The organism is Thioalkalivibrio sp. ALMg3, assembly GCF_000381225.1.
Classification (GTDB): domain Bacteria; phylum Pseudomonadota; class Gammaproteobacteria; order Ectothiorhodospirales; family Ectothiorhodospiraceae; genus Thioalkalivibrio; species Thioalkalivibrio versutus.
Map to the genome: position 1 here is coordinate 57,385 of NZ_KB906230.1, position 47,822 is coordinate 105,206.

Sequence of the window (47,822 nt, forward strand, 5' to 3'; positions counted from 1 at the left end):
AGGCGGTCACGCCCGCGGATCCGGACGACTGACCCTCGACGCAGCGGCTACTTTTCGCGCAGGGCGTCTTTCATCCGATAGAGGGCATCCAGGGCCTCGCGAGGGGACATGTCGTCCGGATCCAGCGTGTCGAACAGGGCCTTCAGGGCGCGTGCCTCCGCTTCGTACGGCTCGGGTTCGGGTACGGCCACGTTGGCCGGGTCGGGCTTGGGCGTGAACAGCCCCAGTTGCGGCGAGTCGCTCTCGGCGGCGCGGTCCTCGAGCTCGCGCAGGTGCTGGCGCGCGAGCTTCAGGACATCGGCCGGTACCCCGGCCAGTTGCGCTACCTGCAGGCCGTAACTCTGATTGGCCGGCCCCTCGCGGACCTGGTGCAGGAACACGATGCTGTGCTCGTGTTCCATGGCATCGGTATGCACGTTGGCGACCGCGGGCTCGCGTTCGGCCAGCGCCGTCAGCTCGAAGTAGTGCGTGGCGAACAGGGTCAGGGCGCGATTGTGGCGCGCCAGGCGCTCGGCGCAGGCGAGCGCCAGGGCGAGGCCGTCGAAGGTGCTGGTGCCGCGGCCAATCTCGTCCATTAGCACCAGGCTCTCGGGGCCCGCGTTGTGCAGGATGTTGGCGGCCTCGGTCATTTCCACCATGAAGGTGGAGCGCCCGGAGGTCAGGTCGTCGGAGGCCCCGATGCGGGTGAAGATCCGGTCCACCGGCCCGATCTGTGCACGCGCGGCCGGAACGAAGCTGCCCATGCAGGCCAGCAGCACGATCAGCGCGGTCTGGCGCATGTAGGTGGACTTGCCGCCCATGTTGGGGCCGGTGATCACCAGCAGGCGGCGCTCTTCGGGATCCAGCTCGGTGTCGTTGGCGACGAAGGGCGCATCCAGGCCGGCCTCCACCACCGGGTGGCGACCCTGTTCGATGCGGATGCCGGGGTTCTCCACCAGTTCCGGGCAGTGCCAGTCCAGGCGCCTGGCCCGCTCGGCCAGACAGGCCAGGGCATCCAGTTCGGCCAGCGCGTCCGCAATCACGCGCAGACGCGGGGCGCGACCCTGGAGCTCGGCGATCAGGCCGTCGAACAGGGCGCGCTCGCGGGCCATGGCCTGCTCGCGGGCGGAGAGGATTTCGTCCTCGAAGCGCTTGAGTTCCTCGGTGGTGTAGCGCTCGGCGTTCTTCAGCGTCTGGCGGCGCATGAAGCGCCCGGGCAGCTCCGCCGAGCGCGTGCGCGAGACCTCGATGTAGTAGCCGTGCACGCGGTTGTAGGCGACCTTGAGCGTGGGGATGCCGGTGGCCTCGCGCTCGCGCGCCTCGATCTCGCGCAGGAACGAGTCGGCATCATTCTCCAGTGCGCGCAGGCGATCCAGTTCGGCATCGAAGCCGGCGCGGATCATGCCGCCGTCGGTGACGCGCAGCGGTGGCTCCTCGACCAGCGCGGCGGCCAGGGTCGCGCTCAGCTCGTCTTCCGGGGCCAGGGCGTCGTACAGCGCCTGCAGGGAGGCCGCGCTGGCGGCCAGCGGGGTCAGGACCTGGTGCAGGGGCGGCAGGCGTTCGAGGCTCGCGAGCAGGGCGGTCAGGTCGCGCGGCCGTGCGCTGCCGAGGACGATACGCGACAGGATGCGTTCGACATCCGCGCTGCCGGCCAGGGCCTCGCGCAGGGGCGCGGTGGCCCCCGACTCCAGAAGTCCGGTGATCGCGGTCTGGCGCTCGCGGATGATGGCGCGGTCGCGCAGTGGCTGGTGCAGCCACTGCAGCAGCCGGCGCGAACCCATCGCCGAGCGGGTGGTGTCCAGCAGGGCCAGCAGGGATCCGTGGCGTTCGCCGCCCAGGGTGCGGGTCAGCTCCAGGTTGCGGCGGGTGGCCGGGTCCAGCACCAGCATCTGGCTGCGCAGCTCGTGCGCCAGGCCGGTGATGTGCGCGAGATCCCCGCGATGGCGGTTCTGCACGTAGGCGAGCAGGGCGCCGGCCGCGGCGATGCCGAGATCCAGGCCGTCGCAGCCAAAGCCGGAGAGGTCCCGGGTGCCAAAGTGCGTGGTCAGGACCCGGCGGGCGGAGACACCGTCGAAATGCCAGTCGGCGTGGCGCTGCGGGGCGAAGCCCTCGATCCCGGGGATGGGCGCGGCCTGGTCGGGGATCAGGCATTCCACCGGGTCCAGCCGTGCCAGCTCGGCGGCCAGTTCGGTCGCGTCGCGCACCTCCAGCAGGCGGAACTGGCCGGAGGCGAACTCCAGGCTGGCAATCCCGTAGCCCTCCTTGCGGCCCTTGATCGCGGCCGAGCCGGCGGGGCACACCGCGACCATCCGGTTGATGCTGCGGGCCTCCAGCAGGGCCTCTTCGGTGACCGTACCGGGGGTGACAATGCGCACGACCTCGCGCTTGACCGGGCCCTTCTGTTCTCCGACAGCGCCGGTCTGCTCGCAGATGGCCACGCTCTCGCCCAGCTTCAGCAGGCGCGCGAGATAGCTCTCCAGCGTGTGCACCGGGATCCCGGCCATGGGGATCGGCTGTCCGGCCGATTCGCCACGCCGGGTCAGGGTGATATCGAGCAGTCCCGCGGCGCGCTCGGCGTCATCATGGAACAGCTCGTAGAAATCACCCATGCGGTAGAGCAGCAGCGTATCCGGGTACTCGGCCTTGATACCGAGGTACTGCTGCATCATCGGGGTGTGTGCGGAAAGTGGCGTCTTGTCAGTCACTTGTTAGCGGCTGTCCAAAAAATCGGGATTTGCAATCAGACATTTGTCCAATGCTCGGTGGTTCGCCGCGCACGGTATCACGCGCGCGGCGGCATCGGTTGGCACCCCCCCCGGTGCTCCCGTGCGGGCTCCGTACCCCAACGAGAAACGCCCCGGCCTCTCAGGGGGAGAAGGCACGGGGCGCCGAGCACACAGGGGGGTGGTGCTCTTCAGTCACGCTATCCGGCGCACATCAGGACCGCAAGCAGGCCAACTAACGTTCCACACCCCTGCTTATAACGCCCTCGTAACGCCCTCGAGTAGCGGGGTAGACACTCGCGCGGCTGGCATCGTTGTGTGGTGCGGTCTGCCGCCGATTTGCCCGGCTAATGCGACATCGAATCGGCGTATGGGCGGCGGTGCTCATCGGTTCGCCGGCGCTCGATCCGGGCAGACGCGCAGTATACGGATGCAGTGCTCGACATGGCAGGTGGGTCAGGTGCGGCAGTTGTGCCACACTCGGGACAGCGTAAGCGACGCGATGTCAGGGAGGAGGCGAGCATGATCGGGGAAGAGGATCGGCGCGATCACCGGCGGATGCAGGTCAGCACGGCGGCGCGCGTCACCTGGCGCTCCAGTGGCGAGTCCATCAGCGTGCAGTTGGAGGACCTCTCCGCCATGGGTTGCGCCTTTGTGGCGCAGCGCGAGACCGATGCCGGTGTGGGCATTACGGTCTCGGTGCCAAGCCCGGACGGTCGCCTGGAGGGTCTTGAGCGCCACGGCCGCGTGGTGCGCTGCGCCCCCGTCGAGGGCGCATCCGGCAACGGCTGGCGGGTTGCGGTCGCCTTCGATCCGGAGGGATGATCGCGCCATGACGGCAGAATCGAGCACCACCCTCCTGACCCTCCGCGAGTCCGACGCCCCGAGCCTGTCGGCCCTGGTTTATGACCTGAGCGAGCGCCTGATGGCGAAGGGCGAACGCCTGTGCACCGTGGAATCCTGCACCGGCGGCGGCATCGCGCAGGCGATGACGGATATCCCGGGTAGCTCGCAGTGGTTCGAATGCGGCTGGGTGGCGTACTCGAACGCCGCCAAGACCGCGATGGTTGGCGTGCCGCCCGAGTTGATCGAGCAACACGGCGCCGTCAGCGAGGCGGTGGCCCGTGCAATGGTCGAGGGTGGGCTGGCCCGCAGCGGGGCGAATCACGCGCTCTCGGTCACCGGAATCGCCGGGCCCGGGGGCGGGACCGACGCCAAGCCGGTCGGCACGGTTTGCTTCGGTTGGCAACAGCGAGGCCAGGATGCCCGTGTCGAGACCTGCCATTTCGATGGCGAACGCCACGAGGTCCGCCTGCAGTCCATGCTGCATGCCCTGGGCGAACTGCTGGCGCACTAGGGAAACCCTGATCAAGGGACCCGTTCGCGCGCGAGTCGATCTTGCGTGCGAACAAGGCGCGGTGACCGCCGTGCAGTCACTCGGCACAAGGGAGTCGTAACGCCTGCGGGCCGCGCCTGGAGTCTCCTGGGCACACGGGCCCCGCCAATGAAAACGCCCCGGCCTCTGGAGGCACGGGGCGTCGAGCACACAGGGGAGGAGGTGCTCGCAGGAAACGCTATTCGTCCCCTTTGATCCTCGCAAGCCAACTGGCTCACAGACCCCGAATTTCGTCCTGAACCCCGCGCCGGAACGTGTGCGGGGCCACGCCTGGGTGGGCCGCGTTCGGGGCGGGGGTGCCCGATTGCGCGGGTGTGTGCCGGCGTCCGTTCCGCAGCGTCGGGGTTGCATGGCCGCCGGGATCGCGGTCGGGGATACCGCTGCGGGATTAACGCAGTCACAGAACCGGGCAGGCGAACCGGGGCGACGCGGTATACGGTATATGTTGTGCATACGGAGGTCGTATGCCCCGGAACGCGCGGAGTATGCCGGGCGGGGCGGGATCGCAAGTCGACGGCGGGCGGGTTCGCGGACAGGTAGATCATGAGAAGGATCGACGGATGCAACAAGTGCCGCCGGACGTGGCGGCTCGCGTTTCTTGGGATCGCCCTGTTGTTGTGGTTGGTGGCCGGTCCACTGGCCGGGGCGGACGCGGATCCGGAGTCATCCTCGCCGGTGGTGGTCAGCCCGGCGGAAGTGGCGGCCCTGGAGACCGATCTGGCCGTTTTCCGCGACCGTCTCCCCGAGCTTCTGGAAGCCGTGGATACCCAGCCAGCGGAGGAGTGGCTGGAGGCCAGTCCGCTGGACGAGCTCGAGGCGCGCAGCGCTGACGAGGACCGGGCGGAAGCGGAACGGGCACTGTGGGAGGAGGCCCGCGAGTACGAGCAGGCGGCCGTGGAGCGAGTGCGGGGAGCGCTGGACCGTGCGACCACCGCCCGGGAGGTGCCGGAGCGTCTGGGCGAGTTGGAACAGGGTCTGGACGGGGTCGGGGCATTCCCGGCCGGGCTGGGCGAAGAGGTCTCGATCCGCCGCATCGAGGATGAGCTGGAACGGGTGGGGCGCGACCGCGAGCGACTGGAAGCGGAACTCGATGACCAGCGCATCCTGCACGCGCAACTGGAAGAGCAGGCGGAGGTTCAGGCGGAGACCCTGGAACGCCTGCGCCGGGAGCGTCAGGAGCTGGAGGACGGGCCACAGCCGCTGCCCGAGGAGGTCGAATGGACGGAGGCTCACGCAGCCGTGCAGGAGGCCCGGGCGCGACAGGCGGATGCTCGCCTGCTTGCGGCGCAGCTGGATGCCGTTTCGCTGCCGCCGCGGATGCAGGCGCGGGGCCTGCTGATCCGCGGTCTGGAGTTGGAGGCGCGCTGGCAGAGTGTCCTGCAGAGTCGGCTGGAGGTCCGGTTGACCGAACTGTCCAGCGAGGAACTGCAGGAACTGCGGGCGGAGCTGCGTACCCTGCTGGAGCGTCAGCCGGAAGCGCAGCTGCACCATACGGAGGAAATCGAGGAACTGCATGCGGCGTTCGACCGCATCGCGGAGGCCCAGGCACAGACCCGCACCCTGCAGTATGAGCGTGACCGGCTGGTCCGGGTCGAGCGGGAACTGGCGCAATCCCTGTCCCATGTCCACGAGCGTCTGGAGATCAGTGGTCTGACCGAGGCGCTGGGTGGGGTCTTCCTGGAGGAGCAGCGACGCCTGCGCGATCTTGACCAGGTCCGTTTCCAGCTACGTGATCTGGAGCGGGAGCTGGCGCAGTCGCAGTTACGGACCATCAGCTTGCGCGAGCGTCTGGCTGTGCTGCCGGCGGACCCGGTGGCGGAATGGGAACCCGCGGCCCGTGCGGCCTTGCGCGAGCTGCGCCGCCAGACCCTGAATGCGGAGCTGCATGCCGAGGAGGCGCGGACCGAACAACTGCGCCAGGCCGACCTGCGGCTGCGTGCGGTCGTCGATCTGGTGGCGGAGCTCGACCGGATCCTGCAAGAAGCGTTGCTCTGGTGGCCAAGCCATTCCCCGGTCGGGGTCGCGTGGTTCGAGCGGGCGCCGGCCGCGACCCTGGCGCTGGTGGACCCCGCCGCCTGGGCGGAGTTGCGGGAGACATTCCTGCGCCAGACGCTGCACCGGCCATGGTTCATCGGGTTCATTCTGCTGGTGGCGGGGTTGCTGTATCTCGCCGGGCGCAATGTCCACCGGCATCTGGAGCGTCTCGCCGAAACGACCCGTCACCGCTACACGGACAGTATTGCGGTCACCGTCCGGGCCCTGGGGTGGAGTCTGCTGCGCGTTTTACCCGTGCCGTTTCTGCTGCTGACTCTCTCATTCCAGTTGCATGCGGTCCCGGAGCCGGGTTTTGCAGTGGAGGTCCTGTCCCTGGCACTGATCACGGTTTCGGTGTGGTGGATGGCGGGCCACCTCCTTCTGCTCTTCATCAGCCGCCATGGGGTCGGGACCGTGCATTTCGGCTGGCCCGAGCCATTGCTGACGCGTCTGTATCGTCACTTGCACTGGTTTCTTCCGGTGCAGACCCTGCTGTTCCTGTTCGTGGCCCTGGCCTTCGGGCACCCGAGCGACGAGGTATTCGATCTTTATGGCCGTTTGGCACTCCTGGCGGTCATCGTGAATTTTGCGATGGTGGCCTGGCTGCTTCTGGCGCCGGTCCCGGACGGTTCGAAAGGCGGCTCGCTGGACGAGCGCCGCCGGTTATTGCTGCGGGGGCTCGTGATCGTGATGGTGGTGGGCCTGGCGGCCCTTGCCCTGGCCGGTTATCTGTACACCGTGGCCGAGCTCCTGCGGCATCTGATCGGGACGGTGCTGGTGCTGATTGTTGTCGGTCTTGGTTACAGCCTGGCGGCCCGGTGGCTGGTCCTGGGAGAGATGCGGCTGGCGCTGCTCCGGAACCGCGAGCGGCGCGAGCAGGAGGCAGTCACCGAGGGCGGCAGCGGCGGCGAAACTGGGCTGGACGTCCCCGAGCCGCAGCTGAGCATGGAGGACGTCAATCTGCAAAGCCGCACGCTGCTGCGGGTGGCGGCGCTGGGCGGCACGGTAGTGGGGCTGTTGTGGGTGTGGTCGGACATCCTGCCGGCCCTGGCCTGGCTGGACGGGATCACACTGTGGTCGCGCACGATCGAGATCGGCGAGAGCGAGATCCTCACCAGCGTGTCCCTCCAGGATCTGTTGCTGGCCGGGTTTCTGGGGCTGCTGTTTCTGTTGTCGGCGCGCAACTTGCCGGGGCTGGTGGAGATCCTGCTGTCGCGCAGCACGCAGATGGATGCGCCCGGGCGCTACACGTTCACCATGCTCCTGCGCTATCTGCTGGCCGTGGTGGCGGTTATCGTGGTGTTTTCGCTTCTGGGCCTGCGCTGGAGCGAGATCCAGTGGCTGGTGGCGGCGCTGACCGTCGGTCTGGGTTTTGGTCTGCAGGAGGTCGTGGCCAACTTCGTTGCCGGGCTGATTGTGTTGCTGGAGCGCCCGGTCCGGGTGGGCGATACCATCACCGTTGGCGAATACAGCGGGACGGTATCGAAGATCCGGGGCCGGGCTACCACGATCGTCGACTGGGACAACCGGGAGATCGTCGTTCCCAACAAGACGTTCATCTCCGACCATCTGATCAACTGGACTCTGAGCGACACCACCACGCGGCTGGTGATCCCGGTGGGGGTCAGCTATGCGTCGGATGTCGATCTTGTCCGGGAGACCCTGCTGGAGGTGGCCCACGAAGACCCGCACGTCCTGGAGGATCCCGAATCGGTGGTGTATTTCCTCCGGTTTGGCGATAACGCGCTGAATTTCGAACTGCGGGTGTTCGTCTGCCAGATGGCGGACCGGCTGGTCACGCTGAGCGGGCTCCACACCGCTATCATCAAGCGCTTCCGCGAACAGGGGATCGAGATCGCTTTTCCGCAGATGGACGTTCACCTGCACGACGACGAAACCCGGAGGCGTCGTGCCGTGCCCCCGGTGGCGGGTCCCGACGAACCCGGCAACCCCATGGATCGGTGACGGGTGCCCGGTTCGTTGGCCCGGGGCCGTGACCCGGGCCAACCCAAGCGTCCCGCCCGCGGGCCAGGCGGCGTGGCTCCCGCGCCGCGGGTGTCTTGGGCAAGTCCTTTGTCCCTGCACGATCACGGGTTGGGTCACTCCCCGCCCTGTGGGATACTGCGGCCCCGTATCCGCCCCGTCTTGGGCAACGGGTCGGAAACCATCGCAGCAAGTATCGGGAGGCATACCGTGGACGACAATCGCAAGAAGGCCCTGACCGCCGCACTCGGGCAGATCGAACGCCAATTCGGCAAGGGCGCGGTCATGCGCATGGGCGATCAGGAGGCGGTGGACGTCCCCGCGATCTCCACGGGCTCCCTGGCATTGGATATCGCGCTTGGCATCGGCGGTGTGCCGCGCGGGCGCGTGGTCGAGATCTACGGGCCGGAATCCTCGGGCAAGACGACCCTGACACTGCAGGTGATCGCCGAGGCGCAAAAGGCCGGCGGTACGGCCGCGTTTGTCGACGCTGAACACGCACTGGACCCGACCTACGCCGAGAAGCTGGGTGTGAACGTGGACGACCTGCTGGTCTCGCAGCCGGATACCGGCGAGCAGGCCCTGGAGATCTCCGACATGCTGGTGCGTTCCGGCGCGATCGACGTCGTGGTCGTCGACTCCGTGGCTGCGCTCACGCCCAAGGCCGAGATCGAGGGCGAGATGGGCGACTCCCACGTCGGCCTGCAGGCGCGGCTGATGTCGCAGGCCCTGCGCAAGCTGACTGCCAACATCAAGCGTTCCAACACGCTGGTCATCTTCATCAACCAGATCCGCATGAAGATCGGCGTGATGTTCGGCAGCCCCGAGACCACCACCGGCGGCAACGCGCTCAAGTTCTACTCCTCCGTGCGCATGGACATCCGCCGCATCGGCGCGATCAAGAAGGGCGACGAGGTCATCGGCAACGAGACCCGCGTGAAGGTCGTGAAGAACAAGATGGCGCCCCCGTTCCGCGAGGCCTATTTCGAGATCCTCTACGGCGAGGGCATCTCCCGCGTTGGCGAGATCATCGAGATGGGCGTGAAGGAAGGCCTGATCGACAAGGCCGGCGCCTGGTACAGCTACAACGGCGAGCGCATCGGCCAGGGCAAGGAAAACGCCCGCCAGTACCTCAAGGACAACCCGCACATCGCCGAGGAAGTCGAAAAGACGCTGCGCGAACGCCTGCTGCCCAAGCGCAACAAGGCCACGGTAGAGGACGTGCCGGTCGATGCCCCGGTCGAGGAGCAAGGCTGACCCGGCCGACCCCGAGGCTGCGCTTGAGGTGGGCCTGCGGTTGCTGGTTCGGCGTGAACACTCCGGTCTGGAGCTGGCGCGCAAGCTCGGTGAGCGCGGCTTCGAACGGGATGCCGTGGACGCCGCGCTGGAACGTGCGCGCGAGCTCGACTATCTGAGCGATACCCGTTACGCGGACTTCATGGCCCGCCACCGTACCGAGCAGGGTTACGGCGAACAGCGCATCCGCGCCGAATTGGCCCACAACGGCATCGGCAACGACACCGTGAACGCCGCCATCGATGCCCTGGAGATCGACTGGATCGACCAGGCTCGTGGCCAGCTCGAACGCCACTTCCGCCACCCGCCCGAGACCCGCGAGGACGAGGCCCGCTATCTTCGCCACCTCGCGGGTCGCGGATTCCCCGGCGGTGTCGCCCACCAGGCCCTCGCCGCCTGGAAAGACGAGCCCTGAGACCCAGTGTCATTGCGAGGAGCTCCGCGACGAAGCAATCCGTGTCCATGGCCACCGGATCCGGCGGCGGGGCATGTCCCAAACGATCGCTCCGGCCCCTTTTGGGGGCCTCGCAATGACGAGGAAGATGGCCGGAAGACGGGCCCGGCAATACGCGGGTGGGGCGCTTGCGTGATAGCATTCCGGGTTTGACCCCATTGCTATCGGAACCGCATGAAAAGCGCCGACATTCGCCGGAGTTTCCTCGAATTCTTTGAAGGGCACGGACACACGATCGTGCCGTCCAGCCCGCTAGTGCCCGGCAACGACCCCACGTTGCTGTTCACCAACGCGGGCATGGTGCAGTTCAAGGATGTGTTTCTCGGGCGCGAGAAGCGCCCGTACACCCGGGCCGTGTCCAGCCAGCGCTGCGTGCGCGCCGGCGGCAAGCACAACGATCTCGAGAATGTCGGCTACACCGCGCGGCACCACACCTTCTTCGAGATGCTGGGCAATTTCAGTTTCGGTGACTACTTCAAGCGCGACGCGATCCACTACTGCTGGCAGTTCCTGACCGACACCATCGGCCTGCCGCCGGAAAAGCTGTGGGTCACGGTCTACGAGACCGACGATGATGCCTACAAGGTCTGGGCCGACGAGATCAAGGTCCCGGCCGAACGCATCATCCGTATCGGCGACGACCCTGACGGCGGTTCCGACAACTTCTGGCAGATGGGCGAAACCGGCCCCTGCGGCCCCTGCACCGAGGTCTTCTACGACCACGGGCCGGAGGTCGCGGGTGGCCCGCCCGGTTCGCCGGACGAGGACGGCGATCGCTACATCGAGATCTGGAACCTGGTGTTCATGCAGTACGACCGCGATGCGGACGGCACGCTGAACCCGCTGCCGCGCCCGTCCGTGGATACCGGCATGGGCCTGGAACGCCTGGCGGCTGTGCTGCAGGGCGTGCATTCCAACTACGAGATCGATCTGTTCCAGGACCTGATCGCGGCCGCCGCACGGGTAACCGGTGCGACGAAGAAGGATTCCGCCTCGCTGCGCGTGATCGCGGATCACATCCGCTCCATCGCCTTCCTGATTACCGACGGCGTGCTGCCTTCCAACGAAGGGCGTGGCTATGTGCTGCGCCGCATCATCCGCCGCGCCGCGCGCCATGGCTTCAAGGTCGGCGCGCAGGACGCCTTCCTCTACCAGACCGTGGGCGACCTGGTGCGCGCGATGGGCGAGGCCTTCCCGGAGCTGGCCGAGGCGCAGGCCCAGGTCGAGAAGGTCCTGGAAAAGGAAGAGCGCAAGTTCCTGGAGACCCTGGACAAGGGCATGAAGATCCTGGAAGAGGACCTGCGCGATCTCGAGGGCAAGGTGATCCCCGGCGAGACCATCTTCCTGCTCTACGACACCTACGGCTTTCCGGTGGACCTGACCGGCGACATTGCGCGCGAGCGCGAGCTGGAGCTGGACATGGAGGGCTTCGAGTCCGCCATGGCCGGCCAGCGTGCACGGGCCCGTGCGGCCAGTCACTTCTCGATGGACGACGGCGGCCTGCCGCAGGTCGATGTCGCGACCGAATTCTCCGGCTACGAGACCGTGGACGACGAGGGCCGCGTGCTGGCGCTGTACCAGAATGGCGAGGCCGTCGATCGCCTGGAAGTCGGTGCCGAGGGGCTGGTGGTACTGGACCGCACGCCGTTCTATGGCGAGTCCGGCGGCCAGGTGGGCGATGTCGGTACGCTCAGCGGTTCCGGCGTGCGCTTCCAGGTCTCCGACACCCGCAAGCAGGGTGCGGCGCACATCCACGTAGGCCAGGTCCGCGCCGGCACGCTGGAGCGCGGCCAGACCCTGCAGGCCGCCGTGGAAGGCCCCCGCCGCGAGAACATCCGCCGCCACCATTCGGCCACTCATCTCCTGCACAAGGCGCTGCGCGATCAGCTGGGCGACCACGTGCAACAGAAGGGATCGCTGGTGGACCCGGATCGTTTGCGCTTCGACTTCACCCATATGGAACCGCTGACCGACGAACAGCTGCGCTCCATCGAGGCCCAGGTGAACGCCGAGATCCTGGCCAACGAGGCCACCGATACCAACGTCATGGACATCGACTCCGCGATGGAGTCCGGCGCGGTCGCGCTGTTCGGCGAGAAGTACGGTGATCGCGTGCGCGTGCTGAAGATCGGCACCTCGGTGGAGCTGTGCGGCGGCACGCACGTGGACCGCACCGGCGACATCGGGTTGTTCCGCATTACCTCCGAGGGTGGGGTGGCCGCGGGCATCCGGCGTATCGAGGCGGTTGCCGGCGAGGTCGCCCTGCGCTGGGTGGACGAGCAGATCGGCCACCTGGACGCGATCGCCGATCGCCTGCGCGCCGGGCGCGGCGAGGCGGCCGACAAGGTTGCCCAGCTGCAGGAGCGCACCCGCGAGCTGGAGAAGCAGGTCACGCAGCTGAAGGGCAAGCTGGCCAGCCAGGCCGGCGACGACCTCGGCTCGCAGGCCAAGGATGTCGACGGCATCCAGGTGCTGGCCGCCAAGGTCGAGGGCGTGGAGCCCAAGGCCCTGCGCGACATGGTCGACCAGCTCAAGCAGAAGCTCGGCAAGGCTGTGGTGGTGCTGGGCACCGCGACGGGCGAGGGCAAGGTCAGCCTGGTGGCTGGTGTGACCAAGGCCGAGACCGGCCAGTTCAAGGCTGGGGATCTGGTGGGCCATGTCGCTACGCAGGTCGACGGCAAGGGCGGCGGCCGTCCGGACATGGCGATGGCCGGCGGCCAGAGTCCGGACAAGCTGGACGCGGCCCTGGCCTCGGTGGAGGCCTGGGTGCGCGAACGCGCCTGATCGATCGTCCATCCCCGTCATCGCGAGGCGCGTAGCGCCGTGGCGATCTCCGAGGGCAGCCCCGGTGCCGGAGGGTTCGGCGCGATCCGGTGGTTTTGGACGGAGGCTGCCACGGCCCCGTTGGGGCCTCGCAATGACGGGGCCCTGCGCGGGGTTCGCCGGGGCGGTGGGCTTTAATGCGGCGGCCAGTTGGTGTTTAATGCCCGCTTCTTAAGTAAACGCTAATGGATGGGGTGCGCCCTGTCCGGACGGTCGCAAGGACCGGGCACGGAACGGAATCTTGAAATGGCGTTGCTGGTACTCAAATTTGGCGGCACCTCGGTGGGTTCGCCCGAACGCATCCAGGCGGTGGCGGAACGCGCGCTGAAGCTGCGCGAGGAAGGCCATCAGCTGGTGATCGTGGTCTCCGCGATGAGCGGCGAGACCGACCGCCTGCTGGGCCTGGCGCACGCACTGAATCCGCGCGCGGACGGTCGCGAACTGGATGTGCTGCTGTCCACCGGGGAGCAGGTCACCATCGCGTTGCTGGCGATGGCGCTGGAGGCGCGGGGCTGCGACGCGCGGTCCTACACCGGGGCGCAGGTGACCATCCGCACCGACAGCGCCCACAACAAGGCCCGTATCCGCAGCATCGACGATGCCCGGGTGCGTGGCGATCTCGAGGCCGGGCGCGTCGTGGTCGTGGCCGGTTTCCAGGGCGTGGACGAGGAGGGTGCGATCACCACCCTGGGCCGGGGCGGATCGGATACCACCGCGGTGGCGCTGGCCGCGGCGCTGAAGGCCGACGAATGCCGCATCTATACTGATGTCGACGGCGTCTACACCACCGATCCGCGGTTGGTGCCGACGGCCCGCCGCCTGCAAAGCATCACCTTCGAGGAGATGCTGGAGATGGCCAGCCTGGGCTCCAAGGTGCTGCAGATCCGCGCGGTGGAATTTGCCGGCAAGTACAACGTCCCTTTACGAGTGCTGTCCTCGTTCGAGGAAGGCCCGGGAACCCTGATTACCACGGAGGAGGATGCGCAAGTGGAACAGGCGCTGGTTGCGGGTATCGCGTTCAATCAGAACGAGGCCCAGCTGACGGTTCAGGGCGTCCCCGATCAGCCGGGGGTCGCGCATCGCATCCTCGGCCCGATCGCGGACGCCAATATCGAGGTGGACATGATCGTGCAGAACGTCGGGGCGGATAATTCCACCGACTTCACGTTCACCGTCCATCGCAATGACTACGACAAGGCCCTGGAGATCCTGCAGGCGGCCGCGAAGGCGTTGGGCGCCCGCGAGGTGTCCGGGGATACGCACATCGTGAAGATCTCGGTGGTCGGGGTCGGTATGCGTTCGCACGCGGGCATCGCCAGCAAGATGTTCGAGGCCCTGTCGCGCGAAACCATCAACATCCGGATGATCTCCACCTCGGAGATCAAGATCTCCGTGGTCGTAGATGAGAAGTACCTCGAACTTGCAGTGCGTGCATTGCACGATGCGTTTGAACTCGAACAGACCCCAGTCGGTCAACAGGAGGACGGTTAAGGATGACAGACCGTAAAACGGTTACCGGACGACCGACTCCGTCCGACACAGGCACTGCGGAGAAGAGCATGCTCATTTTGACTCGGCGTGTGGGCGAGACCCTCATGATCGGCGATGATGTGTCCGTCACCGTCCTGGGGGTCAAGGGCAATCAAGTCCGCATCGGCATCAACGCACCCCAGGACGTCGCGGTCCATCGCGAGGAAATCTTTCAGCGCATTCAGCGTGAAGCGAACGTCGCCAGTGGTGAGGGCGGCGGCGAGAACTCCAGTGGCGGTGGTACTGGGGCGGGTGGTGCCGCGGCAGGCGCACGCGACGACTGAACCTCCCGTAAGGAAAGCGAAAGGCCCGGAGGCTGCGATCAGCCTTCCGGGCCTTTCATTTGAAGGCCCAAGGCCTTATCCTGTGCCGCGTTTCCGGAGAGTTGGCCGAGTGGTCGAAGGCGCTCCCCTGCTAAGGGAGTATGGGTCAAAAGCCCATCGAGGGTTCGAATCCCTCACTCTCCGCCAAATCCTGCGAAGGGGCCCGAGTGGCCCCTTTCGTACGTCTGGCCCCCGAGATTTCCGGGATTCGAACCCGAGATATAAGAACGATGGTTCGACCGGTGGCGCGTAGCGACACCGGAACGCCGCAGCGTAGCGAAGGCGGCCCGAAGGGCGACCGGCGCAGCCGGGCGTAATCCTCACTCTCCGCCAAATCCCGCGAAGGGGCCCGAGTGGCCCCTTTCGCACGTCTGGCCCCGGCGTTCGTCCCCCAGCCCGTCCCCCATTGCTTCGTGATCCGCACCTGTTTGTGCGGCCACCGAAAGTCGTCGGGTGCCGGTGTGTCGGGCACGTTTCGCTGCGAGGTCCCGTCGCCGGCCTTAGCTCCGGCCGAGCGGTTTCGCGAGCTCGACGCGCGGCCAGCGGGCCGGCAGTTGTCCCGGGGCATGGGTGACGAGGATGCACTGACGGTCCTGCAGCCAGGGCAGCAGTCGTTCCACCACTCGTTGTTGCGTGGGGGTATCCAGACCGGAAAACGGCTCGTCGAGCAGGACGACCGGTCGGTCCTGAAGGACGACCGCCGCCAGGGCGAGACGGCGGCGCTGACCGCCGGAGAGGGACGCGCCGCCCTCGCCGATGCGGTAGTCCAGACCTTCGTCGGTGCCGCGCACGGCCTCGGCGAGATCGACCTGTTCCAGGACCTCCCACAGTGCGGCATCGCTCAACGACCTGTGCGCCGGGGACAGGATGCTTCGGAGGGTCGTGTCCGGCAGTTGCAGGCCCTGGGGCAGGTAGCTGATGTGGCGGTACCGGGCATCGGTCGGGATCCTTGTCAGATCGTCGTTGCCGAGCGCTACGGTACCGGCCAGGGGCGGGAGTTCGCCGGCGAGGGTGTCCAGCAGCGTGCTCTTGCCGTGCCCGCTGGCCCCGCTGATCACCAGGGGATAGCCACGCGCGGGTTCGAGGTCCAGGGGACCGAGCAACGGGCGCTCGCGGCGAAAGCCGATGGTCAGGCCGTGTGCGTGTAGCGCAGGGGCCTCGTCAGGCGGGGTCGGGTCCACGGACTCGGCGGTTGCGGGGGTATGGGTGGCGGCCACCTCCAGATGCTGCACCCGCCCGGCGGCTTCCAGGCTCTCGCCGGCACGCCACCATGCACCGGGCAGGCTGCCCAGAACCTCGCCCAGGCCCAGGGTCATCAGCGGCAGCAACACCGCGACCGGAGCGTCGAGCATTCCGTCACGGTACCAGCCCAGTGCCAGCACCAGCATCACCAGGGCGGAGGCGCCGACCACGGCCTGCACGATCTGCTCGGAGCCGACCCCGAACGCCTCCTGCGTCCGTTGCCGGCGCGCGTAGTCGTCGTTTTCCCGGCGCAGGCGGGCCTCGTGCTCGCGGGCACGGTCGTAGGCCAGCAACTCGGCCAGGCCGCCAATGAAGTCAAACAGTCCGACGCGCTCGCCGGCCCGGGCCTGCACCAGCGCGTGGCTGCGGCGCTGCCCGGCAAGGGCGAGCACGGCGGAGACCGCGAGCGTCGCGACACCGGAGGCGGCGAGTACGACCGCGGCGGGCCAGGGTGCCAGCCAGACGGCGATAACCAGCGTGATCACCAGGCTGAGCGCCGCCGCGATCATGGGGCCGACCACCCGCAGGGGCATCGCATCGAGGGTGTCGATGTCGCCGGTCAGGCGGGTCTGCAGGTCTCCGCTGCGGTAGGCGCGAATGCGTTCCATGGGCAGCGCGGCGAGGCCGCGAAAGCTGCGGCCGCGCAGGTCGGCCAGGCTGCGCAGCACCGCCTCGTGGCTGACCAGGCGTTCGAAGTAACGCGCCAGGGTGCGACTGATCGCGGCGGTACGGATGCCGCCGGAGGGCACGTAGAGGTCGAGTGTGGCCAGCAGGCCCGCGCCGGCCAGGGCGGTGGCGGTAATGAACCAGCCGGACAATGCCAGCAGGGCGATGCCGGCGATCCAGGTCAGCGCCAGCAGTCCCCAGGCACCCCAGTACCAGCCCCGGCGCTGGCGGAATACGCGGTGCAGAAAGGCCAGTTCCGCGCGGGTAGCGTTACGCATGGCGCGCCCCCGGTGTCGCCGGCGCCAGGTCCAGGCGTTGCGGGCAGCGTTTGTGGATGGCGGCATGATGACTCGCGATCACCAGCGTCAGGCCACGGGCCTCGGCCAGCGGAAACAGCGTGTCGAGCAGGGCCTGTTCGGTGTCCGGGTCGAGCGCGCTGGTGGGTTCGTCGAGCAGCCAGAGCCGATGCCCCGAGAGCAGGGCGCGCGCCACCGCGACCCGCTGGGCCTGACCGCCGGAGAGCCCGCGCCGGGCCTCGCCGATGGCGGTATCCAGGCCGTCGGGCAGCTCGGGTGCGTCGAGCGGCAGGCCGGCCTGTTGCAGTGCCGTGGCCATCTCCGCGTCTGCGATCGTGTCGCGGCGGGCGAGCTGCAGGTTATCGCGCAGGCTGCCGTGGAACAGATGGGCGTCCTGGTCGATCCAGGCGAACTGCCGGGCCTGGGGATGGCGCTGTACCGTGCCCGTGGTGGGGGTGAGAAAGCCGGCACACACCGCGAGCAGGGTGGATTTGCCACTGCCACTGGGCCCGGTCAGCGCGAGATGCGCCCCGGCGTGAACGGCCAGGTCGAGCTCCGCCAGTGTGGGCGTGCGCTGACCCGGGTAGTGCACGGTGACCCCCTTCAGTTGCAGCCAGGGGACCACTGCGCCCTCGTCGGGGGCCGCGGTGGCCTCTGGGGAGTGCTCGGGCCCAACGGGGCCCGAGGGCGACGCCAGGGCGGGGGCAAGGGTCTCGGCGGCGGCCAGGGCGCCGGCGCGGTCATGGTAGCTCTGGGCAAACTGGCGCAGCGGAAGGAAATACTCCGGCGCCAGCAGCAGGATGAACAGGCCGGTGAACAGGGTGATGTCGCCGGCCGGGCCGTAGTCGATGGCGCCGAACAGGGCGAAGCCGATGTAGATCGCGACCATGCCGATCGCGACCGCGCTGAAGAATTCCATGATCGCCGAGGACAGGAACGCGACCCGCAGGGTGCGCATGGTCAGGCGCCGCTGCTGGTGACTGCGCTCGACGACCTCGGCCTCGGTTGCGGCGATCGCGCGCGCTCGGCGCAGCCAGTCCAGGGTGCGGATGCGGTCGAGAAAGTGCCCCGCCAGGCGGTTCTCCTCCTCTTGCTGACGCCGGTGGATCTGTTCCGCGCCCATGCCAACGATCGCCATGAACGCCGGGATCAGCGGGGCGGCGAACAGCAACAGCAGGGCGGCGAGCCAGTCCAGCCAGAGCGCCGCGACCAGGATGGCCAGCGGCGTCAGGATGACGGCCTGGCGCGCCGGCAGGTAACGGGCGTAGTAGCCGGTCAGGTCCTCCACCCGCGTCTGGAACTGCTCCGCCCAGGCGCCCGCGGTGGTCAGCCCGGCCAGTCGCGCCGGTCCAGCCTGCCGGGCCTGGCGCAGGAGGTCGGCGCGCAGCTCCTGCTTCACCGCAAAGGCGAGCCGGTGACCGGCCAGGTCCCGCAGGGCCTGGGCGGCATAGCGCAGGGCGAGCAACACGAGGCCCGCGAGCAGGATCCCGGGCAGGTACGGGGCCTCGGGGGCGAACAGGGTGCCGTGGACCGCCCAGGCCACGAGCCCCGCCAGGGCAATGGTGGCAAATGTCGCCACCAGCGTGCTGGCCGCACTTAGCACAAGCCAGCGGCGGTGCGGCTGCTGGCGCGCGCGCAGCCATGGGCCCGGCGAGGTCCGGGCGTCTGTCGCCTCCGCGTCTGTTCCGGGCACTTGCGTCATCGACTAGCGCAAGTAGCGCCCGCGCAGCATGTTGAAATACAGCGGCTTGATCATGTGGACCTTCAGGCGCCACCACATCCAGCTTGGGGCGCCCTGGTCCAGGAAGGTGAAGGTCGGGACCTCCTCCAGGCTGTAGTCGAACTCGACCAGCGCCGCCTTGCCCACCTCGGTGATCAGCGGGCAGGAGGTATAGCCGTCGAACTGACGCGACGGCTCGCGATCCTGGATCACGTCCACCAGGTTGTCGGGCATCACTGCGCCATGCGAGCGCACGGTGGAGGCGGTCTTGCCGATCGCGGTTGCGACCACGTCACCGGCACCGAAGATGTTCGGGTAGTCCACGTGTTGCAGCGTGCGATCATCCACCGCCAGCCAGCCGCCGGCCGCCAACGGGCCGTCCTCGACTGCCAGCCCGGCCTCGCGGACGAAGTCGTGCGCGCGCATCGGCGGCGTTACGTGGAGGTAGTCGTAGTCCACGGTCTCGCGGCCGCCATCGTGGGTCTGGAACTGGGCCTGGCGGGCGTCGACATCCACCGCCAGCAAGGCGCCGCCGTCGTTTACGCTCACGCCGCGTTCTGCGTACAGGTCGCGCACCATGTGGTCGAAGCGCTGCACGCTGAACAGGGTGTCCGACCCGGTGTGATAGTGGAAGTCGGCGCCGGCGCGCTGCCCGGCGGTACGCAGCAGGTCGTCGGCGATGAAGGTCGCCTTGATCGGCGCGCCGGCACACTTGATCGGTGTGCTGGGGATGGTAAAGCGGGCCACCCCGCCGTGCTCGCCGAAGGCGTGGATCTGCTCGTAGGCGTCCCGCGCGGCCTCGGCGCTGGCGTACAGGCTGGTCAGTCCGGGACGGCCGATATCCTCGCGCCGCAGCCCCTCGATCGCCTCGTAATCCAGGTGCAGCCCGGTCGCGACCACCAGGAAGTCGTAGTCCAGCCGGTCGCCGCCGGTGGTCTCGACCCGCTGCGACTCGGGATCAATGGCTGCCACCGCGGAGCGGACCCATTCCACGCCGCGCGGGATGTAGCGTTCGTTGCGGCGCTGGACCTCGCCTACCGAGTAGACGCCCGCGGCCACCAGGGTCCAGCCGGGCTGGTAATGATGGATCTCGCTTGGCTCGACAATCGTGATCCGGGCCCCGTCCAGCAGGTCGCGCAGGCGGGCGGCCATGGTCATGCCCGCGGCACCTCCGCCCAGCACCACGATGCGGGCCTGGCTGGAGACCGCCGCGCGGGCCGGGGCGGCCTGTACGCCGGTCGCCGACACCAGGCCGGCGGCGCCGGCGATCTTCAGGAAATCGCGCCGGGACAGGCCCCGCAGCGTCTCGTCGGCTTGACGGGCCAGGGCCTTTTCAATCTCGGGATGCTTCGGGTCTTCGGGATGATGCATGGCTCTCTCCGCGTATCCGTCTGCCGCGCCGGAGACCGGGCGGGTCAGTTGCGATGGTCGCGCCGTCGACCGGGCGCTTCGTGTGACGGATTGCTTACAAGTTACATGCCAACACCGGCAGGCCGCTCCACTGGGCCTCGTGTGCCGGTATGGGCGGGGCCAGGCTGCCGAATCTGGCAGTCATTCGAGACTTGGCTGACAAATATGGCAGAAAAGGGCCGATGGTTGCTTGCGCCCGCCAGGCGGAAAAACACGGTTTGTAGCGTGCAGCCAGCGGTCGTGGTGCGGACAGGTAGTCTGGCACGGTACTTGTTAGGAGGTTCACCGATACGTCATGTCGGCGTGCCCCTGACTACGGAGGAAAGGCCATGGAGCTCGACCCCATACTGCTATCGCGAATCCAGTTCGCGTTTGTCGTTTCGTTCCACGCGATCTTCCCGGTCTTCACGATCGGGCTGGCTTCGTTTATTGCGTTTCTGGAATTCCGCGCCTGGAAGACCGGCGAAACGATCTATACCCAGATCTCGAAGTTCTGGATCAAGATCTTCGCGGTGGTGTTCGGCATGGGGGTGGTCTCCGGGCTGGTCATGTCGTTCCAGTTCGGCACCAACTGGAGCGCGTTCTCCTACGCCACGGCCAATTTCCTCGGGCCCGTACTGTCCTACGAGGTGCTGACCGCGTTCTTCCTGGAGGCGGCCTTCCTCGGCGTGCTGCTGTTCGGGCGCGACCGGGTCCCGCAGGGGGTGCATCTGTTCGCGGCGCTGATGGTGGCACTGGGCACGTTCATCTCGTCGTTCTGGATCCTGGTGGCCAACAGCTGGATGCAGACGCCGGTGGGCTTCGAACTGCAGGACGGCGTGTTCCACGTCACGTCCTGGATCACGGCGATCTTCAATCCCAGCTTCTGGCCGCGCTTCTTCCACATGGGGCTGGCCTCGCTGCTGACGGCGGGCTTTGTGGTCGCCGGGGTCTCCGCCTGGTACCTGCTGCGTCAGCGCGACGTGGTCATGAACCGCAAGGCCCTGGGCACCACGATGTGGGTGCTGCTGTTCGCGGCCCCGGCGCAGCTGGTGGTCGGGGATATCCACGGCCTCAATACCTTCGAGCATCAGCCGACCAAGGTGGCGGCGATGGAAGGCGTGTGGGAGACCGAACGCGGCGCACCGCTGCTGCTGTTCGCCATCCCGGACTCGGCCAACGAGACCAATCACTTCGAGATCGGCATCCCGAAGATGGCGAGCTTCATCCTGACCCACGAGATGGATGGCGAGGTGCCGGGTCTGCTGGAGGTCCCCGCGGAGGAACGCCCGCCGGTGGGCATCACCTTCTGGTCGTTCCGCATCATGGTCGCGATCGGCATGGTGATGATCCTGTTCGCCCTGGCTGGTGCCTGGCTGCGCTTCCGCCGCCGGATGTACGCCTCCCCGCGGTTCCTCAGGGGGCTGTCCTGGATGATCCCGGCGCCGTTCATTGCGGTGGTCGCGGGCTGGTTCGTGACCGAGACCGGGCGCGCGCCCTGGCTGGTGTACGGCGTGATGAACCACGCCGAGGGCATTACTCCGGCGCTGACCGGCGGCATGGCCCTGTTCACGCTGATCGGCTACGTCGCGGTCTACGCGGCGGTGTTCACCGGGGGCGTCTACTACCTGGTCCGCATCGTGCGCCAGGGCCCGGAACCGGCCGATGCCACGCATGCAGCGGCGCACGCCAAGCGGCCCCTGTCGGCCGCCGATACCTGGATCGATGACGCCGCGGCCAGCGGTGAAAGGAGCTAAGTCATGGAAACCACGATTGATATCACGCTGATCTGGGTCGTCATCATCGCCGTGGGCGTGATCGCCTACGTGCTGATGGACGGGTTCGACCTCGGGGTGGGGATCCTCTTCCCCTTCGCCCCGGGGGAGACCTCGCGCGACGTGATGATGAACTCGGTCGCCCCGGTATGGGACGGCAACGAGACCTGGCTGATCCTCGGGGGTGCCGGGCTGCTGGCGGCCTTCCCGCTGGTCTACTCGGTGTTCCTGCCGGCGCTCTATATCGGGGTCTTCCTGATGCTGGCGGGGCTGATCTTCCGCGGTGTCGCGTTCGAATTCCGCTTCAAGGCGCATCGCTCCAAGTGGTTGTGGAATGCCGCGTTCGCGATCGGCTCGGCGGTGGCGGCCTTCGCCCAGGGCGCGGTCGTGGGTGCCTACATCCAGGGCTTCGAGATGGACGGGTTCAGTTTTGCCGGCGGACCGCTGGACTGGCTGACGCCCTTCACCGTGCTCACCGGGATCGGGCTGCTGGCGGGCTATGCCCTGCTGGGGGCCACCTGGCTGATCGTCAAGACCGAGGGCGAGACGCAGGCCTTTGCCTACCGCGTCGCGCCCTGGATGCTGGCGGCCGTGCTGCTGGTGTTCGGCGCGGTGAGTCTCATCACCCCGTTCATCGATCCGAAGGTGATGGAGCGCTGGATGGGAACCTGGCAGTACCTCTGGGTGCTCCCGGCCCTGGCGCTGTTCTCTTCCTGGATTCTGATTCGCGCGGTGCGCCGGCGTGACGAGGGGATCCCGTTCGTCGCCACGATTGCCCTGTTCATCACGACCTACCTGGGCCTGCTGGTGAGCAAGTGGCCGTACGTGGTGCCGCCGGACTACACCTTCTGGGACGCCGCCTCGTCGCCGGATGCGCAGCTGTTCATCCTGGTGGGCGCGCTGTTCGTGATCCCGATCATCCTGGGCTACACCGCGTGGACCTACTGGGTCTTCCGCGGGAAGGTGACCCCGGAGACCGGCTATCACTAGGTCTGTCCGGGCGCGCGCGAGCACGCCGGTGGGTCGCGGCCGACCCGCCGGCGCCGTCCGGAGAACGGGTTTCAATGCTGTCGCAACCTATGGGGGTGAACCCATGCCGTTGAACATCACTCGACTCAACGTGTCTATTGGGCAGCGCGACGGTGACGTTACGAGCATCGGAAGCGCATTCCTGGACCCCCTTGTGCGAGGCGAAGTGACGAGCATCACGAAGAAGGCGCCGGAACCGCAGGACACGCATGTCGAGACCCTGCGGCAGGTACTGGAGGTGTTCCGGGAGCCGGCGATCCTGCTGTCGCCGGACTACCGCATTCTGGCCGCCAATGGGGCGTACCAGCGTGTCTACGGGACCGATCGCGACGGCTCGGGTCGCACCTGTTTCGAGGCCTCGCATGGCTTCCGCCGCCCCTGTGACGAGGCGGGCGAATCCTGTCCCCTGCGGGCGGCCCTGGGCAGTGGCCACCGCGAACGCGTCCTGCATGTGCACCACACCGAGGCCGGGCGCGAGCACGTGGATGTCGAGTTGTTGCCGATCCGGGGCGAGGGCGGCGAGATACGCTACCTGATCGAACGGCTGCACCACATGCCCGTCTCGACGCCGCAGGCGGGTAGCGGCGGGCTGGTCGGACGCTCGAAGGCCTTCAATGCCATGCTGGGGCTGATCAGCCGGGTGGCGCCGAGCAATGCCTCGGCCCTGCTGCTCGGCGAGTCGGGAACCGGCAAGGAACTGATTGCCCGGGCCATTCACGAGGCGAGTCCGCGCCAGCAGTTGCCGTTCGTGCCCGTGGAGTGCTCGGGCCTGACCGAAACCCTGTTCGAAAGCGAGCTGTTCGGACATGAGCGGGGGGCCTTCACCGGTGCGACCTCGGCCAAGGCCGGCCTGGTGGAGGCCGCAGCCGGCGGCACCCTGTTTCTCGACGAGGTGGGGGATATCCCGCTGAGCCAGCAGGTCAAGCTGCTGCGCCTGCTGGAGACCCATGCCTATCGTCGGGTCGGGGGGGTCGAGTCGCGGCGGGCGGATTTCCGCCTGGTTTGTGCGACCCACCGTGACCTCGAGTCCATGGTGCGGGCCGGCGATTTCCGCGAGGACCTCTACTACCGCATCAATACCTTCCCGATCGAAGTGCCCCCGCTGCGCGAGCGACCCGAGGACATCCCCTTGCTGGTGGAGGCCCTCAGCGAGCGTCTGGACCTGGCCGTGCCGCCGCGTCTCGAAGACGAGGCCCTGAAGATCCTCGGGCAATACCCCTTCCCCGGCAACGTGCGCGAGCTGCGCAACATCCTCGAGCGTGCGGCATTGCTGGCGGACGGCGAGGCGATCCGTCCGGAGCACCTGCCGGATCGGGTCCGGGAAGGAGGGCGGGCCGGCGGAGGGGAGGCCGGTGGCCTGGATGGCTTGCTCCATCCGCAGTCCCTGCGTCCCCTGGAAGAGATCGAACGCGAATACCTGCGGCATGCCGCCGCAGTGTATCCGGGCGATCGCCGGGCGCTGGCGAAAACCCTGGGGATTAGCGAACGCAGCCTGTATCGACGCCTGCGCCAGCTCGAAGGCGAGGGCGGCGAAGGCCACTGAGATGGCCCACCAGGACGAGGCGGGTTATGCCCCGCCCGTCCGTGATCGAACGGGGTCCGGGGGGCGGCCGGGCGACGTGTCACGAGCCCGTCATGAGCGACGGAGACGCTGAAGCACCGCCACAAGAATTAGCAAAACACCAAGTACCGAGAGAAAAACCGAACTGGAGCCTGTCATGAAAAAGACCGCAATCACGCTGTCTCTCTCCGCCGCCCTCCTGGCGACCCCGATGCTGGCCTCGGCCGAGCCGCTGTCGTTCGGCGAGCAGCAGACCATCCGCTCGATGGCCAGTGCCGGCATCGGCCAGGCCATCGTCAACCAGATGGGGGCCGGGTCGATGGCCGTGATCAACAACCCGTCGCCGATCTGCGGCGCCCTGGCCGGCGGTCTGGGTGCATCCATGCTGTCTGCCGACCCGCAGGCGGGATTCCGCATCGCCACCCTGCGCTCCGCTGACGATGCCGTGGCCGCGGTGGACGTGACCGCGGACAAGGAGGTGGCCTACCTGGCGTTGGGCGGCGAGCTGGACCGCGAGGAGAACGTTGCCCTGGCCCACGCGTATCTGCAGGAACTCGCGGCCTCCGAATGGGACGGCACGCTGGTGCTGCATATCTCCTCGTGGATGCAGAAGCAGGTCCAGGCCGTCGCGGAGGCAGACACGACCGTGGCCGACTATCTTCAGGGGGTCAACATGGTGGCGCTCCAGCCCGACCTGGATGCGGGTCAGGCGGTGATGCTGGGCGTGAACTTCGACGGGGAGAGCTTCACGACCGAGGAGATGGGTCGCCAGGACATGCGCGAGGACCTGGTGGAGCTGTTCCGCCGCATGTGAGTGGGCGCGCGGTGGGCCGGATGGGCGCAACGCCTGTCCGGCTCCCTGTTAGAAAAAGACTATTGGCCCGTTAAAGAATTAGTAATTCACTAAATACGGAATTGCATATAAAGTAATCGGTACATGGAGGCAACGCCCCATGAGATACCGAATCAATCTCTAAACCGAAAGAAAGGAGTACATCATGGCACTGCATTTGGGCGATACCGCACCGAATTTCCAGATTGACACCACCAAGGGCAAGATCGATTTCCACGAGTGGATCGGCGACTCCTGGTGCTTCTTCTTCAGCCACCCGGCCGACTTCACCCCGGTGTGCACCACCGAGATGGGTCGTACCGCGCAGCTGGCCAAGCAGTTCGCGGACCGCAACACCAAGCCGCTGGGTCTGTCGACGGATACCGTCGAGGAACACAACAAGTGGATTGAAGACGTCAACGACACCCAGGACACCACGCTGGAGTTCCCGATCGTCGCGGATGCCGACAAGAAGATCTCGGAGCTCTACGAGATGATCCACCCGGGCGAGAGCGAGACCGCCGCCGTGCGTTCGGTCTACATCATCGACCCGAACAAGAAGATCCGTCTGATGATGACCTACCCGATGTCGGTGGGCCGCAACTTCGACGAGATCCTGCGCGTGATCGATGCGCTGCAGACCGGTGACAAGCATGGCATCGCAACCCCGGCTGACTGGACCCCGGGTGCTCGCGTGATCATCCCGCCGACGGTCAGCAACGAGGACGCGCAGAAGAAGTTCCCGCAGGGCTTCGAGGAGATCCGCTCCTACCTGCGCTACACCAAGGTCTGATCCGGACCAACCAGCAGCCTCGCCCGACTACGGGCGGGGCCGTTCTCCCCAGGTGGGAGCAGGGGCCGCAAGGCCCCTTTTTTGTGCCCGCAGATTGCGGGCGTGCGGGTGCCCGCGATATCCGCGGCTAGCGCCCGAGTCCGGTCAGGCGGGCGGGTTCGAGGATCTCGATCCAGTAGCCGTCGAGGTCCTTCACGAAGGCGATGTCCTTCAGGCCGCCCTCGTCGGGGCGCTTCACGAACTCGACGTTGTTCTGGTCGAACCAGCGCACCGCGGCATCCAGGTCCGGGACCGAGAAGCAGATGTGGCCGAAACCCTGAGGTTCCTCGTTGCCGTCGTGGTAGTGGAAGTCCGCGTCCTTCTCGGTGCCGTAGTTGTAGGTCAGCTCAAGGATGCCGCGCTGGCTGAACATCCAGCGGGTGGCCTCGCCGGCGTCCTTCGGCGGCTGCGGTTCGTCCTCGCCAAGCTGCGCGAGGAAGTAGAGCGTGAACTCGAACTCCGGGAAGTCCAGGGTCTTCACCAGCTGCATGCCGAACACGCGCTGGTAGAAGTCCAGCGCCTTCTGCGGGTCCTTCACGCGCAGCATGGTGTGGTTGAAGCGAAAGCCTGCGGTGGGATTGTCGCTCATGGTGCGTCCTTGTCTCGGCCAAAGGGGGTGTCCCGGAAGACTGGAACACAAGCGGCGAGGTTCCCTCAAGTGCGGCCGTCACGCGTTGCGCTCGGAGCGAGGGGCACCGCCACCGCGAGTCGCGCAGGTAGCGTCGCTGGCTTCAGGGAGTGCCCCGGCGCCGGTGGCTGCGTCGGGAGATCGCCACGGCGCTGCGCGCCTCGCGATGACGGGATTTGTGACGCGCCCGGCCAGTTCATTGTCCGTCACTGCGAGGAGGCGCAGCCGACGTGGCTGTCTGTTGGGGGTACTCTCCGGCGGCGAGGCAGCGTTGGGAGATCGCTTCGCTTCGCTCGCGATGACGGGAGGCGTGGCCTTGGTGGGGCGGTTGGGGCTGCGTCACCGCGAGGATGTGCAGCCGACGCGGCAGGCTGTTGAGGATGCCCCGACGCCGGAGGCGGCGTTGGCCGATTGCTTCGCGATGCTCGCAATGACGGGATGGTGGAGCGGCCGGGAACACACATCCCCGTCACTGCGAGGAGGCGTAGCCGACGTGGCAGTCTGTCGGGGTTACCCCGGCGCCGGGGACGCGTGGGGTGCTCGCTTCGCGGCGCTCGCGATGACGGGATGCTGGACTTGGGGCGCGTGCCCGCGTCCAAAAGCACCGTCATCCCGGAAACCGCGCAGCGGTTATCCGGGATCTCCCGGGGCAGGCATGGCGTTCGTCGGTTCGGCTACTGCCGGCAGAACGGCCAGACCTGGTAGAAGCGCCGGCAGCGGAACTCGGATTCGCAGCTCTGTAGCTGGGACTCGTAGCGGTCGGCGCGCTGAGCCACCTGGCGGGCCGCGGCCCGGACCTGCGGCTTGCTCTGGTAGCTGCCGCGGTTATAGCCGCCCTGGCCCTCATGGTAGGCGAGGTAGAGGTGTTCCGAGTTGTACAACGACACGCCGGTCATGCGCTGGGTGCGGGCGTTGTACCAGCCGATGAAGTCGGTCGCGTGCTTCATGTGCGAACGTCGCGCGAAGCGGCTTCCGGCATCGTCCTGGTACTCGCCCCAGACCGGGTCCTGGGCCTGGGCATAGCCCCGGGCGGAGGAGGGGCGGCTCCACGGGATGAAGCCGAGCAGGCGCTCGCGGTCCGGGCGCACGTGGCTGCGGAAGGAGGACTCCTGCTGGATGAACGACATCTGGGTCGCGATCGGCGTGCCCCATTCCTGCTTGGAATCCCGCGCATGATCGTACCAGCGCGGCTGCTCGCGGAAGATCTCGCAGATGTTGCTCTGGTCATCGGGCGGGGAGGGCGACAGCATGGAACACCCGGCGGTGATGGCTGCCAGCGCCAGCAGCAGCCCGGCCCGCAAAATGGCGACGACCGCCCGCCGCATCTTCCTTGATTCTGCCTTGTCCACCCGAATCTCCCGCCCGGTTCCCCAATGGCCCGCGAGTATAAAGCACTCGCGACGAGGGCAACGGGCGCGCCGTGCGCCGAGTCTGCTTCCGGAGCTTGCCTCGGCCCCTGCGGGGCTGCGCAACGACAGGGTCGCGTCACCCGCCATCGCGAGCGGCTTTAAGCGATCTCCCGACGCGGTCCCCGGACCGGGGTGGCCCCCGAAAGACTGCCACGTCGGCTGCGCCTCCTCGCAATGACGGGAGCGGGGAGGCGCGGTCCCGGCGCGCCCTACATGCCCGTCATCGCGAGGCGTGCAGCGCTGCGGCGATTTCCGTCCGGGGCCACCGGAATCGGCCGTCGTGCGCGGTGTCAGGGTTCATCGACTCCGGCCGTCTTTGTGGGAGTGGCCCTGCCCGAGAGGCGCCAGGCCGGATCTCCCGGTAGGAGCTTGCTTGCAGGCGAACGCCCCTGCCCGCGTCCGACAATGGCAGGGGCTTCGCCTGCAAGCAGGCCCCTATCGGGGGGTGTTCCAGTCGGGGTCGAGGGGGCTCAGGTTCGGGTCGGTCCGCCATGGGCCTGGCTCGACCGGCTCGCGGGCGATTTCGCGGATGCGGTCGATGAACGCCTGGCGGGGCAGGGTGATGGCCCCGAGGTTGTGCAGGTGGGCGGTCTCCATTTGTACGTCGACCAGCGGCCAGCCCCAGGCGACCAGGTGGCGGCACAACCAGGCCAGCGCCATCTTGGAGCCATCCCGCTCGCGCGAGAACATCGACTCGCCGCAGAACAGCCGCCCGACCGCGACGCCATAAAGCCCGCCGATCAGGCGCGGGCCGTCCCACACCTCCACCGAATGCGCGTGGCCCGAGCGGTGCAGCGCGATATAGGCCTGCTGCATGCTGGTGGTGATCCAGGTGCCATCGGCGTAGTCGCGAGGGCCGGCGCAGGCCTCGATGACGGCCTCGAAGGCGCGATCGAAGCTCACCGTGTAACCGCGATTGCGGATCGCCTTCTTGAGGCTGCGATGCAGGAGGAAGTGGCCCGGCTCCAGGACCGCGCGCGGGTCCGGGCTCCACCAGAGGATTGGCTGCCCGGCCTCGAACCAGGGGAAGACGCCGGAGCGATAGGCATTCAGCAGACGCGGCACGGAGAGATCGCCCCCGGCGGCCAGCAGCCCGTTGGGCTCGGGCAACGCCTGCGCCGGGTCCGGAAACGGCGCCTCCGGATGCTCCGGATCGAGCCAGGGCAGGGTGATCTGGGGGCCGGAGGTCATGGGGCGAGCCCCCAACGGCCAGAGTCCAGCGCGGGCTGGGGCTTCGCGGGCAAGCCCGCTCCCACAGGGCGATCCGGGATCCCCGAGTGCGGAGAAGATCCAGTCGGCGAGCCTGTTGCCTGGGCCGGGAGATCCCGGCTCTTCGCTGCGCTACGGCCGGGATGACGAGGTGGGGCGCTGTGGCCGGGATGACGGCCGCAGCGAGCCGGGCTCGGGTTAGCGGTCGGGCACATCATCGGGATGGGCCTGGCGATAGGGCGAGTGTTCGTGCAGGCGTTCGCACTGGGCGCGCATCATCTGGGCCTCGCGCTCGCAGAAGTCGCGCACGGGTTGCTCGAAGCCCTCGGTCAGGATCATGTGCGCGGAGTAGGTGGGTGTGGGCAGGAAGCCGCGCGGGATCTTGTGCTCGCCCTGGGCACCGGGCTCGAAGCGGGCCAGCCCCTCGCGGATGCAGAATTCGATGCCCTGGTAGTAGCAGGTCTCGAAGTGCAGGTCGGCCAGCTCCTCGGTGCAGCCCCAGAAGCGGCCGTACAGGGTGTCGTGGCTGCGATAGCAAAGCGCCGCGGCGATGGTCTCGCCGTCTCCCTTCGCGTCCGGTTCTGTCGCATCCGGATCCGTCGTGCTGGGGCGCCGGGCCTCGAACAGCACCACCTGGGCGCCCAGTTCGGCCGCGGTCTCGACAAAGAAGGCCTCCGACAGCGTCGGGATGCCCATGTGCTTCTCGAAGGTATCCACGTAGAAGCGGTGAAAGCGCGCCCAGTCCTCCGCCTCGCCGGTGGCGCCGGTCAGGGTGCGAAAGACGATCCCGGCCTCGTGGACGCGGCGGCGTTCGCGCTTGATGTTCTTGCGCTTCTTCGAGCTGAGCGCGCCGAGGAAGGCGTCGAAGTCCGCGTACCCCCCGTCCGGGGCGTTGGTCCAGTGGTACTGGCAGCCCATGCGCTCGGCCAGGCCCAGCTCGCGGGTCACGTCCAGATCGTCCTGGTTGGGGAACAGGATGTTCACGCCGGAGGCGTTCAGCTCGCGGCCGCGGGTGACCAGCGCGCGCACCAGCAGGGTGCGCAGGTGATCGAAGTCCGGCGCCTCCGGGTGCACCAGCAGGCGCGGCCCGGTGGCCGGGGTGTAGGGCACGGAGACGACCAGCTTGGGGTAGTAGTTGAGCCCGTGGCGGTTCCACGCGCCTTCCCAGGCGAAGTCGAATACGAACTCGCCGTAGTTGTTGGTCTTGGCGTAGGCCGGGGCCGCCGCGACCAGCTGGCCCTCGCGGAAGATCAGCACATGCTGCGGGAACCAGCCGAACTGCCGGCCCAGGCACTCGTGGCGCTCCAGGCCCTCCAGAAAGGCGTGGCGCAGGAACGGCTCGGTGCCGCCGGTCAGGGCATCCCAGGCGGCCGGGTCCACCTCGGCCAGGCCGTCACGCAGCTCGACGCGCTCCGCCGTGTTGCCCGTGGCGTCCGCCGACGGGTCCGCTGCCTGGGTGTCGCCCTCGGCGCTCACGCGATCAACCGAGCTTGTCCAGGTACTTCTCCGCGTCCAGTGCGGCCATGCAGCCAGTGCCGGCGGAGGTGACCGCCTGGCGATAGACGTGATCCATCACGTCGCCGGCGGCGAACACGCCCGGCACGGAGGTGGCCGTGGCGTTGCCTTCCAGCCCGCTTTGCACCTTGATGTAGCCGCCCGCCATATCCAGCTGGCCCTGGAAAATGTCGGTGTTCGGCTTGTGGCCGATGGCGATGAACACGCCCATCAGCTCGAGATCCTTGGTCTCGCCGGACTCGGTGCTCTTGAGTCGCGCACCGGTCACGCCGGTCTCGTCGCCGAGGATCTCTTCCAGGGTGTGGTTCCACTCGATGGTGACGTTGCCGTTCTTTTCCTTCTCGAACAGCTTGTCCTGCAGGATCTTCTCCGAGCGCAGCGAATCGCGCCGGTGCACCAGGGTGACCTCGGAGGCGATGTTCGACAGGTACAGCGCCTCCTCGACCGCGGTGTTGCCGCCACCGATCACCGCCACTTTCTGGCCACGGTAGAAGAAGCCGTCGCAGGTCGCACAGGCGGACACGCCCTTGCCGGCGAAGGTGGTCTCGGACTCCAGCCCCAGGTACTGGGCGGAGGCGCCGGTGCAGATGATCAACGCATCACAGGTGTACTCGCCGGAGTCGCCGATCAGGCGGTAGGGCTGGTCCTTCAGCTGCACCGTGTGGATGTGGTCGAAGATCACCTCGGTATCGAAGCGTTCGGCGTGCTTCTGCATGCGCTGCATCAGCTCGGGGCCCTGCACGCCCTCGTTGTCGCCGGGCCAGTTGTCCACATCGGTGGTGGTCATTAGCTGGCCACCCTGTTCCAGCCCGGTGATCACGACCGGGTTCAGGTTGGCGCGCGCGGCGTAGACGGCGGCGGTCCAGCCGGCCGGGCCGGAGCCCAGGATCAGCAGCGGGCAGTGACGCGGCGCCTTCTCGCTGCCGCCCTTTTTCGGCTGGGTCGCGGTGTCGCTACCGGAGGAGAGCGAGACGGCGCCGGCGGCTGCCTGCATGGCACCCGTGGCGACGGCGGCCTTGGGGGCGTCCTTCTTGCCGGCCTGCTTGCTCTTCTTGTCGGATGGGTCCTTGGCGTCGCTCATGCGGTACTCCCTGTCGATACGATGAATACGGCTGGCGTTGCCGGCCCGGCCGGCAACGCAAAAAAGCGGGTTCGATAAGGCGGGGATTATTGGGACGCGGCGGGTCTTTGTCCAACATCGCCACGCCGGACGTGGATGCCCCAAAGCGGTCCCCGCGCGCGATACCGATTCGGTAATCGCGGGCCATAAAACATTTTCATGTTCGCGTGGGCCGTGGGCACCCGGCGGGGAGTCACTACATCGGCGTTTGGTGGATAACCGGGGTGCCTCGCCAGGAATGGCGACAGGACGGGGAATGGCCGATTTTATCCACAGCTTGCCCACGGCTTGTGCGCGGTTTGTTCTTTCGGGAGCCACTATATCTAGTGGCTATGCAGTTCTCGATCCCCGATCTATAGTATCTCACGTTCGATCCAACACCAGCGCGAGGCCCGTCATGCACAGCGATTCCCATACTGCCACAGCCCAGCAGGGCACCCAGTACCCGCCGCAAGCCGAACCGTCGGCCGAGGTCCTGGCGACCAGCCCGGGCCAGCACCAGGTGATTCGCCGCAATGGCAAGGTGACCGGCTTCGATGCCTCCAAGATCGAGGTCGCGGTGACCAAGGCCTTCCTCGCGGTGGAGGGCGGCAATGCCGCGGCCAGCCGGCGCATCCACGAGGTGTCGAAGGAAGTGGCCGGGCAGGTGGTGGACAGCCTGTTCCGCCGCGCCGGGACCCAGGGCATGACGGTCCACATCGAGGATATCCAGGACCACGTGGAGCTGGCGCTGATGCGCAGCGGCCACCACAAGGTCGCGCGGGCCTACGTGATCTACCGCGAGCAGCAGTCGCAGAAGCGCGCCGCCGAGGCCGCCGAGCAGGGTGCGGACGAACAAGCCGAGGCCGCCACGCTGAACGTGACCCGGGCCGACGGCACCCTGGCCCCGCTGGACGAGGACCGCCTGCAGGCGGTGGTGGCCGAGGCCTGCGCCGGCATCGAGCAGGTGGATGGCGAGAAGATCCTGACCGAGGCCCGCCGCAACCTGTTCGACGGCGTGGCCGAGAAGGATGTCTCCACCGCGCTGGTGATGGCCGCGCGGGTGATGATCGAGAAGGAGCCGAACTACTCCGAGGTCACCGCGCGGTTGCTGATGGACGCGCTGCGCCGCGAGGCCCTGAGCTTCGTGCACGGCCGCCCGGAAGAGGCCACCCAGGCCCAGCTGGCCGAGCGCTATGCCGATTACTTCGGTGCCTACATCAAGCGCGCCGCCGAGCTGGAGCTGGTCGACAGCGAGCTGACCCGCTACGACCTGGAACGCCTGGGCGCCGCGCTCAAGCCCGAGCGCGACCTGCAGTTCACCTACCTCGGCCTGCAGACCCTGTTCGATCGCTACTTCATCCACAGCGATGGCACGCGCTTCGAGCTGCCGCAGGCGTTCTTCATGCGCGTGGCGATGGGCCTGGCGATCAACGAGATCGACCGCGAGGCGCGCGCGATCGAGTTCTACAACCTGCTGAGCTCGTTCGACTTCATGAGCTCCACGCCGACCCTGTTCAACTCCGGCACCCTGCGTCCGCAGCTGTCCAGCTGCTACCTGACCAGCGTCCCGGATGACCTCGACGGCATCTACAGCGCCATCCGCGACAACGCGCTGCTGTCCAAGTTTGCCGGCGGGCTGGGCAACGACTGGACCCGCGTGCGCGGCATGGGCGCCCACATCAAGGGCACCAACGGCAAGTCGCAGGGCGTGGTCCCGTTCCTCAAGGTGGCCAACGACACCGCCGTGGCGGTGAACCAGGGCGGCAAGCGCAAGGGCGCGGTGTGCGCCTACCTCGAGACCTGGCACATCGATATCGAGGAGTTCATCGAGCTGCGCAAGAATACCGGCGACGACCGCCGCCGCACCCACGACATGAACAGCGCCAACTGGATCCCGGACCTGTTCATGAAGCGTGTGGCCGAGGACGGTGACTGGACCCTGTTCTCCCCGAACGAGGCGCCGGACCTGCACGACCTGATCGGTGCCGACTTCGAGAAGCGCTACAGCGAGTACGAAGAGAAGGCCGCGCGCGGCGAGATGCGCGTGTACAAGACCATGAAGGCCGTCGACCTGTGGCGGAAGATGCTCGGCATGCTGTTCGAGACCGGCCACCCGTGGGTCACCTTCAAGGACCCGTGCAACCTGCGCAGCCCGCAGCAGCACACCGGCGTGGTTCACAGCTCCAACCTGTGCACCGAGATCACCCTGAACACCTCGGACGACGAGATCGCGGTGTGCAACCTGGGCTCGATCAACCTGGCCGCGCATATCAACGAGGCCGGCGAGCTGGATCAGGCCAAGCTCGAGCGCACCGTGAACACCGCCATGCGCATGCTCGACAACGTGATCGACTACAACTACTACTCCGTGCCGCAGGCGCGTCGCTCCAACATGCGCCACCGCCCGGTGGGCCTGGGGATCATGGGTTTCCAGGATGCGCTGTACAAGCTGCGCCTGCCGTATGCCTCCGAGGCCGCCGTGGAGTTCGCCGATGCCTCCATGGAGGCGGTGTCCTACTACACCATCAAGGCCTCGACCGATCTGGCCGAGGAGCGCGGGCGCTACGAGAGCTTCCCCGGCAGCCTGTGGAGCCAGGGCATCCTGCCGATCGACTCGGTCGAAAAGCTGGCCGAGACCCGCGGCGACTACCTGCAGATGGACACCACCCAGCGCCTGGAGTGGGACAAGCTGCGCAAGCGGGTGAAGAAGGTCGGCATGCGCAACTCCAACACCATGGCGATCGCGCCGACCGCGACCATCTCCAACATCTGTGGCGTGTCGCAGTCGATCGAGCCGACCTACCAGAACCTGTTCGTCAAATCGAACCTGTCGGGCGAGTTCACCGTGATCAACCCGTACCTGGTGCGCGACCTGAAGGACCGCGAGCTGTGGGACGAGGTCATGGTCAACGACCTCAAGTACTACGACGGCTCGGTGCAGCCGCTGGACCGCGTGCCGGAGGACCTCAAGGCCCTGTACGCCACCGCGTTCGAGCTGGACACCCGCTGGCTGGTCGAGGCCGCCTCGCGCCGGCAGAAGTGGATCGACCAGGCGCAGAGCCTGAACCTGTACATGGCCGAGCCCTCCGGGCCCAAGCTGGATGCCCTGTACAAGCTGGCCTGGGTGCGCGGGCTGAAGACGACCTACTACCTGCGCTCCATGGGCGCGACCCACGTGGAGAAGAGCACCGTGGCCGACTCCTCGCGCGCCAACAAGCTGAACGCCGTCTCCGGCGGCCAGCAGGCGTCCGAGCCGGAAGCGCCCAAGGCGTGCTCCATCCTCGACCCGGACTGCGAGGCCTGCCAGTAAGGCCCAGCCCGCGAGCGGGCACCGAATACGTACGACCAAGCAAACTGAACAAAGGCCCGGCCACCGCGCCGGGCCGCCACCGAAAGAAGAGGGACACTATGCTTTCCTGGGACGATCCGATTGCCGCCGTAAAAGGCGAAGGCCAGAAACAACCCGCCGTACGCCCGGGCATGGGCTTTCAGGAGAACGAAGCCCTGATGAGCACCGCCGGTGCCGCGCCCAGCGTCCCGCCGGAACCGGAGAACGCCGGCCAGCCGCTGGCCGAGCCCAACGAAGAGGCCCTGACCGGCACCGGCCTGGAAGACATCGAGATGGGTGCCGAGCGCATCCGCGTGGATGACAAGAAGATCATCAACTGCCACGCGGACCTCAACCAGCTCGTGCCCTTCAAGTACAAGTGGGCCTGGCAGAAGTACCTGGACGGCTGCGCCAACCACTGGATGCCGCAGGAAATCAACATGAACGCGGACATCGCCTTGTGGAAGGACCCGAATGGTCTGACCGAGGACGAGCGCACCATCGTCAAGCGCAACCTGGGCTTCTTCTCCACCGCCGACTCGTTGGTGGCGAACAACCTGGTGCTGGCCGTGTACCGCCACATCACCAACCCCGAGTGCCGCCAGTACCTGCTGCGCCAGGCCTTCGAGGAAGCGGTCCACACCCACGCCTACCAGTACTGCGTGGAGTCCTTGGGGTTGGACGAGGGCGAGATCTTCAACATGTACCGCGAGGTGCCCTCCGTCGCCGTCAAGGCCGAATGGGCCCTGCCGTTCACCAAGCACCTGGCGGACCCGAACTTCCGCACCGGCACGCCGGAGGCGGACCAGAAGCTGCTGCGCGAACTGATCGCCTTCTACGTCGTGTTCGAGGGCATCTTCTTCTACGTCGGCTTCGTGCAGATCCTCTCCATGGGCCGGCGCAACAAGATGACCGGCGTGGCCGAGCAGTTCCAGTACATCCTGCGCGACGAGTCCATGCACATGAACTTCGGCATCGACGTGATCAACCAGATCAAGGTCGAAAACCCGCACCTGTGGACCGAAGAGTTCAAGAACGAGATGCACACCCTGATCCGTGACGCGGTCGAGCTGGAGGCGCAGTACGCCCGCGACACCATGCCCCGCGGCGTGCTCGGCATGAACGCGCAGATGTTCGAGGAATACCTGCACTTCATCGCCAATCGCCGCTGCGCCCAGATCGGCCTGGCCGAGATGTACCCGGGTGCCGACAACCCGTTCCCGTGGATGAGCGAAGTGCTGGATCTGAAAAAGGAGAAGAACTTCTTTGAGACGCGGGTTACGGAGTATCAGACGGGTGGGGCGTTGAGCTGGGATTGAGTTCACCTAGCGCGTCCGATGGAACGGAGCCAAGGCGATGGTGATGTTCTATCAGAAAAAGGGCGCCAGCTGGCGCCCTTTTTTATGGGCTCGAATCTTCGTACGCCCCTTAGCTCAGTCACAGAACCAATAACCGCGGTACAGCTAGGTTTCTAAATGGCCAGATCTCCAGCCCGTAACACACAAATCTATTTCTTGGGTGCGGGTTTTTCGAAAGCATTTGGTCTTCCCAATACGGCCGAACTGCTCTCCCGCGTCCATTCATTGTCTAATGGAAATCATCACTGGGGCGTGTCCGCGGATATCGGTAATCGTCTCGAAGCTGCATATCAGTACTTCTATCCTGATGACGGAAAGAATTTTCAGCCACCCGTTGGGGGCTTTTTTACCGTTCTTTCTACTTACGAAAGCATTGGATCGGGCCTACCCCAGGGGTTTTCTGATTCGTCCTTGTTAAGAGATCTAAAGTTTGCAATCGCAAGCATAATTTGTTCGGACTCAAAACAGATAGACAAAGAACTCACCTGCGAAAACCCGTTGCTAGATGACATGCTTCAGCCAGGTCATGTTGTTATAACTAGTAACTGGGACTATCTCATCGAGCGCGCGTGTATCCGGCGCGGAGTTCCGTTCCGTCTGCAGTGGGCCAACGACCTTAGTGCGCTAACGATTCTGAAGCTTCATGGCTCGGTTGACTGGACCGAGAAGAAATACGCCAAGAAGCCTTGGGGCCTGAGGAATTACTTTCGACTGGAAGACTTGATAAACCCTAGGAGGCAGCGCCATGACTCTGTTTCGAGCAAGCATCTCGCGCGCTCCCACGCTGTTGAGAACTGGACGAGGGGGTATCAGGTAATAAAAGGTTCGACCCATCAACCGTTTATGTTGACCATGGCTCGTGCCAAGTCGATGTCAATTGGGCCGGTCATGGCGATTTGGTCGGATGCCTATGATGTTCTTAGTCGTGCAGATCGCCTGTCTATAATTGGATACTCGATTCCTGACGATGATGTCGAAATAAGAACATTGCTGCGCGCAGGACTTTGCAGGGGGACTAAAAATCCGACTTCTGTCATTGTAATAAACCCAGAGCCAAGTGTGCATGAGCGGGTTAGACGGCAAATATATCGGGAGGTGGAGTCTGACTACTCAGCGGTTCGTGGGCCTTGAAAACAATGTTTTCGACGATCCTATGGGTCTAGCAAGAATGGTCTTGAAGGCTTGTTGTTATTTCTTCGATCTCGCGGTAATGTTTTCCGCAGAGTCTGGAGTAATACCCAGCCGCTGCATGCTTGCAGTAGGCTAAATGACCCCTTAGTTCTCGTACATCCGAGTCGCCTAGCTTTCCTTTTCTATATAGATCGAGCTTGAACCGAATTTCATTTCTATAGCTCTTCGGGAGGGTTAGGCTTCCGTCGGGATTGATTTTTATTCCCGTGACGATTGCAGAGCCTCCGCTGCGACTTAAAAACCGTGTTTTTCTTCGGTTGACGGATAGCAGAGGGCTCGTAGATTCTTCGATGACGGCGACGGTATGTTCATGTATCGGCTTGCAGAGCCCTCTTTCGTTAGTTGAGAAAATCAGATCATCTGCATATCGTGTGTAGGCAATCGGATTCTTGCTTAAAGCTCTGACCGTGTTGGAGATCGTTTCATCTAGGGAGGCCATGACAGCATTGGAGATACTTGGAGAAGACGGGTCTCCAATTCTCAGTGTTTCATCTTGTGAGAAGCAGGTATGTTTGAGTAAGAGTTCACTCGTTGGGTCAAGAGTCCAATCAGTCTCTGCATGGCTATGCCATTCCCTTATGAGGGGTTCGAGATCATTGTAGGTAATGCTTGGAAAGAAGTTTGTTAAATCGATACGAAGAAAATAGCGATTTTGTCTATGTTTCCTGGCGTTGTCAACTGTAGACAGGCCTTTCCTGTAGGCCATTGCAGCGTCATGAACGGGCAGGTGGTTTAGGATGTTGTGAATTATCCATTGTTGGATGAGTTTGGTTTTTTTGGACGGGTGAAAAATGGGTCGAGTCCCGCCATTTCGCTTTTTTATTCTGAACTTCTTCACCTTTGAATGTGATTCCCAGACGGCTCTGTCAATCAGTTCGTGACTTACATGTAGATCGGCAGCAATTCGTTCTCGGATATTCATGGGTAAAATCGTTCAGGATTATTCTTGAGGTGGAGTGTCCGGAATTGAGCGACAATGCTATTTATGTCAAGGTTGTATTTGAGATAAGGTTCGGAGCGCGTGGACCTATACAGTCCTTCCGTGCAACGTGTAACTGCGTCAAATGCAACCAGGATGCCAAGCAAGATCCGCACATTATTATAGCTACCGTCTGGGTCGAATACGTTTCGACAGAGTTTGATAACCTCCGCATGCTTTATGGGGCCTGCGATGTATATGAGGTCATGGAGAAAGAGAGCAGCGGACTTCGTGCAATGGCTTGCTGGGTCAGCGTCGGAAGGTGGGAGTCTTGTAGATCGGCGAACACGAGGTGGTAGAAGCGCCGATAAAGTGGCGAATGTTTCGCCGACGGCATCGAGGTAGGTTATGCCATCAGGTGCCATAGGGTAGTATATTACCCTCGAGTGCCCCTGTGCGTCCTTTAGTGCTTTAAGCGGACCGAGATGGATGAAAGAGGTGGAATCTTCGTGCTTGGAGTCGTTGATGACTATTAGCTTGTCGCGCAATTCTTTTGATGAGAAGGCACCCAGTTCAGTGAATGCGCTAGGACTTTCGAGTACGATCAGGATATAGTCAGCAAACTGTGATATGCGGTGCTCTATATCTATAAGGTTTTCGTTATGGCTTTCTTTTTGCAAAACGTCCAAAGCGCGTTCTGCAATAAAGAATGAAGAATGAGGTAGTGCGTGGCGTGAAAAGTCAATTATTGCTTGACGTCTAGTTGATACGACGTTGCGGGATATATTCGCTCCGCATAGAAAAACAAAAGTGGTATTTTTAGGGGGTAGCGTGATTTTTCCATCATGCAAGGAATGCCGTATCGAGCTCAACGAATTCGATACGGCATGTCGGTTGAAGTGTGTTTTAAACATTGTGAGGCGCCTACTTTGACACGCGCGGACGGAGCTTCCGATCGTGGACTCCGCTGACTAGCGGAGTCCACGATCGGAAGCTCCGCTAGAAAGCGAAAAATGCTAGGCAGAATGCGCTGCGCATTCCGATGGGCCGAAGCCCATTATGCTAGGCGGAAACAGTCTATCAATGGATATGTGCCGTGGCAACGAAGTGCAATGAATAGATCACGGGGTCGGACCTCGGTAACCTGCAGAAAAACCGAGGGAAACCGGTCTAGAATGGGCTGGATTCGAGCTTAAAGCGGTCAGTTCGGCCATCAAATGGGCATTCCAGGGAGGGAAGCCATGCCACGGGCGAATCGCCATCATCTGCCGGGCCATGTCTGGCACGTTACCCATCGTTGTCACAAGCAGGAGTTTCTGCTGAAGTTCGCCCGCGACCGGAGGCTCTGGCGCTACTGGCTGTACCAGGCGCGCCAGCGTTACGGACTCTGTGTGCTCAACTACATAGTGACCTCCAACCATGTACACCTGCTGGTGCGCGATGGGGGCGGAGGCGAGATTGCGCGTTCCATGCAGTTGATCGCGGGCCGGGTTGGCCAGTCATACAACCGGCGCAAGGCGCGCAAGGGCGCGTTCTGGGAAGACCGGTACCATGCCACTGCCGTGCAGACCGGGACCCACCTCGCGCGCTGCCTGGTGTACATCGACTTGAACATGGTCCGGGCGGGGGTGGTGAAGCATCCATCGGAGTGGGAAGCCAGCGGATATCGCGAGATCCAGACACCACCGGACCGTTACCGAGTCATTGATGAGCCGGCCCTGCTGGATGCGTTGGAGATCGGCGCCGTAGCCGAGCTGAGGGAGTGTCATCGTTTGTGGGTGGAGGAGGCGCTGGCCTCGGATCGCGCCAGTCGGGATGAGTGGTGGACGACGGCCGTCGCGGTAGGGAACCGGCCGTATGTGGACGAAGTGCACCGGGCGCTGGGGGTGCGGTCGCCGGGGCGCCACGTTGAACAGACGGGGGATACCGCATGGGTGCGCGACGATGGGGCGAGTTATGGGGTAGATGAACGGTTTTGACGGCGAAATAGGGCGGATAAGCCTCTAGAAAGGGGGTTTGGCGCGATATAACGCCATGAAGTCAGTAGGTTGTCGTGGTCCGACCCCGTCGCGGAACGGTTGCGGCTCTCTTGTGCAGAATGACTGCACGGCAGTCACCGCGCCTTGTTCGCACGCAAAAGCGACTCGAGCGCGAGTGCGTACATTAATCAGTGTTTCGCTAGAGTGTGAGTCCGTGGACCAGATATCCTTGACCAATGCCCGTTGACCTTCAAGCGCTCTCGGCCAGGCTGATCCATCTGATCCTCGACACGGTCTTTGTGGTCGATCGGGACAATCAGATCGTCTTCGTGACCGATGCCTGTGAGGATCTGCTTGGTTATCGCGCGGAGGAGCTGATCGGAACCACGATCACCGACTATATGCATCCGGAAGACCTGGCGGCCTCACTGGCCTCCATTGTTCGGGTCATGGAGGGCAAGCCTCACGTCGATTTCCGTAACCGCTATATCCGCAAAGATGGCGGTGTCGTGTACATCCTTTGGTCGGCCCACTGGGTCGAGGAGGAGGGTGTGCGGATTGGGGTTGCGCGGGACGTGACGGCCCTGCGGGAGGCCGAGGAGGAACTGCGCTTCCTCGCCCATCATGATCCGCTGACAGGACTGACCAACCGATCGCTGTTCTATGACCGCCTGGATCTGGCGATACATTCGGCCCATCGCTACCAGAACCACCTGGCCTTGCTGTTTCTGGATATCAACGACTTCAAGGTGATCAATGATGTCCATGGACACGCGGTGGGGGACCGTGTGCTTTGTACGATCGCCCGGCGGCTGGAAGGCTGCGTGCGGGAGACGGACACGGTGGCGCGGATGGGCGGGGATGAGTTTATTGTCCTGCTGACGGATATCCAGGTGGAGGGTGCCGTTTCCAGAAAGGTCGAGCACATTCAATCGGCCATGGACGAGCCCCTAGGCGCCGAGTTCGGCGGGATCATACCGTCTTGTAGCATTGGCGTGGCCTGCTATCCCGCTGACGGAGAGGACGCCGATACCTTGCTGAGCCGTGCGGATGGCGAAATGTACCGGGTGAAGCGGAAAAGGGGAGAAGCAACTAATAAGAGGACACCCATGATCTTCTTGACGGTCTGAGGCGGTCTGGCTAGGTTTTGGGGTGAGTTCATGGACCAAGGAGGGTCCTGATGACGCGAGCCAGGAAGGAGCTCGTCTCGATCGAGGCGACGCCGTATTACCACTGCATTTGTCGCTGTGTTCGCCGCGCGTTCCTGTGTGGCGAGGATTTCTATTCGGGCAAGAACTACGAGCACCGGCGCGGCTGGGTGCTGGAGCGGCTGCGCGCGCTTGAGGACGTGTTCGCGGTGGACGTCTGCGCCTATGCGGTGATGTCGAACCACTATCACCTGGTTGTGCGGCTCGACTCGGACCGGGCGGCGGCTTGGAGTGAAGACGAGGTGATGGAGCGCTGGGAGCGCTTGTTCTCGTTGCCGCTGCTGGTGGCGCGGTACCGGGCGGGGCAGACAGGCACGGTGGCCGAGCGCGAGCGGGCGCAGGTGCAGATCGCGCAGTGGCGGGAGCGCTTGCAGGACCTTTCGTGGTTCATGCGCAGCCTGAACGAGCATCTGGCGCGGCGGGCGAACGCGGAAGAGGGCTGCAAGGGTCGTTTCTGGGAGGGCCGCTACAAGAGCCAGGCGCTACTGGACGATGCGGCCGTGCTCACCTGCATGAGCTATGTGGATCTGAACCCCGTGCGTGCGGGGATGGCGGATACGCCCGAGGGATCCGATGTCACCTCCATCCAGCAGCGTATCCGGGAGCGTGCAAGCGTGCCGGACGCGACCGGAGAAGAGTCCGGGGAGCGCACGGAACCCCGCCTGACGACGCTGGGCCACGAGGGTGATGACGGGCATCCCAATGCGGTGGTTTTCACCACTGACGATTACCTGGAACTGGTCGAGTGGACTGGGCGCGCGATCCGCGAGGACAAGCGCGGGGCGATTCCGGAGCACATCCCGCCGATCCTGGAACGCCTGCAGATCGATCCGGCACATTTTGTCCGGCACGTCCGCAGAGGTGGAAGGAGTTACCACGTGGCGGCACTGGGCCGTGTCGAGCGCATGCGGAAGGCGGCGATGGCTCGCGGCCGGCACTTTATCAAGGGTATCGGCGTTTCGGGTCGAATGTTTGTGGGCCCGCCAGAGTGTCCTTGATGGGGCACGGTCTGACCCCGGCGTCGCACGGGTCTCTCTCATGTGCGGGCGGTGCCGCGGGGCCACATAATGGGTGTCAGGTGGTCCTGGCTGTTCGATACGGGGCCGCTCCCCCTTGCAAGGAGCGGAAGTATGTTCAAGACGGTCCTGGTCCTCGGCCACATCAGTGGTATCCGCATCCAGATCCACGTGAGCTGGGTGTTCATCCTCCTGCTACTGCTGGCGACCATGAGCACCGGCTTCCACTACCAGTTTCCGGAGTGGACCCTGCCGATGGTGGTGGGTACCGCGGTGGTGACGGCCCTGTTGTTCTTTGCGTCCATCCTGGCCCATGAGCTAGGCCACAGCGTGGTGGCCATCCGGCGGGGTGTGCCGGTGGAATCGATCACCTTGTTCATCTTCGGCGGGCTGGCACAGATGGGAAGGGACACCGAGCGCGCGGACGACGAGTTCTGGATCGCCATCGCCGGGCCAGCAGTCAGTGTGGGCCTGGCGCTGATCTTCGGGGGGCTCGCGCAGGCCACCTCCGGTTGGTACGAGCCGGTGTCGGTAGCGCTGGGCTGGCTGGCGTTCATCAATCTGGTGGTGGCGGTGTTCAATCTCATCCCCGGTTTTCCGCTGGACGGGGGGCGGGTGTTCCGGGCGCTGGTCTGGAAGGTCACCGGCGATCCGCGCAAGGCGGTGGCGGCTGCGGTCTGGGGCGGGCGGATGGTGGCGTATCTCCTGTTCGGCTTCGGCTTCTGGAACCTCGTGGTGATCGGCAACCCGATCGGCGGTGTCTGGATCATGCTGATCGCCTGGTTCCTGCTGACCATGGCCGAAGGGCAGGGGCGGATGTACGAGATGCGCGACCGGCTGGCGGATGTCCGCGCGCGGGATCTGGCCGATCCGGAACCGCCCTTCGTCAGCCCGGATGCATCCATCCAGGAGTGGATCGACCAGGGCGTCCTGCCGGGCGGGCGCCGCTCCTTTCTGGTCGGCGAGCCGGAGCGGGTGCAGGGGCTGGTGACCCTGAGCGACAGTCGCAAGGTGCCGCGGGAGCGGTGGGCGACCACCCGGATCGCCGACATCATGACCCGCGCGGATTCGCTGAGACACGTCGCGCCGGATACGCAGGCCGAGGAGATCCTGCAGCTCATGAGTGAGCACAACCTCAACCAGATCCCGGTGCTGGAGGCATCCGGCCGGGCCATTGGCTGGATCGACCGCCAGAAGCTTCTGCGCACCATCGAGATCCACATGGAGGTCAAGCGCTAGAACCAGGGAGACAAGGGGGGCAGCCATTGAAGGCCAACTGCACAGGGACGCATCACCTCGGGAAGGGCCGGGCCCGATACGCTCGCGTGTATCTGGTACCGTGGGCTGCAGCAATCACAGGAGTGCTGGACATGACGTCGATGAATGTACCGGTGGAGGAGTTCACCACCCCCGACCCCGTCACTGCCAACGAAGATATGGCGATCGACGAGCTGCGGGCGTTGATGGAGCGGCATGGCGTGCGCCATCTTCCGGTCGTGCGCGGTGAGTCGGTGGTGGGGCTGGTCAGTGACCGCGAGGTCCGCGTGGTCCTCGGCTTGCCGCTCACCGAGATCAATCAGGTGCGAGCCTCCGACATCATGGCGGCCGACCCGCTGACGGTGACGGCGACCACGCCTCTGGACCAAGTGGCGTATGCCATGTCGGAAAACAAGGTGGGCAGCGTGATCGTCAACGATGAAGATGGCCGGTTCCTGGGGATCTTCACGGCCAGCGACGCCCTAAATGCGCTGACCGAGCTCGTCCGCGGAGGAGGCACGCCCGCCGCATGAAATGGAAGAGGACACCCATGACTTGGCTCTCTGAGGAAGATAACGGGGTCGGACCTCGGTAACGTACGGAAAAGCCGAAGGGAACCGGTCTAGAAAGGGCGCGATTCGAGCTTAAAGCGGTCATTTCGGCCATCAAATGGGACTTCCAGGGAGGGAAGTCAGGCCAAGAGGCAGAGGCTGACGCTTTCCTGGGCCGATTTTGCGCCCCGTGATGCGGCGGAGCTGGCAGCCCGGTTTCGGGAACGCTATATCCTGATGAAGCTGCTGCGCGCCACCGCGCGCGGCCGCGGTTAGACGCGTACTACTACGTCATAGCCGGACGCCAATCGCAGATTCGTCGACGTATTAGCGGGAGTGACTGGCCGATGCCCAGGGTGGCCCCATTCGACGCGCACCATGAGCGCTATGAGGCGTGGTTCGACAAGCACGAACCGGCCTATCTCTCCGAACTGCTGGCCCTGCGCGCGTTTGTGCCGTGGGTAGGCCGGGGGCTCGAGATCGGCGTAGGGTCGGGACGCTTCGCCGCGCCGCTCGGGGTGCAGGTGGGCCTCGATCCCTCCCCGGCAATGCTGGCCCACGCGGCTGCCCGGGGTATCGAGATCGTGGAGGGGACGGCCGAAGACATGCCCTTTGAGGCGTGCAGCTTCGACTATGCCCTGGTGGTGACAACCCTGTGCTTTGTCGACTCTCCCGCGCGCATGCTTGCCGAGGCGCAGCGGGTGCTACGGCCTGGTGGCCGTCTGGTAATCGGCTTTATCGACCGCGACAGTCCACTGGGGCAGGAGTACCTGGCGCATCAGTCGGAGAGCGTGTTTTACCGCGACGCCACTTTTCATTCCGCGGACGAAGTGGAACAGCTGCTTGTGCATGGCGGCTTCTCGATCGATGGGTGGGTACAGACCCTTGCGGGGCCGCTTGCCGGGATGCGGGATATCGAACCCCTGCGGCCGGGGCGCGGTGAATGCGCGTTCGTCGTCGTAGCGGCTACCCGGAACGCCGAAGCGGCCGAAAGCCCCGGGCCGCTTGTGCGGCGCGGGGCTGGTGGGCGCCGGGAATAGGAGGAGCGGCGGGACCACGCCAACGGTGGAACAGGAAAAGAAAATCGTCGGATCAAGGCCCGAATTCGGGCTTAAAGCTGCAATTTCTGTCTTCAAATGGGTCATTCCAGGGAGGGAAGCCATGCCAATCGCCAGCACCCTCAGGGCCATATCTGCCAAAGGATAAGATTCATGACCACATGACGGGGGCGGACCTCGTTGTCATCCACAGCAGGGGCTCTGGGCTCAGGCCTTGCCTTTTTCCTCCTAGGCTTCCGGTGGATGGAAAAAGGCAAGGCCTGACCCCGACGTCTTGACCCCCGATGTCTGCGCGAACGTGAAGACCAATTAGAGCCTCCTTGGCGGTGGGAATCAGACATTATCTAAAAATCAATTCCGCTATCGACCTTGTTCCTCTTCCTGATGCGTACAGCCCTCTGCTTGATCCAGCCAAGTATGTAAAGCCGGAATGATATCGACAGGATTTGTCGGATCATTATCGCGCGTTGGGTAGCGCCAGCCACGACACCATATTTCCTTTCTTTAATGTGATGGAACGTACCACGCACTAGTTCGAATGCCATCCCCTTCTCGAATTGCTTGGAGGTGTGGTTCAAGGCGATCTCGATCTGGAAACCCCGCACGCCATTCGTCGGGACGGCCTCCCAGAGCCGGCGGGTCAATGCCCGATCTCCGCCGATAATTGGGAAGAATCGCAGCGCCTGGTTTAGCATCAGCGTCGATCGCGCGCGCAAGCCAACGTTCATCTCGACGCGTCCCTCGATGACGGGCTGCATGATCCGGGACAAGGTCTGCTGTGTGTGGCCAGTCACGTCAGCGTCGAGAAATAACAGGACGTTAGATTTCGCCGAACACACGCCTGCATCCAATGCAGTCGCCTTGCCCGTGTTTCGAGCCAGACGGATGACGCGGGCGCCCGCGGCCTCTGCGACCTGGGCCGTCGCATCCGTAGAGCCATCATCGACCACGAGGACTTCCCCAACCCAAGGATGCTGGCGTGCACACGTAATGACATCGGTGATGGTTCCGACCTCATTGAAGGCTGGTATGACTACCGAGACCATCGGTTCCTCAAGACCCGGCTCGCGATATAATTGGCGGACACCGCAATGACGATGAATATCAGGAAGGCGATCTCCAGATCCTCAACCAAATCGGCAAGTCGACGCGTCGTTCCGACGACCGAATAGGCGAGAGCAACGAAGACGGCGAATAAGGTTAGGACGCCGAGGAAATTGACGATGATATAGGTGCGAAAACGCATATCGTGTACCCCCGCAAGCACTTGGGCCGCCGTCCGTGTGCCATATACAAACTTGGATAAAAACAGGATCTGTACGCCGTTGCGATTGAACAGGCGTTCCAGACCACGAACGGCGTTGTTGCTGTGGCGTCCAGGGATGCGGTCGAGTGCAGAAGCGGGGAATTTTCTTCCCAGCCCGTACCAGACGAGGTCCGACAAGACGGTGGCCAATATTGCCAGCGAGATGACTGCAGCAAGATCAAGGCGCCCGGTCGCAGCCAGGTATATCGCCGGCAAGAGCACGACTTCGCCCGCGACGAGTATGCCGACAAAAATGAACAGATACGGATAGGTCTGAAGCAGGCTGAGTACCTGTTGGAACAGATCGTGCGCCATGGCATCCATCGAGAAATTACGTAGGTAAGGGGGATTCGGCGGGCAGTTGGGTGGGCGAATGTTCTAGGTATTAGGGCGAGCTTTCAGGCCCACCGACAGTCCGGTGATGGCTGCGAATTTGGATTACGAGTGGCTTGATGTGGTCGCCGGCGGAATGTTGGCTTGCGATGAGTCCCCTATCCTGAATCTGGGGTGTGCCGCCGCCAGCCGGGTGCAGCGGTTGAAAGCGGGTGTTTAGTGCGGGCGCTCGTAAGTCCTCTAATGATCAATTGGAGATCCCAACGTATGTCGGCCGGCTTTGATGGAGCTTCATGCGGAGGCAATCGCCCCTAGCGATCCCGGGCGGCCATTCCGTGTCGAGTGCGCAGGATCTTCTTACTACACGAAAAAACTACTACACATGGAAACGATTCATCTGTTGGATGGCGCACAGATGAGCGGTGCTTCTTGGAAATTCAGTTTCCGCTGAGAAACCAGAAGAAGTGGACACCCATGTGTGGTGGTCAAGTGATTTCGGACACCGCGTTAGGTGGATTGGCTGCCGTTGGTTGCTCGTAGACGCTGGGAGGCAGGTAGCCCAGCGTCGAGTG

At 65.1% G+C, this 47,822-nt stretch carries 35 protein-coding genes, 1 tRNA gene and 1 pseudogene (1 of these 37 running past the window's edge); 24 read left to right on the forward strand and 13 right to left on the reverse strand.

Annotated features, from left to right (window positions below; translation table 11 throughout):
• A pseudogene (locus F622_RS14305) lies at positions 1 to 32 on the forward strand (TolC family protein); it begins 597 nt to the left of the window's first position.
• Between the two features lie 15 nt (positions 33 to 47).
• Here F622_RS14305 and mutS read toward each other — a convergent pair.
• On the reverse strand, positions 48 to 2,645 hold the full coding sequence (mutS, locus tag F622_RS0111290; RefSeq protein WP_018177049.1) for a DNA mismatch repair protein MutS: 2,598 nt from the start codon (positions 2,643 to 2,645) through the stop codon (positions 48 to 50).
• A gap of 579 nt (positions 2,646 to 3,224) precedes the next feature.
• Between mutS and F622_RS0111295 the strand changes: the two genes are divergently transcribed.
• The 9 genes from F622_RS0111295 to F622_RS0111335 all read left to right on the forward strand — a co-directional run bounded on the left by F622_RS0111295 (position 3,225) and on the right by F622_RS0111335 (position 14,688).
• Complete coding sequence (locus tag F622_RS0111295) at positions 3,225 to 3,527, forward strand: PilZ domain-containing protein (protein ID WP_018144308.1); 303 nt, start codon at positions 3,225 to 3,227, stop codon at positions 3,525 to 3,527.
• 7 nt (positions 3,528 to 3,534) lie between these two features.
• On the forward strand, positions 3,535 to 4,059 hold the full coding sequence (locus F622_RS0111300; protein ID WP_018177050.1) for a CinA family protein: 525 nt from the start codon (positions 3,535 to 3,537) through the stop codon (positions 4,057 to 4,059).
• Positions 4,060 to 4,776: 717 nt separating this feature from the next.
• Positions 4,777 to 8,097, forward strand: coding sequence for a mechanosensitive ion channel domain-containing protein (locus F622_RS0111305; RefSeq protein ID WP_026331576.1), 3,321 nt, complete (start codon positions 4,777 to 4,779; stop codon positions 8,095 to 8,097).
• Between the two features lie 228 nt (positions 8,098 to 8,325).
• The gene (gene recA, locus F622_RS0111310; RefSeq protein WP_018144305.1) at positions 8,326 to 9,372 is read left to right on the forward strand and encodes a recombinase RecA; all 1,047 of its coding nucleotides are present in this window, start codon (positions 8,326 to 8,328) and stop codon (positions 9,370 to 9,372) included.
• Positions 9,347 to 9,826, forward strand: coding sequence for a regulatory protein RecX (locus tag F622_RS0111315; RefSeq protein ID WP_026313031.1), 480 nt, complete (start codon positions 9,347 to 9,349; stop codon positions 9,824 to 9,826). The genes recA and F622_RS0111315 overlap by 26 nt, the downstream gene beginning before the upstream one ends.
• Before the next feature lie 213 nt (positions 9,827 to 10,039).
• Positions 10,040 to 12,649: an alanine--tRNA ligase gene (alaS, locus tag F622_RS0111320; protein WP_018950726.1), complete on the forward strand. Its 2,610-nt coding sequence runs from the start codon at positions 10,040 to 10,042 to the stop codon at positions 12,647 to 12,649.
• A gap of 285 nt (positions 12,650 to 12,934) precedes the next feature.
• Positions 12,935 to 14,179, forward strand: coding sequence for an aspartate kinase (locus F622_RS0111325; RefSeq protein ID WP_018144302.1), 1,245 nt, complete (start codon positions 12,935 to 12,937; stop codon positions 14,177 to 14,179).
• A 68-nt stretch (positions 14,180 to 14,247) separates the two neighbouring features.
• Positions 14,248 to 14,502 carry a carbon storage regulator CsrA gene (csrA, locus tag F622_RS0111330; protein ID WP_018144301.1) on the forward strand — a complete coding sequence of 85 codons (255 nt, stop codon included), beginning with the start codon at positions 14,248 to 14,250 and terminating at the stop codon, positions 14,500 to 14,502.
• A gap of 95 nt (positions 14,503 to 14,597) precedes the next feature.
• Positions 14,598 to 14,688 (forward strand) — tRNA-Ser (locus tag F622_RS0111335).
• 353 nt (positions 14,689 to 15,041) lie between these two features.
• On the opposite strand, the gene cydC is transcribed toward F622_RS0111335, so the two are convergent.
• Genes cydC through F622_RS0111350 form a run of 3 tightly spaced genes read right to left on the reverse strand, consistent with a single transcriptional unit; the run spans position 15,042 to position 19,836 of the window.
• Positions 15,042 to 16,727 (reverse strand): thiol reductant ABC exporter subunit CydC, encoded by a 1,686-nt coding sequence (cydC, locus tag F622_RS0111340; protein ID WP_019571998.1) that lies wholly within the window; start codon positions 16,725 to 16,727, stop codon positions 15,042 to 15,044.
• Positions 16,720 to 18,447 (reverse strand): thiol reductant ABC exporter subunit CydD, encoded by a 1,728-nt coding sequence (gene cydD, locus F622_RS0111345; RefSeq protein ID WP_019571999.1) that lies wholly within the window; start codon positions 18,445 to 18,447, stop codon positions 16,720 to 16,722. Before cydD ends, cydC begins: the two co-directional genes overlap by 8 nt.
• Positions 18,448 to 18,450: 3 nt before the next feature.
• Positions 18,451 to 19,836 carry an NAD(P)/FAD-dependent oxidoreductase gene (locus F622_RS0111350; protein WP_019572000.1) on the reverse strand — a complete coding sequence of 462 codons (1,386 nt, stop codon included), beginning with the start codon at positions 19,834 to 19,836 and terminating at the stop codon, positions 18,451 to 18,453.
• A 368-nt stretch (positions 19,837 to 20,204) separates the two neighbouring features.
• On the opposite strand from F622_RS0111350, the gene F622_RS0111355 reads away from it, so the two are divergent.
• From F622_RS0111355 to F622_RS0111375, 5 genes are all read left to right on the forward strand, one after another.
• Positions 20,205 to 21,611 (forward strand): cytochrome ubiquinol oxidase subunit I, encoded by a 1,407-nt coding sequence (locus F622_RS0111355; RefSeq protein ID WP_019572001.1) that lies wholly within the window; start codon positions 20,205 to 20,207, stop codon positions 21,609 to 21,611.
• Positions 21,612 to 21,614: 3 nt separating this feature from the next.
• The gene (gene cydB, locus F622_RS0111360; protein WP_018168646.1) at positions 21,615 to 22,619 is read left to right on the forward strand and encodes a cytochrome d ubiquinol oxidase subunit II; all 1,005 of its coding nucleotides are present in this window, start codon (positions 21,615 to 21,617) and stop codon (positions 22,617 to 22,619) included.
• 103 nt (positions 22,620 to 22,722) lie between these two features.
• Positions 22,723 to 24,201 (forward strand): sigma-54-dependent Fis family transcriptional regulator, encoded by a 1,479-nt coding sequence (locus F622_RS0111365; protein WP_026331577.1) that lies wholly within the window; start codon positions 22,723 to 22,725, stop codon positions 24,199 to 24,201.
• A gap of 175 nt (positions 24,202 to 24,376) precedes the next feature.
• Positions 24,377 to 25,033 carry a hypothetical protein gene (locus tag F622_RS0111370; protein WP_019568725.1) on the forward strand — a complete coding sequence of 219 codons (657 nt, stop codon included), beginning with the start codon at positions 24,377 to 24,379 and terminating at the stop codon, positions 25,031 to 25,033.
• A 184-nt stretch (positions 25,034 to 25,217) separates the two neighbouring features.
• Positions 25,218 to 25,844 (forward strand): peroxiredoxin, encoded by a 627-nt coding sequence (locus tag F622_RS0111375; protein ID WP_018649867.1) that lies wholly within the window; start codon positions 25,218 to 25,220, stop codon positions 25,842 to 25,844.
• A 127-nt stretch (positions 25,845 to 25,971) separates the two neighbouring features.
• On the opposite strand, the gene gloA is transcribed toward F622_RS0111375, so the two are convergent.
• From gloA to trxB, 5 genes are all read right to left on the reverse strand, one after another.
• Complete coding sequence (gloA, locus tag F622_RS0111380; protein ID WP_019572003.1) at positions 25,972 to 26,472, reverse strand: lactoylglutathione lyase; 501 nt, start codon at positions 26,470 to 26,472, stop codon at positions 25,972 to 25,974.
• A 713-nt stretch (positions 26,473 to 27,185) separates the two neighbouring features.
• Entirely contained in the window at positions 27,186 to 27,836 is a 651-nt protein-coding gene (locus F622_RS0111385; RefSeq protein WP_019572004.1) for a hypothetical protein, read from the reverse strand.
• Positions 27,837 to 28,355: 519 nt separating this feature from the next.
• Positions 28,356 to 29,111 carry a leucyl/phenylalanyl-tRNA--protein transferase gene (gene aat / locus F622_RS0111390; protein WP_019572005.1) on the reverse strand — a complete coding sequence of 252 codons (756 nt, stop codon included), beginning with the start codon at positions 29,109 to 29,111 and terminating at the stop codon, positions 28,356 to 28,358.
• A gap of 216 nt (positions 29,112 to 29,327) precedes the next feature.
• Entirely contained in the window at positions 29,328 to 30,605 is a 1,278-nt protein-coding gene (locus F622_RS0111395; protein WP_019572006.1) for a GNAT family N-acetyltransferase, read from the reverse strand.
• A gap of 4 nt (positions 30,606 to 30,609) precedes the next feature.
• On the reverse strand, positions 30,610 to 31,725 hold the full coding sequence (trxB, locus tag F622_RS0111400; protein WP_018144289.1) for a thioredoxin-disulfide reductase: 1,116 nt from the start codon (positions 31,723 to 31,725) through the stop codon (positions 30,610 to 30,612).
• A 436-nt stretch (positions 31,726 to 32,161) separates the two neighbouring features.
• On the opposite strand from trxB, the gene F622_RS0111405 reads away from it, so the two are divergent.
• The 3 genes from F622_RS0111405 (at position 32,162) to F622_RS14075 (ending at position 37,563) form a co-directional block, all read left to right on the forward strand.
• Positions 32,162 to 35,056: a ribonucleoside-diphosphate reductase subunit alpha gene (locus tag F622_RS0111405; RefSeq protein WP_019572007.1), complete on the forward strand. Its 2,895-nt coding sequence runs from the start codon at positions 32,162 to 32,164 to the stop codon at positions 35,054 to 35,056.
• A gap of 98 nt (positions 35,057 to 35,154) precedes the next feature.
• Positions 35,155 to 36,393 carry a ribonucleotide-diphosphate reductase subunit beta gene (locus F622_RS0111410; RefSeq protein ID WP_019572008.1) on the forward strand — a complete coding sequence of 413 codons (1,239 nt, stop codon included), beginning with the start codon at positions 35,155 to 35,157 and terminating at the stop codon, positions 36,391 to 36,393.
• Positions 36,394 to 36,549: 156 nt separating this feature from the next.
• A complete protein-coding gene (locus F622_RS14075; protein WP_155997136.1) occupies positions 36,550 to 37,563 on the forward strand; it encodes a hypothetical protein in 1,014 nt (337 codons plus the stop codon).
• A 28-nt stretch (positions 37,564 to 37,591) separates the two neighbouring features.
• On the opposite strand, the gene F622_RS13940 is transcribed toward F622_RS14075, so the two are convergent.
• Positions 37,592 to 38,545, reverse strand: coding sequence for a retron St85 family RNA-directed DNA polymerase (locus F622_RS13940; RefSeq protein ID WP_081620993.1), 954 nt, complete (start codon positions 38,543 to 38,545; stop codon positions 37,592 to 37,594).
• Complete coding sequence (locus F622_RS14310; RefSeq protein WP_369773132.1) at positions 38,542 to 39,456, reverse strand: retron St85 family effector protein; 915 nt, start codon at positions 39,454 to 39,456, stop codon at positions 38,542 to 38,544. The genes F622_RS13940 and F622_RS14310 overlap by 4 nt, the downstream gene beginning before the upstream one ends.
• Before the next feature lie 327 nt (positions 39,457 to 39,783).
• Here F622_RS14310 and F622_RS0111415 point away from each other — a divergent pair, with 327 nt between their 5' ends.
• From F622_RS0111415 to F622_RS0111440, 6 genes are all read left to right on the forward strand, one after another.
• On the forward strand, positions 39,784 to 40,521 hold the full coding sequence (locus tag F622_RS0111415) for a transposase (protein WP_019572009.1): 738 nt from the start codon (positions 39,784 to 39,786) through the stop codon (positions 40,519 to 40,521).
• Positions 40,522 to 40,757: 236 nt separating this feature from the next.
• On the forward strand, positions 40,758 to 41,651 hold the full coding sequence (locus F622_RS0111420) for a sensor domain-containing diguanylate cyclase (RefSeq protein WP_019572010.1): 894 nt from the start codon (positions 40,758 to 40,760) through the stop codon (positions 41,649 to 41,651).
• A 50-nt stretch (positions 41,652 to 41,701) separates the two neighbouring features.
• On the forward strand, positions 41,702 to 42,727 hold the full coding sequence (locus F622_RS0111425; RefSeq protein WP_018175681.1) for a transposase: 1,026 nt from the start codon (positions 41,702 to 41,704) through the stop codon (positions 42,725 to 42,727).
• A 132-nt stretch (positions 42,728 to 42,859) separates the two neighbouring features.
• Positions 42,860 to 43,984: a site-2 protease family protein gene (locus F622_RS0111430; protein ID WP_018175682.1), complete on the forward strand. Its 1,125-nt coding sequence runs from the start codon at positions 42,860 to 42,862 to the stop codon at positions 43,982 to 43,984.
• A 131-nt stretch (positions 43,985 to 44,115) separates the two neighbouring features.
• Positions 44,116 to 44,535, forward strand: a complete 420-nt coding sequence (locus F622_RS0111435) for a CBS domain-containing protein (protein WP_018175683.1) — start codon at positions 44,116 to 44,118, stop codon at positions 44,533 to 44,535.
• Positions 44,536 to 44,900: 365 nt separating this feature from the next.
• Entirely contained in the window at positions 44,901 to 45,593 is a 693-nt protein-coding gene (locus F622_RS0111440) for a class I SAM-dependent methyltransferase (protein ID WP_018175684.1), read from the forward strand.
• Positions 45,594 to 45,955: 362 nt separating this feature from the next.
• Here the strand turns inward: F622_RS0111440 and F622_RS0111445 are convergent, their stop codons facing one another.
• Both F622_RS0111445 and F622_RS0111450 read right to left on the reverse strand, forming a co-directional pair.
• Positions 45,956 to 46,657, reverse strand: coding sequence for a glycosyltransferase family 2 protein (locus F622_RS0111445; protein WP_019572011.1), 702 nt, complete (start codon positions 46,655 to 46,657; stop codon positions 45,956 to 45,958).
• Complete coding sequence (locus F622_RS0111450; protein ID WP_019572012.1) at positions 46,645 to 47,232, reverse strand: DedA family protein; 588 nt, start codon at positions 47,230 to 47,232, stop codon at positions 46,645 to 46,647. The genes F622_RS0111445 and F622_RS0111450 overlap by 13 nt, the downstream gene beginning before the upstream one ends.
• Between the last annotated feature and the right edge of the window lie 590 nt (positions 47,233 to 47,822).

Bases quoted from the DNA above. Each gene is read 5' to 3' on its own strand.
- mutS (WP_018177049.1), bottom strand. From the start codon at position 2,645: ATGCAGCAGTACCTCGGTATCAAGGCCGAGTACCCGGATACGCTGCTG.
- F622_RS0111295 (WP_018144308.1), top strand. From the start codon at position 3,225: ATGATCGGGGAAGAGGATCGGCGCGATCACCGGCGGATGCAGGTCAGC.
- F622_RS0111300 (WP_018177050.1), top strand. From the start codon at position 3,535: ATGACGGCAGAATCGAGCACCACCCTCCTGACCCTCCGCGAGTCCGAC.
- F622_RS0111315 (WP_026313031.1), top strand. From the start codon at position 9,347: ATGCCCCGGTCGAGGAGCAAGGCTGACCCGGCCGACCCCGAGGCTGCG.
- alaS (WP_018950726.1), top strand. From the start codon at position 10,040: ATGAAAAGCGCCGACATTCGCCGGAGTTTCCTCGAATTCTTTGAAGGG.
- F622_RS0111325 (WP_018144302.1), top strand. From the start codon at position 12,935: ATGGCGTTGCTGGTACTCAAATTTGGCGGCACCTCGGTGGGTTCGCCC.
- csrA (WP_018144301.1), top strand. From the start codon at position 14,248: ATGCTCATTTTGACTCGGCGTGTGGGCGAGACCCTCATGATCGGCGAT.
- cydC (WP_019571998.1), bottom strand. From the start codon at position 16,727: ATGCGTAACGCTACCCGCGCGGAACTGGCCTTTCTGCACCGCGTATTC.
- cydD (WP_019571999.1), bottom strand. From the start codon at position 18,447: ATGACGCAAGTGCCCGGAACAGACGCGGAGGCGACAGACGCCCGGACC.
- F622_RS0111350 (WP_019572000.1), bottom strand. From the start codon at position 19,836: ATGCATCATCCCGAAGACCCGAAGCATCCCGAGATTGAAAAGGCCCTG.
- F622_RS0111355 (WP_019572001.1), top strand. From the start codon at position 20,205: ATGGAGCTCGACCCCATACTGCTATCGCGAATCCAGTTCGCGTTTGTC.
- cydB (WP_018168646.1), top strand. From the start codon at position 21,615: ATGGAAACCACGATTGATATCACGCTGATCTGGGTCGTCATCATCGCC.
- F622_RS0111365 (WP_026331577.1), top strand. From the start codon at position 22,723: ATGCCGTTGAACATCACTCGACTCAACGTGTCTATTGGGCAGCGCGAC.
- F622_RS0111370 (WP_019568725.1), top strand. From the start codon at position 24,377: ATGAAAAAGACCGCAATCACGCTGTCTCTCTCCGCCGCCCTCCTGGCG.
- F622_RS0111375 (WP_018649867.1), top strand. From the start codon at position 25,218: ATGGCACTGCATTTGGGCGATACCGCACCGAATTTCCAGATTGACACC.
- gloA (WP_019572003.1), bottom strand. From the start codon at position 26,472: ATGAGCGACAATCCCACCGCAGGCTTTCGCTTCAACCACACCATGCTG.
- F622_RS0111385 (WP_019572004.1), bottom strand. From the start codon at position 27,836: ATGCGGCGGGCGGTCGTCGCCATTTTGCGGGCCGGGCTGCTGCTGGCG.
- aat (WP_019572005.1), bottom strand. From the start codon at position 29,111: ATGACCTCCGGCCCCCAGATCACCCTGCCCTGGCTCGATCCGGAGCAT.
- trxB (WP_018144289.1), bottom strand. From the start codon at position 31,725: ATGAGCGACGCCAAGGACCCATCCGACAAGAAGAGCAAGCAGGCCGGC.
- F622_RS0111405 (WP_019572007.1), top strand. From the start codon at position 32,162: ATGCACAGCGATTCCCATACTGCCACAGCCCAGCAGGGCACCCAGTAC.
- F622_RS0111410 (WP_019572008.1), top strand. From the start codon at position 35,155: ATGCTTTCCTGGGACGATCCGATTGCCGCCGTAAAAGGCGAAGGCCAG.
- F622_RS14075 (WP_155997136.1), top strand. From the start codon at position 36,550: ATGGCCAGATCTCCAGCCCGTAACACACAAATCTATTTCTTGGGTGCG.
- F622_RS13940 (WP_081620993.1), bottom strand. From the start codon at position 38,545: ATGAATATCCGAGAACGAATTGCTGCCGATCTACATGTAAGTCACGAA.
- F622_RS14310 (WP_369773132.1), bottom strand. From the start codon at position 39,456: ATGTTTAAAACACACTTCAACCGACATGCCGTATCGAATTCGTTGAGC.
- F622_RS0111415 (WP_019572009.1), top strand. From the start codon at position 39,784: ATGCCACGGGCGAATCGCCATCATCTGCCGGGCCATGTCTGGCACGTT.
- F622_RS0111420 (WP_019572010.1), top strand. From the start codon at position 40,758: ATGCCCGTTGACCTTCAAGCGCTCTCGGCCAGGCTGATCCATCTGATC.
- F622_RS0111425 (WP_018175681.1), top strand. From the start codon at position 41,702: ATGACGCGAGCCAGGAAGGAGCTCGTCTCGATCGAGGCGACGCCGTAT.
- F622_RS0111430 (WP_018175682.1), top strand. From the start codon at position 42,860: ATGTTCAAGACGGTCCTGGTCCTCGGCCACATCAGTGGTATCCGCATC.
- F622_RS0111435 (WP_018175683.1), top strand. From the start codon at position 44,116: ATGACGTCGATGAATGTACCGGTGGAGGAGTTCACCACCCCCGACCCC.
- F622_RS0111440 (WP_018175684.1), top strand. From the start codon at position 44,901: ATGCCCAGGGTGGCCCCATTCGACGCGCACCATGAGCGCTATGAGGCG.
- F622_RS0111445 (WP_019572011.1), bottom strand. From the start codon at position 46,657: ATGGTCTCGGTAGTCATACCAGCCTTCAATGAGGTCGGAACCATCACC.
- F622_RS0111450 (WP_019572012.1), bottom strand. From the start codon at position 47,232: ATGGCGCACGATCTGTTCCAACAGGTACTCAGCCTGCTTCAGACCTAT.